Below are 56,823 nucleotides of genomic sequence, written 5' to 3'. Positions count from 1 at the left end.
CGCATGGTAAAATATGACGCCGACAATTTCCCCGGCGCCCGGCCCGCACACCGGAACGCGCCAGGGGCAAAACCCCGGGAGGGATGGGCTTTTGACCGCCGCCACGCCACCGACCGTCACAGCGCCGGCCAAGCCGGACACGATCTATTTCTTCGGCACCTGCCTGGTGGACATGCTGTATCCAGAGGCCGGGCTGGCTGGCATGGACCTGCTGCGCCACGCCGGCGTGCGCGTCATCTTCCCCGAGGGACAGAGCTGCTGCGGCCAGCCGGCGCGCAACTCCGGCTATATGGAGGAGGCCCGCGCGGTGGCGCGGGCGCAGCTGGACGCCTTCCCCGGCGACATCCCCATCGTCGTGCCCTCCGGCTCCTGCGCCGGCATGATGAAGACCCACTATCCCCATTTGTTCGAGGGCGACCCCGACCAGCCGCGCGCCATCGCCTTCGCCGCCCGCGTGCATGAGCTGACCGCCTTCCTGGTCAACGTCCTGGGTGTCACGCTGGAGGACAAGGGCGCGCCGGTGACCGTCACCTGGCACCCCTCCTGCCACTCCCTGCGTGAGATGGGCGTGGTGAAGGAACCCAAGGCCCTGCTGCGCCAGTTGGCCAACGTCACCCTGGTGGAAAACAAGAGGGAGCGGGAGTGCTGCGGCTTCGGCGGCACCTTCGCCGTGCGCCAGACGGCCGTGTCCACCGCCATGGTGTCGGACAAGCTGGCCAGCGTGCGCGAGACGGGCGCCGGCACCCTGCTGTCGGGCGACTGCGGCTGCCTGATGAACATCGGCGGCCACGCCGAGAAGGTGGGCGACGGCACCCGCTGCCGCCACATCGCCGAATTCCTGATGGAGCGCTGTCATGGCGGCTGATGGCGGACACCACCCGGAACACGCCCCCCGCTTTGCCGGCCCCCGGTTCGCTGAGCGCGCGCCGGACGCGCTGAACAACCCGCAACTGCGCCGCAACTTCCGCCGGGCCATGGACGGCCTGATGGCCAAGCGCGCCGCCCAGTTCCCCGACCCCGCCTATTGGGCGGAGCTGCGGGCGCGCGGGGCGGCCGTGAAGGCCCGCGCCCTGTCCAAGCTGCCGGACCTGCTGGAACGCCTTGAAGCCAACCTGACCGCCAACGGCGTCCAGGTGCATTGGGCGGAGACGACGGAGGAGGCCAACGCCATCGTCCTGGGCATCCTGCAACAGGCGGGCGCCCGCACCGTCATCAAGGGCAAGTCCATGGTGTCGGAGGAGATGCACCTGAACGCCCACCTGGAGCGGCACGGCATCGAGGCGGTGGAGTCCGACCTGGGCGAATACATCATCCAGCTGGCGGGGGAGACGCCGTCCCACATCGTCATGCCCTGCATCCACAAGAACAAGGCCGAGATTTCGGACCTGTTCGCGGAGAAGATCCCGGACCAGCCGCGCACCGATGACGTGGATGAACTGACCGCCGCCGCCCGCCGTGTGCTGCGTGAGCGTTTCGCCAACGCCGACGCCGGCATTTCCGGCGTCAATTTCGCGGTGGCGGAGACGGGCACGCTGGTGCTGATCGAGAATGAGGGCAACGGCCGCCTGTCCACCACCCTGCCGCCGCTGCACATCGCCGTGACCGGCATCGAGAAGGTGGTGGAGTTCCTGGACGACGTCCCGCCCCTGCTGGCCCTGCTGACCCGGTCCGCCACCGGCCAGCCCATCACCACCTATGTCAACATGATCAGCGGCCCCCGGAAAGCCGGGGAGAAGGACGGCCCCACGGCCGTGCACCTGGTGTTGCTGGATGCCGGGCGCAGCCGCGTCTACCAGGATGTGGAGCTGGCGGACACGCTGCGCTGCATCCGCTGTGCGGCCTGCATGAACCATTGCCCGGTCTACACCCGCGTCGGCGGCCACACCTACAACGCCATCTACCCCGGCCCCATCGGCAAGATCCTGACGCCGCAGCTGCAGGGCCTGGACGCCGCCGGCGACCAGCCGCACGCCTCCACCCTGTGCAACGCCTGCGCCGAGGTCTGCCCGGTCAAGATCCCCATCCCCGATCTGCTCGTGCGACTGCGCCGCGAGGCGGTGCGGCCGACCGAGACGCCGGCCAACCACATTCCCGTAGTGAAGGACGGCGGGGCGGAGCGGTCGTGGAAGGAAAGCCTGGTCTGGGCCGGCTGGCGCCTGGTCTATACCCGGCCGCTGCTGTACCGCATGGTGACCCGCGCCCTGGCCTGGGGCGGCAACTGGGTGCCGGCCAGCGCCCCGCTGATGCGCGACTGGACCAAGGCGCGGGCGAGGCCCCGCTTCAAGCCCCGCACCCTGCACGACCTGGCGCGCGAGCGCGGCTACCTGAACGAGGTGCCGAAATGAGCGCCGCCTCAAACACGGCAAGGGCCAATATCCTGGGCCGCCTGAAGGCCGCCCCCGGCCGGCCGGGCCCCGACCTGCCGCCCTGGACGCCGCCCACCTACGCGGACAAGCTGGCCCGCTTCCGCCAGATGGCGGAAGCCAACCACGCCGAGATCCATGAGGTCACCGCGTCGAATTGGCCGCAGCGGCTGGCCACCCTCCTGAACAACCGCGGCCTGCGCAATCTCATGATCGCCCCCGGCACGCCCCGGGGCGACGCGCTGGCGCAGGCGGCGGCCCAGGGCGTGCCGCTGCCGCCGCTGGTGCCCTATGACCAGTCGGTGGAGGCGCTGAAGGACGCGCTGGTGCACCAGGTGGACGCCGGCCTGACCGGCACGCGCGGCGCCATCGCCGAGACGGGCACCCTGATCCTGTGGCCCACGGCGCAGGAGCCGCGCCTGCTGTCGCTGCTGCCGCCCCTGCACATCGCCGTGCTGGAGGAGGACGCGCTGCACGACACGCTGGCGGCGGCGGTGCGGGACCAGGGCTGGGCGGCGGCGGGCATGCCCACCAATGCCCTGTTGATTTCCGGGCCGTCCAAGACCTCCGATATCGAGCAGACGCTGGCCTACGGGGTCCATGGCCCCAAGGAACTGATCATCCTGTTGGTGAAAAAAGGGGAGTGAGCGGCCATGCCGGACAGCATCGTGAACCCAGCCGTCACGCCTGATTACGACGCCCTGCGTGCCGAGCTGGCGAACGTGGTGCCGGCGGACCGGCTGATCACCGACCCGCTGCGCCGCCTGGCCTATGGCACGGACGCCAGCTTCTACCGCCTGGTGCCCAAGCTGGTGGTGCGGGTGGACAGCGAGGGGGAGGTGAGCCAGGTGCTGGCCGCCTGCCGCCGGCACAACACGCCCGTCACCTTCCGCGCCGCCGGCACCTCCCTCTCCGGCCAGGCCATCACCGATAGCCTGCTGATGGTGCTGGGCGACGGCTGGCACCGCTCCGCCATCAACGAGGACGGCAGCGTCATCAAGGTGCAGCCCGGCATCATCGGGGCGGAGGTCAACCGCCGCCTGGCGCCCTATGGCCGCAAGATCGGGCCGGACCCCGCCTCCATCGAGAGCTGCAAGATCGGCGGCATCGCCGCCAACAACTCCTCGGGCATGTGCTGCGGCACGCACGAGAACACCTACAAGACCATGCTGTCGCTGCGCTTCATGCTGGCGGACGGAACGCTGGTCGACACCGGCGACCCGGCCAGCGTGGCGTCCTTCCGCGTCAGCCATGCCGACCTGCTGGCCACGCTGGACGCCATGGGCCAGAGGGTGCGGGGGGATGAGGCGCTGGCCAACCGCATCCGGCGCAAGTTCGCCATCAAGAACACCACCGGCTACAGCCTGAACGCCCTGGTGGATTACCAGGACCCGGTCGACATCCTGGCCCATCTGCTGATCGGGTCGGAGGGGACGCTGGGCTTCATCGCGGAGGTCACCTACCGCACCGTGCCGGAACTGGCGGACAAGGCCAGCGCCCTACTGCTGTTCCCCGACATCGTCGAGGCCGGGCGTGCCGCCTGCCTGCTGAACGGCGGGCCGGTGGCGGCGGTGGAGCTGATGGACCGCGCCAGCCTGCGCAGCGCCAAGGGCCAGCCGGGATTGCCGCCCGAGATCGACGGCATGGGGGAGGACGTGGCCTCCCTGCTGGTGGAGACCCGCGCCGTCAGCCCAGAGGCCTTGCAGGAGAACATCGCCGCCATCGGGCGGTTGCTGGGCGGCGTCACCCTGCTGCAGCCGCCGGCCTTCACCACCGACCCGGCGGAATACGCCAAGCTGTGGAAGATCCGGAAGGGCCTGATCCCCACCATCGGCGCCATGCGCCAGACCGGCACCAGCGTCATCATCGAGGACGTGGCCTTCCGCATCGAGGATCTGGCCGACGCCTGCCGCGACATGCGGGTGCTGTTCGACAAGCACGGCTACCCCGATGCCATCCTCATGGGCCACGCCCTGGCCGGCAATTTGCATTTCGTCTTCGCCCAGGATTTCAGCACCGAGGCGGAGATCGAGCGCCACGCCCGCTTCATGGACGAGCTGGTCCATATCGTGGTGGAGAAGTACGACGGCTCGCTGAAGGCGGAACACGGCACCGGCCGCAACATGGCCCCCTTCGTGGAACTGGAATGGGGCCAGGCGGCCACGGCGCTGATGTGGGAGATCAAGCGCCTGCTGGACCCGGCCAACCTGCTGAACCCCGGCGTGCTGCTGAACACCAACCCGCGCCTGCACCTGGAGAACCTGAAGCCCCTGCCCCCGGCGCACACCATCGTCGACACCTGCATGGAATGCGGCTTCTGCGAGAAGATGTGCCCGTCCCACGGCATGACGCTGAGCCCGCGCCAGCGCATCACCGGCCTGCGGGAGATCGCGCGCCTCACGGCCCTGGGGGACCCGGCGACGGAGCTGCGGGAGTTGTACGACCATCACGCCATCGACACCTGTGCCGCCTGCGGCCTGTGCGCCACCGCCTGCCCCGTGGGCATCGAGACCGGGCAGCTGACCAAGGCCCTGCGCGCCCGCCGCCACGGAAAGACCGCCCGCGCCCTGGCCGGGGTGATGGCCCGCCATTTCGGCATGGTGCTGGCCGGCATGCGCGGCGCCCTGAACCTGGCGGCCTTCGCCGGGCAAGCGGTGGGGCCGAGGAAGGTGGCCAGCCTGGCGGCCCACGCCCGCAAACTGTCGGGCGACCGCCTGCCCCATGTCGGCCCCAACCTGCCGGAGGGGGCCGGCACGGCCTGGCTGAAGGACGTGCCGCCGGCCACCGCTGTGGGCGAGCCGGTGGTCTACCTCGCCGCCTGCGCCGGCCGCACCTTCGGCCCGGCGGTGGAGGATGAAGAGAGCGATCCCCTGCCCGCCGTCACCCTGCGCGTGCTGGAGCGGGCGGGCTTCCGCGCCATCGTGCCAGACAATCTGCCCAACCTGTGCTGCGGCCTGGCCTTCGAGTCCGAAGGCATGACCGAGGCGGCGGACGCCAAGGCGGCGGAGATGGAGGCGGCGCTGAAGGCCGCCAGCGACAATGGCCGCATCCCCATCGTCATGGACGCCAGCGCCTGCACCCAGCGCATGAAGACCTGGCTGGCCGGCCGCCTTCCAGTGAAGGATCTGGTGGAGTTCCTGGCGCAGGACGCCCTGCCCCGCCTGACGCCCACGCCACAGGCGGAGCCGGTGCTGCTGCACCTCAACTGTGCGGCCCGCAAGATGGGCATAGACCCGCAGGCGGCCGCCGTGGCCAAGGCCTGCGCCACCCAGGTGGTGGTGCCGGAGCGGGTGGGCTGCTGCGGCTTCGCCGGCGACAAGGGCTTTCATGAGCCGGAGCTGAACGACCACGCCCTGCGCTTCCTGGCGCCCCAGGTGCCGGCGGGCTGCGTCGCCGGCTATTCCAGCAACCGAACCTGCGAGATCGGCCTGGCCGACCATGCCGGCGTGCCCTATCGCCATCTGGTCTACCTGGTCGACCGGGCCACGCGCTGACGGGCCTATTCCCGAGCAGACCTTACGGGCCCATACGCGCCGTTGACGGCGCCCGCCGCTGCCCCTACCCATATCGGGCGTCGGCAACACAGTGCGTCACAAATCCACGCGCGGGCCGGTCAACGGCCGCGCATGATACGAGAGAACTCAGGGGAGATTGACCATGACGGCACGGGTTACGGCCGGGCATCTTCAGGTGGCGCAGGAACTGTTCGACTTTGTGGAGAACGAGGTCCTGCCCGGCACCGGATTGTCGGTGGAAACGTTCTGGCAGGGGGTGGACACCCTGGCGCATGAGCTGACGCCGGTGAACCGCGACCTGCTGGCCAAGCGCGACGCCATCCAGCAGCAGATCGACGACTGGCATCGCGGCCAGAAGGGCCGGCCCTTCGACGGTGCCGCCTATCGCGCCTTCCTGTCGGCCATCGGCTACATCCAGCCCGAGGGGCCGGACTTCAGCGTCAGCACCGCCAATGTGGATGCGGAGATCGCCACCATCGCCGGCCCGCAGCTGGTGGTGCCGGTGATGAACGCCCGCTATGCCCTGAACGCCGCCAACGCGCGCTGGGGCAGCCTGTACGACGCCCTCTACGGCACCGACGCCCTGCCCGAGGAGGATGGGGCGGAGCGTGGCCGCGGCTACAACCCCATCCGCGGCGCCAAGGTCATCGCCTTCGGCCGCACCTTCCTGGACCAGTCCTTCCCCTTGGCCCAGGGTTCCCACCGCGACGCCACCGGCTACGCCATCGTGGACGGCGCCCTGGCCGTGACGCTGGAGGGCGGGGCCACCACCGGCCTGGCCGACCCCAGCCGCCTGTCCGGCTGGCAGGGCGACGCCGCCGCCCCGGTGGTGATCCTGCTGTGCCGCCACGGCCTGCATGCCGAAATCCACATCGACGCCGGCCACCGCATCGGGCGCGAGGACAAGGCCCACGTGGCCGACATCGTGCTGGAATCCGCCATCACCGCCATCATGGATTGCGAGGATTCGGTGGCCGCCGTGGACGCCGCCGACAAGGTGCTGGCCTACCGCAACTGGCTGGGCCTGATGAACGGCACCCTGACCGCCCAGTTCGAGAAGGGCGGCCAGACGGTGGACCGCCACCTGAACCCGGACCGCGTCTACACCGCGCCGGGGGGCAAGACCCTGACCCTGCCGGGCCGCAGCCTGATGCTGGTGCGCAACGTCGGCCACCTGATGACGTCCGACGCCGTGCTGCTGGCCGACGGCGGCAACATCCCCGAGGGCATCCTGGATGCCATCATGACCAGCACCATCGCCCTGCATGACCTGCGGCGCGACGGCGTCGGCGACACCCCGGCCGTGCGCAACAGCCGCGCCGGCAGCGTCTATATCGTGAAGCCCAAGATGCATGGGCCGGAGGAGGTGGCGTTCGCCAACCGCCTGTTCGGCGCGGTGGAGCAGATGCTGGGCCTGCCCGCCAACACCCTGAAGATGGGCATCATGGATGAGGAGCGGCGGACCACCGTCAACCTCAAGGAATGCATCCGCGCCGCCCAGCACCGGGTGGTGTTCATCAACACCGGCTTCCTGGACCGCACCGGCGACGAGATCCACACCTCGATGGAAGCCGGCCCCATGGTGCGCAAGAACGACATCAAGGGCACGGCCTGGATCAAAGCCTATGAGGACTGGAACGTCGACACCGGCCTGGCCTGCGGCCTGAAGGGCCGGGCGCAGATCGGCAAGGGCATGTGGGCCATGCCCGACCGGATGGCGGACATGCTGGCCACCAAGATCGCCCACCCCCAGGCCGGCGCCAACACCGCCTGGGTGCCCTCCCCCACCGCCGCCACCCTGCACGCCCTGCACTACCACACCGTGGACGTGGCCGCCCGCCAGGCCGTGCTGGCCGGCCACCGCCGCGCCAAGCTGGAGGACATCCTGACGCCGCCCTTGGCACAGGGCACCAACTGGTCGGAGGAGGAAATCCAGCAGGAACTGGACAACAACGCCCAGGGTATCCTGGGCTATGTCGTCCGCTGGGTGGACCAGGGTGTGGGCTGTTCCAAGGTGCCGGACATCAACAACATCGGCCTGATGGAAGACCGCGCCACCCTGCGCATCAGCAGCCAGCACATCGCCAACTGGCTGCACCACGGCATCTGCACCAAGGAACAGGTGCGCAGCACGCTGGAGCGCATGGCCGCCGTGGTCGACCAGCAGAACGCCGGCGACCCCGCCTACACCCCCATGGCCCCGCACTTCAGCCACAGCATCGCCTTCCAGGCCGCCTGCGACCTAGTGTTCGACGGGGTGCGCCAGCCGAACGGCTACACCGAACCGGTGCTGCACCGCCGCCGGGCGGAGGCGAAGGCGCGGCAGGCGGGGGCGTAGGCGCGAGGGTTGGGATTTGCGGTGAGGGTTGAGAAGGGGCGGGACCGGAAGGTCCCGTACCCTTTTTCATTGAAGATTGAATATTTGCAACTTATTGTTATATTTAACTCGCTTCTCGCTGACCAAGTCGATTCTTTGGAAGTCGATAACAATCGATCGTAACCTCACTAGCCCTTTTAGCAGGGTGCGGAAGAATGGAGCGTTAAGGCCCCTTTCCCCATGAGCCAAGCCGATTGAAGGCTTGATCGAGGGGCTACGGGCCGCTTTTGCGGCCATCTTCCCCGGCTTCCGCCGTTTGCAGGCGGAATCCGGGCATGGTCAGGCCGCCACCATCAGCTTGGGCAGTCTGACGAGGTTGTAGGCGGCGGCGGTCAACATGAAGGCCCAGCCGACGCGATCGGTTCCCTTGTGGCGCGTCTTGCGCAAGGTGCCGGTGGTCTTGATCCAGCCGAAGACCTCCTCAATACGCTTGCGGATACGCAAGGACACGCCATAGCCGGGGTGGCGGGTGGTGCGTCCATCAATGGCGGACGTGCGCCGCGCCCCGGTCTTGGTCAGGTGATCATTCCGGGCGATATGCGGCGTCACCTTGCGGGCACGGAGTTCCCGGACGAACTCACGCGCATCAAAGGCCTTGTCGGCGCCCAAGGTGATCCGCCGCGTCGGCTTCAGCCCGTCGACCAATGCCAACGCCGCCTCGCGTTCGGCGGTGCCGGTCGCTTGGGTCAGCGTCGCACCAACCACCAGGCCGTTGCGGTTCTCCATCAGCACATGCCCCATGTAGGCTAGGCGCGATGGCTGGCCATTGCTCTTGCGGTACAGTTTGGCTTCAGGGTCGGTGGTGGACGCGTGGGTCTGGTTGGAGCGCTTCTCCCCGTGGAAGTCGCGCTCCCCGTTGCGACCGGGGCCCGGCGGGTCGCCACCGCCATCCTTGGGCCGGAAGCTCTTGATCGACGCCCAGGCCTCGATCAGCGTGCCATCCACCGAGAAGTGGTCGTCCGACAGCAAGTTCCGGCCTCGCGCCTGGGCCACCACCGCCCCCAGGAACTTCGCCGCGACGTCGCCTCCAAGAAGCCGCTCACGGTTCTTGGTGAACACCGTCACGTCCCACACCGGGGCGTCCATCGCCAACCCGACAAACCAGCGGAACAGCAGATTGTAGTCCATCTGCTCCATCAGTTGTCGCTCCGACCGGACCGAATAGAAGGCCTGGAGCAGCAGCGCCCGCAGCAGTTTCTCCGGCGGGATCGAAGGACGACCCACCTTCGCGTACATCGCCTCAAAGTCCGGCGACAAAACCTCCAGCGCCTCGTCACAGATCGCCCGGATCGCCCGAAGCGGATGCCTTGGCGGAACACGCGCTTCGCAACTCACGTACGAAAACAAGCCTTCCGTCCGAATGTCTCCGCCACGCATCCCATCCTCCTCAGCGTCATGAGGAAGCGAATCACGACAGGAACTCAGACGGAAGGGTTTTTCCGCATCCTGTTAATCCGCCTTGGTCACGCGCAAAATTTCTTCAGGCGTGGTGACACCGTCCACCACCCGCTGCAGGCCGTCCTGGTACAGGGGCACCATGCCGCCGGTTTCCACCGCCGCCGCCTCGATCTCCGCCGAGGACGCCCCCTGGCGGATCAGCGCCCGCACCGCGTCGGTGATGGGCAGCCATTCGGCGATGGCCGACCGCCCGCGATAGCCGGTGCCGTTGCAGGCCGGGCAACCCACGGCGCGATGAACGGTGGTTTCCCGCGCCGGCAGTCCCAAGGCCGCCGCCGCGTCGGCCGACAGGGCATAGGGCTGGCGGCACGTGGGGCACAGGGTGCGCACCAGGCGCTGGGCCAGCACCCCGTTCAGGGTGGAGGCCAGCAGGTAGGGGTCCACGCCCATGTCCATCAGGCGGGGCACGGCGCCGGCGGCGTCGTTGGTGTGCAGGGTGGACAGCACCAGATGCCCGGTCAGGGCCGCCTGCACCGCCACCTTGGTGGTTTCGCCGTCGCGCATCTCCCCCACCAGGATGACGTCGGGGTCCTGGCGCAGGAAGCTGCGCAGGGCGCGGGCGAAGGTCAGGCCGATGCCGGGCTTCACCTGGGTCTGGTTGATGCCGTCCAGCAGGTATTCCACCGGGTCCTCGACCGTGAGGATCTTGCGGCGCGCGGCATCCATGCCGCGCAGCCCGGCATAGAGGGTGGTGGTCTTGCCGCTGCCGGTGGGGCCCGTCACCAGCACGATGCCGTGCGGCCGGTCCAACTGGGCGGCCAGCGGCTGCGCCACCCAGGCGGGCAGGCCCAGGCTGTCCAGCCGACCGCCCGCCGTCTGCTGGTCCAGGATGCGCATCACCACGTCTTCGCCATGCACGGTGGGGGTGGTGGAGACGCGGAAATCGATCTCGCGGCCCTGCAGGGTTTGACGGATGCGACCGTCCTGAGGCAGGCGGCGCTCCCCGATGTCCAGTCCAGCCATGACCTTGACACGGGTGATGAAGCCGGCGGCCATGCGGCGGGGCAACACCTCCGCCTCGCGCAGAATGCCGTCGACGCGATGGCGGATGACCAGGCGGTCGGCCATGGGTTCGACATGGATGTCGGTGGCGCCGGCGGCCAGTGCCGCCTGGATGGCGTTGCCCACCAGGCGCACCACCGGCCCCTCGCTGGCCAGATCCCGCAAGCGCTCGGCATCGCCCTCCAGCAGGTCGGGCATCGCATCCTGGTTGGCGGCGGGCTGCGCCGGCTCATACAGCCGGTCCAGGGCGGCGGCGATGGCCGTGCCGGTCATGACCACCGGGCGCACCGGCCGGCCGGCCAGGAAGGCGGCCGCGCCGAGCGCCTGACCATCCAGCGGATCGGCCATGGCGAACACCACCTCGGCGCCCTCATCGATCAGCGGCAGCATCAGCTTGGCCTTGAGGAAGGCCAGGTTGGCCACGTCCATAATCACCGGCGCCTGGGGCACCTGGTCGGCGGGCCACAGCGCCAGGCCCAGGGCCTGGGCGTACGCCGCCGCCATATGCTCTTCCGACACCAGGCCCAGATCCACCAGCCGCCGGTCCACCCGGCCGCCGGCCGCCTGCGCGCGCGCCACCGCACCCGGGGACAAGTGCCCCTGGGCCGCCAGCGCGGACAGAACACTGTCCGACGACACGGCATAAGTGAACAGTCCGAGAGCAACGGCAGGAGGTCGGGCCATGAAGAGGAGCGGGGCAGTGGCGGGTTCACATCTATATGTGAGGGGCGGTTACAATTGCGCGCACGCCACACTGAAAATGCTTAGGGCAATAGCTGGACCAAAGGGCATTTCAACATCCCGGCTCCATCGCCGCCAGATGACGTATCCAAGCAGCCCAACTAGGGCCGCCATGAACAACAGCCAAGGCAAACCGCCCAATCCAAGCCAGATGCCGCCAGCAGCAAAGAGCTTCACATCCCCCAGACCCATCGCCTCCCGACCCGAGCGCCAGCTGACAAATGCCCGTAGTCCCCACGTGAGGCCCCCCCAGCACAGCGGCCGATGTCCCGTCGATAGCTGTGACGGATAGCCCTGCTGTCGATGCCCCAGCTCCGATAACTGCAATAGCCAGAGTCAATTCATCAGGTAAATATCGGTGTGATAGATCAATTGGTTATGCGACCTTTCGTTCGGCCTGTTCGGGGGTGACATATCCGAGGGTGGAGTTGATGCGCTGCCAGCCACAGTCAGCCACAGTATCCTCTCGGACGCTGACCATTTTGGGTGTCTCCGGCAAGGTCACAGCGATAAGCGTCACCAAGGCACGAATGCAATGAGCCCGCCCTCCCCGCCCCCGATTTGGTCGTCTGTGAAGAATGGCCCTGATTGGCTCAATTGGAGCTGATCAGGGCCATTTTGCTTTGGACTTGGAGAGCCAGGAAGAGGGCACGCCAAAGGTATTTGAGCCACCTGACGAGGAGGTGGAAGTTGAAGCCGGCGGCGGCGAGGACGGCGTTGATGCGGTCGCCGCTGCGTCCCTTGAGGTAGTTTCGTCCCATGCGGTGCTCGGCCTTGAGGTGTCCGATGATGGGTTCGATGGCGGCCCTGCGTTTCATCTCCCGCTTGATGGCGGCGGTGGTTCTGCGGACCTGGCCAGTGATCCAGACCTTGAACTTGTTGGGATGGTCGTGCCCGCGATAGCCCCTGTCGACGTGGACGCGATCGGGGTCGCGCCCGGTGTTGGCCTTGATGTCGGCGACGGCCTTGGCGAGGGTGTGTCCGTCGAAGGGATTGCCGTGCAATGCCTGGGCATGGAGGACGAAGAGGCCACCCTTGGGCTTGGTGATGGGGACGGCGATGCTCACCTTGCAACCGAACTCGTAGGGTGCGCGGGCCTTTCCCTTGCCGATGCATTCGACCTCGGGGGCGTGGAGGGAATAGACCTTCTGCCCGCGCTGGCGCTGGGTCTGCATGCTGATCTTGATGGCCAGGTCGCGTAACGGGCCATAGCGGGCCAGGAGGGCCGGAGCCTCGGCGTCCCCCTTGGCGGCGATCTTGCGGTTGATGTCGCGGATGAGGCGGCCCAGGCGGGTGCGCAGGAACTTCAGCTGCCGGTTGGCCCGCTTGTGCTGGTGGGCGTGGGTGTAGCGGCCGACCATGATGGCGGCCTTCTTGGCCACGCGCAGATAGCTCTGGCGCAGCGTGATGCCGTTGTCCTTGGCGAAGGCGACCAACTTCTCGATGGCCTTGTGGGTCAGGCGGGCGTCGGTGGGGTGGGCGACGGCCTTGGGCTGGACGGTGGTGTCCACCGCCACCCGCGCCAAGTCCTTGGTGCTGAGGGCGCCGGTGGCCTGGGCCACCCGCAGGCTCTCCTGGATCAGTGCCGCCAGCCGTTCCTCGCCCAGACGCTGGCGCCAGCGGGACATCGACGACCGGTCGAAGGGCAGGTCGTGGCGGAAGACCTCCTCGCCGCAGAAGAACTGGAAATAGGGGTTCTCCGCCCAGCGGGCGGTCAGCACCTCGTCGGACAGATTGTGCATGTGCTTCAGGATCAGCAGGCCCGCCATCAGCCGGACCGGCAGCGGCGGCTGGCCAGGGCCGCCCTTGTAGACACCGCCCAGACGCTGTTCCAGGAAGCCCCAGTCGATCTTCCCCGCCAGCACCACCAGTGGATGCTTCAGGTCGATGATCTAGTCCAGGGCTGGACGCAGAAGGTCTTTCTGTCGGGTATCCCGTGGTCGTGACATGGCCTGTTCCCACCGCTGTTCACAGGGGGAATCGAATCACGAAACGGCCCAAAAGGGGATCCCCAAATCGCAAGAAAGCGGAGGTCGAGCCCCCGCTTTCCTGCAAATCCGATTACTGATCGGGCGCTGAAACACCCGCTATGACAGCGCCTTAGCGATCATTCACGGACGACGATTTGAACCGGCGGCGGCAAGACGTTGATTCTATTGCCTGTGCAAAGCCGTAAAAGCGCAGAACGCCGGCAACCCATTGGGCTATCGGCGTTTTTATCGTGTGACTGGTTGCGGGGGCCCGCAACCATCTTAACTTGCTGTTCCGGGCAGCGGCGTAATGGTGCCGTCGGCAATTCACTGCCGTGGCAAACCTCCAAGGAGTTGCCAGAGTGACTCATATTTGCACCGCCTTGGGAATCTCCGGCAGGAGTCTCAGTTACCGCAAGCTCGTATAAGTTGCGCCCAAGCTTTCTGTGATTATACTCAAAAGCAATAGAATTATTATCCTGAATCTGACCTAAAAACAGCTCGCCGATAGCATAACATGATGGAAAAACCACCAAATTTTTACAGTTTGAACAAGTTCTTACAATTGATAATTCTATTGGCCGCAAATAGAACTTGCTTTTTTAGAGTATATTTCTATAGTTTCCATTCCGAGTTCTTGGCGTCTTACATTCAGGCTATCATTATTTTCTGTTGGGAATTGCTCCCATCGTCCATTTATACACTTCCCTTGAGTTCCATATAATTGTTTCTTATTCTGGGCTAACTCAACCCTATCTATAATATAGGCGACGTCCTGGCGCTCTTGAGAAGGCAGGCAAGGCTGACTTAATAGGAAAGCAAGGACAGATTTTTGATATAGATAATCATTATCCATATGCTGAACCAGAATCCAAGCATCATAACTAGCGGTCTGCCCCCAAATTTTGCTGACAGGCCATTTTACTTGGGAAATTATAGTTTTCTTCATCTCATTTAACTTGGAGTCTATATCATTTATGGCGCGAAATCTATCGGAAACGCATGCAGAAGAACTCTTACCACCACACGGAGCGACATTTCTCACCGCTTGATCTGCCTGAGTCATCAGCCATAGGCGACCCAATATACAAGTTCGCTCACCAGCGTCGCATTTTTTTAAAATTGCTGACATCCACTTATTTATTATATAATTTAAACGGTTATTATTATAATTACGCTCCAATAAGATGTCAGAGTTAATGATAGTATTTTCATTCAAAATACTTCTCTTAAGCTTTATGAATTCAGACTCCGCACGACTCTTAACATCATCTTCCTCTTTTGAACAATTACCAGTCTGTGCACATGGGAGCGCCATTAAGGTACCCATAGCTGAATTGAGTAATGACATTCTAGCCGATAAACATATAATATTATCCCCGCAATCGGAGGACGCCTCTTGAACCCATTTAGCAGCGTCCGCTGTATCAGGATCTTCTGATACTGGTGGGATAATATATGATGTCTGCAACGTCTTGCATTCCGCCATAAATGGCATTAATATTAATAAAATAAGAAAAATTCCGGGAAAATGACGAAACATCATTGATATCCTCTCTTAATAAAAGGCGGCGACCACCCGGTCGCCGCCCCAGTCTCTCATTCAATGCTTATTTCCACGACCAAGTACCGCCAACGTCCGTAACTCCGGGCGACCCATCTTGAGCAAGTGTTTGATATCTGGTACCTCCAGAGGACGACGCTCCAGAAACAGCCAGTATTTCGTCTGGTGTTAGATTGCGGGCCAACACTCTGTGTACAGACTTCACCTGCGTATCATTGCTCTTTTTAATCATATCCACTCTCCATTGATTTTAGAGGCTGGGTGAAGATACCCAAAGACGCGCTTTAGAGCGCAATTCTTTATAAATATCGCTACGCTCAATATCAATTAGAGTAAGATTTTCCCGATGATGCCAGTTTTCAAGATTTCCATGTCTTGCATTCCGCCATAAATGGCATTAATATTAATAAAATAAGAAAAATTCCGGGAAAATGACGAAACATCATTGATATCCTCTCTTAATAAAAGGCGGCGACCACCCGGTCGCCGCCCCAGTCTCTCATTCAATGCTTATTTCCACGACCAAGTACCGCCAACGTCACCGTCCGTACCTCCGAGCGACCCATCTTGAGCAACTGTTTGATGGCTGGTACCTCCAGAGGACGGCGCTCCAGAAACAGCCAGTATTTCGTCTGGTGTTAGATTGCGGGCCAACACTCTGTGTACAGACTTCACCTGCGTATCATTGCTCTTTTTAACCATATCCACTCTCCATTGATTTTAGAGGCTGGGTGAAGATACCCAAAGACGCGCTTTAGAGCGCAATTCTTTATAAATATCGCTACGCTCAATATCAATTAGAGTAAGATTTTCCCGATGATGCCAGTTTTCAAGATTTCCATATGCAAGAAAATGACTAAACGAATGAAGAATTGGGAAGCCAGGAAAAGCTTGCTCCATAAATAAAGACTGACCTGCTTCATTCATTTCCAGGAAAATAACCTCTCCTTCTTTATTAACTATAAAATCGGCTGTTGCATATACAATACCAAGGGACCGCATAACAGATTGACACATCTGCTGAATATCATTTGGCAAATCGAATGGTGTGCAATTGCTACTGTCCCAAACGACACCTCGAGAATCTATTTTAGATGCACTGTTTGACTGTGTATCTATTGCCACGGAGAAGCATACACCACCGAAGAATGTAGCACGTATTTCAAACAACTTATCTATATATGGCTGATATATAGCAGGCTGTATAAGAATAGAATCGTCCGGCAGATCATCAATGTCGTCAACTTTAGCAGCAAAAGATATTGCTCGCCCGTTCTCGAACGTCCCCCACCCCCCCATGACCAAGGGCTTGCATATCAATGCACCATGCTTCTCATGAAATCTACGTAAAGATACGGGAGAATTTGTGATGACTGTGGGAGGTATAGATAATCCTTCCTCTTTAGCAAGTTTCAATTGCAGGGCCTTTGAACTCGCCATGAATCTTCCGTTCATAGTATTAACCCAGAATGCTGTTCTTGTGTATTTATGAACAAGAAGAGACATTAGGCTCGATGAATATGAATACAACACTTCATTTATATATTTACGGTCATCTTCATCTGTATTAACACCATATAGATATGGACTGTCTGGTCGGCGCATCCAAATTGACCTAAATCCGGTTTCTGGCAAAATATTTGGCATATTCTCAGAATGAAAATTCACGGATTCATCAATATAGATAGAATTTTTATCTTGCATAGGAAGTGTTGCCGCATAGTACAAATGCGGAGAGAATCCTAAAGTTGTTAACATTGCCGCAACAGCTTGAGACATGGCGTCGTTGCTTTTGGTTGATATTAAAATATTATTATTCATGGCCGGTCTCTAAAAAAAAATTCACTGCAGAATTTTTCGCATACTCTTTCATTTTACATTTGCAATTAATAGATCTGCTATACAATACAATTATTTTCGCGGTATACAATACATGAAATGCCTCATCTTGCATAATTCTACTAAATATTGCTGTTTTTTTTCTATTTTCTGAGTTGGGCCCTAATAATTTACATAAAACAGATAACTTATAAAGACTATCAACCTCAGATATATGAGTATCAACAATAAAATTAAAAAAATTGAATGCTTCTCTATTTGTGATTCTTTCCACTTCCGCCATTGACTTCTCTATCTTATTGACACAGTCAGAATTCTGACACCCCCCCAAAGTGTTGGCTAGCGCGAGAAAAATGGCGGCATGCCTATCTTCATCTTTTGAATGCTGACTGACTAGCGATTTTACACTCCCGTTATTGATTCTTTTGGCAACAAACTCTAGAGCTCGCGCACCAACAAATTCCCGAACATACTGTGATAGGCACCAACTTTTTAGGTTGTTATCATAGTGAAAATCCAAATTTTCCGTAGACATTCGGGCGCGGCTGGACTCACCAGAAATTAAATCAGAGCTCATTATTTCGCCATAATCATCTAAATCATTAGTGTTCATATCACTCAGCGCACACTTTAACGCCTCAAACATCATGTCGTCACCCTGAGACAGTTTGCGTACGTGTAAGTCGCTAATACAAACTACGATTTATTATGTACTGAGCGTATGGGATCGAGCGCCCAGTCGATGAAGTGTCGGCGGTCGGTGACGACATCGCCGGTCAGGGTCATGCCGGAGGTCAGCGGCCGGTCCTCGCCATAGGCGGTGACGCTGGTGCGCTCCAGGCTCACGGTCACCCGGTACACCGGGTCCTTGTAGGAGATAGGCGCCAGCAGCTCGCCCTCGCGGTAGGTGGCGTGGCTGACCTGCACCACCCGGCCCCGCACCGCGCCGAAGCGCTGGTAGGGGAAGGCGTCCACGCGCAACCACACCTCCTGCCCCGGCTGGATCAACCCTGCCGCCCGCGACGGCACCAGCAGGTTAGCCTCCAGGTCGCTGCCCGCCGGCACCAAGGCCGCCAGCGGCGATTGCGCCGTCGCCGTCTGGCCAGGCTGCGCCTGCAGCGCCGCCACCCGGCCAGCCACCGGCGCCACCATGACGTAGCCTCGATTCACCTCCAACTGGGCCAGCGACTGTTCCAGCTCGCTGCGCGCGCCGCGCAGTTGCGCCAGCTTGTCCGCCCGTTCCGCCGGCAGCGTGGCCAGTTGCGATTGCGTGTCCCGGAGGTCGCCCCGGCGGGATTCCCGCTGGCGTTCCAGTTCCCGGATCGCGCCTTCCTGCGCCAGCACCTGCTGCTTGCGCCGCGACAGCTCCAGCCGTGTGCCGTTGCCCCGGGCTTCCAGCTCGGCATAGCGGGTCACGTCGTCCCGTTGCAGCACCTGCAGGTCCCGTTCCGATACCAAGCGCTGGTCCAGGCTGGACAGCTCCTCCGCGATGCCCTTCAGCCGGGCGGCCAGGCGGCGCCCCTCCTCGGCGTAGCGCGCCTCCGCCGCCGCGATCTGCGCGTCAATCTCGCGGATGCGCGCCTGGGTTTCCAACCGCAGCTTCTCCCCCACCGGGCCATCTGCGCCCGCTGTTTCCAGCGACAGCACCACCAGCGGCTGGCCCTGGGCCACCAGATCACCCTCGTGCGCCAGCACCGCCGTCACGATGCCGCCCTTGCTGGCGTAGACCTGCGCCAGGCCGCCGGTCGGCGCCACGTAGCCCTGCACCGTCTCCGTCTTGGCATAGGTGCCGGTCACCAGGTAGGTGGCCGCCGCCACGGTGAACAGGCTCAGCACCGCCGTCATCACCCCGTGGCTCACCGGCTGCACGATGATGACCTCGCCCCATAGGCGCCGGCGGCGGTTCTCCACCGCCTCGGGACGGAACAGGCCGGCGGTCATGGCACGGCCTCCGGCGCCTGTGAGGTGGGCACCAGGTGCGGCGGCTGGCTGGGAACCTCTCGCACCAGTTCCCGCACCTGCCCGCCCTCCACCGCGAACAGACGGTCGGCCCCCTCGATGGCCGTGGGCCGGTGCGCCACCACCACCCGGGTGATGGCGAGGTTGGCGAACGCCTGCATGATGCGGCGCTCTGCCAGCATGTCCAGGTTGGCCGTCCCCTCGTCCAGGAACAGGACGCTGGGTCGCCGGTACAGGGCGCGGGCCAGCAGCACCCGCTGCTGTTGCCCACCCGACAGGGTGGAGCCCAGGTCACCCACCAGGGTCATATAGCCCATGGGCATGCGCACGATCTCGTCATGGATGGCCGCCAGCTTGGCCACCTCCTCCACCCGCTCCAGATCCAGGTCGGGATCGAAGAAGGCGATGTTGTCCGCGATGGTGCCGGCGAAAAGCTGGTCGTCCTGCATCACCACGCCGATGCGCTCCCGATAGGCCCGCAGGCCGAAGGCGGTCAGCGGCAGGCCATCCACCAGCACCTCGCCCTCGTTGGGCGGGTACAGGCCCATCAGCAGCTTCAGCAGGGTGGACTTCCCCCGCCCGAGGGGCCGACGAAGGCCACGAACTCGCCCGGCGCTATGGACAGGGCCACATCCTTCAGCACCCAGGGCTCATGCTCGGCATAGCGGAAGCTGAGGTTCCGCAGGGCCAGGGCGCCGGTCAGCGGCCGCTCCTCCCGCACCTCCGCGTCCAGGCCCGCCTCCGGGTCCTGGTGCACCGCGTCCGCCAGGCGCTCCAGGTGCAGGCCCAGCATGCGGAACTTAAAAAATTGAGCAACCAGGGACTGGGCAGCGCCCGCAAACTGCTCCCGGTAGGATTGGAAGGCCAGTAGCATGCCCAAGGACATTTCGCCAGCGATAACAGCCTTGGCGCCCAGAAAGAGCACCAGCAGTGTCTGAGTTCCTGACAGGATGGAGAAACCGGCCGCGCCATTGAGGCCCACCTTCTGCAGGCGGATCGTGTTATTTACGCTGTCGGCATATGCATTCTGCCACACAGCGTGGCGCTCCCGCTCCCGCCCGAACAGCTTGAACGCCCGGGCGCCACGGATAGTCTCCAGGAACACGCTGTCCACCTTGGCTTGGTGCTGGATGCCCTCGTTGGCCAGACGCCGCAGCCAGGGAAACGCTGCCAGTCGCACCCCCACCACCACAGTGAGCCCCACCACAGCTACTGCGCTCAGCTTTGGGCTGTATATCACCATTACCGCCAGGGTGATGACGGCCATGCCCCCATCCAGGACCACAGAAACAAGGCCGCCGGCCAGCAGATCCTGCACCGGCTGTAGGGAATTGAAGCGGGACAAGATGTCGCCTAACTGCCGCTTTTCAAACCACGGCACGGGTAAGCGTAGGGCATGACGCAACAAGTTGCCCCGCATCTGGAAGGTCAGCAGAGTGCTGAAATGCATCTGCACATAACCTCGCAGCAGTGTGGTCCCCGTCTGGATGAGCATCAGCAAAGCGGCGCCCAAGGCGATAACGTTCAGCAGATCCAGCTCACCCTTGGCGATCGCGTCGTCCACGATCATCTGATTGACCAGGGGGGAGAGCAAGCCGAACACTTCCAACAACGTTGACAGCAGCAGAATCTGAATCAGGCTAGGGATGAATCCCGCCGCCTTAGACCACAGGTCGGAGAGACGCACCCGCTCCACCACCTCCCGTCTTTGGAAGCTGGCCGTGGGGGTAAGCTCCAACGCCACGCCAGTGAAATGCTTGGAGACCTCGGCATAAGATAATCGACGGAGCCCACATGCGGGATCATGCACTTCAACCCAACGTCTAGTTACTCGACTCAAGACGACATAATGCAACAGGTCCCAATGAAGAACACATGGAATTTTAAGTTTAGGAAAATAATCCAATTCCAGTCTTATTGGCCTACCCGAAAGACCCAGCGCATCCGCTATACAAATTAATGTTTTTAAAGTAGAGCCCTTAAGAGAAATTGGATGCCTTCGACGCAATTCTGAAAGTGATACATGTTGATTATAATATCCCGAGACCATAGCGAGGCAAGCCAAGCCACACTCTGCCGCCTCAGACTGAAGAACCGGCTCAATGCGACGTCGATTATGGAGGGAAATTCGGATCAATGCCTACACTGCCCACCGCTAAAATGCGATTCATATTGCGCACATTCTATTTTTTGGGAAGCATCTGGGATGGGGAGGCGTTTGTCAAACAGAATTGAGAGCTTCGCATAACGGCGAAGGCTAACCATCGACGCGCGTGACAGGCGATATCAGCGAGCGCCCTGCGTCGCAGGGTATGGATTTGGGCTACGTCACGGCCATTTTCCTCGATTTTCCCGTGTGAAGGACAAATTCCGCCCGTCTGCCGTCAGGACCAAGGCGCGGCGGAGGTTGATGGCGGCGCACATCCGATGCAGATGGGGGCCGTTGAAAAAGCCTGCCATCGGTGATTCCCTGTCCTGGCAAGTCGGTGGTGGGAGGCGGGGATGCTGGTGCAGCGCGGTCCGGAGCAGTACGAGTTCTTCGCTGGCTCCCTGCGCGACCTTGTCCCTGGCGACCTCGTCCTGGCCCGCGTGGGCCGCGTCCTGGACCTCTCGTGGCTGCGGGCGGAGGTCGCCGACCTCTACAGCCCGGACAACGGCCGACCGGGCATCGACCCGGAGGCGGCACTGCGGCTCATGCTGGCCGGGTTCCTGCTCGGCATCGTCCACGACGCCGCCTGATGCGCGAGGCCGCTGTCAACATCGCGATCCGTTGGTTCGCCGGCTACGGCCTGACCGAGCGCCTGCCAGACCATTCCAGCCTGACCCGCATCCGCCAGCGCTGGGGCGAGTTGCGGTTCCGGCGGGTGTTCGAGAGGACGGTCCAGGCCTGCTTAGCTGCCAAGGTGGCCAAGGGCGAGGTGGTCCACGTCGACGCATCCCTCATCCGGGCCGACGTCAGTTGGGAGGCCCTGGCCAAGCGCTGGGTCGACAAGGTGGGCGAGGAGAATCCCGTGGACGAGGCCGAACGGGATTCCAAGGAGACAGGCAAGTACCAGAAGGTCTGCACCACTGACCCCGACGCCAGCATGGCGACCAGCGGTCGACGGCAACGCTTGGAACCCTCCTAAAAGCAACACACGGCCGTGGACGATGAGGCCGGGGTGGTGCTGGACGTGCACGTCACCACGGGCGAGGACAACGAAGGCGCGGAACTGGTGCCTGCCCTCGACAGGGTCGAGGCGCTAACTGGCGCCAAGGTGGCCACCGCCACAGCGGATGCCGGCTACGCCTACGCCAAGGTCTACGGGCAGTTGGAGCGCCGTGGGACCCAAGCAGTGATTCCGCCCAAGGCCGAGCCGATCCGCTCGCCAGTAGCCATGCGCCGGTTTCGCTACGATGCCCGCCACGACATTCTGAAGTGCCCGCACGGCAAGGTCCTGAAAGCGGGTCGGGCGGTGAAGCACGGCCGGTTCTTCACCTCGCGCGCCCGGGATTGCCGGCGTTGCGACCTGCGTAAGCTGTGCCTTTCGGGCGGCCGGGCCAATAAGGCCGTGGTGGTCGGGGATGACTACCCGGCGCTGCTGCGGGCACGCCGACGCCGGGAGCGGTGGACAGACAGGGACCGTGAGCTCTACCGCCACCGTTGGAAGGTGGAGGGTGTTCACGGCGAGGCGAAGAGCTGGCATGGACTCGCCCGCGCCGTGCGCCGGGGCCTCTGGAACATGCGGGTGCAGGCCTATCTGGCCGCCGCCGCGATCAACCTCAAGCGGCTGGCCACGGCCGTGCTCGTGTTTTGGGCGGCGCTGACCCGTGCCGCCGACGCCGTCACCAACACACGAGCTGCGGTCGCCTCATTCGCCCAGTGGCCCGCCTGAGCCTGAGAGGGGATATTCAACGGCCCCCGTGTCCACTTTATGCGCAACGTCCCGGCCCACGCCGGCAAGAACGGCCGGCGCGTCGTCGCCGCCTTCATCGGCACCGCCTTTGCCCAGGACGATGCCGCCGCCGCCCGGACACAGTGGCGCCAGGTTGCCGATCAACTCCGTCCCAAGGTTGGCAAGCTGGCCGCCCTCATGGACGAGGCCGAGGACGACGTGCTGGCCTTCATGTCCTTCCCCGCCGCCCACAGCACCAACCCCATCGAACGCCTCAACGGCGAGATCAAGCGCCGAACCGAGGTCGTCGGCATCTTTCCCAATGAGGAGCCATCACCCGTCTGGTCGGGGCCGTCCTCATGGAGATCAACGATGAATGGGCCGTTCAGCGCGGCCGATACATGACCCTGGAATCCGTCGCCGCTGTCGGCGATGATCACACCATCATGCTGCCAACTGCTGCTGCATGATCCTCCCGGCCAAACCCGCCGGAGAGCCCGATGCCCAGGCGCCTCTTACACCATGCCAGGGGACACGATCAAACGTAGCCATCTGGGCTGCTGCCGGACCACGTTGCGGGCCTCACGGCTCGGGCAGGAAGATCGACTGACGGTTTAGGCGGCAAGGACCTCAACGTTCAGGTGGGGATAACCAGTCCCGGCGTGCGGTCGGCAAAGCTCTCTGAACCGGTCGCCCGTGAAGAATCGCCCTGACCGGTTCAACTGGAGCTGATCAGGGCAAGTCCACTTCCGCCTTCACCTCGACAAAGCGCATCGTAGGCCGCGTCGCCGCTTCCGCGATCGCTTCCGCATCCCGGTCGTCGTTCTTTTGCGCTTTGACGTAGGGGCGCACATATTCCGGCGACATCAGTCGGACCTCATTTCCTTGCGCCGCCAACTGCCGCCCCAAGTGATGCGCTCCGCAGCATGCCTACATCGCCACCACTCACCCAGGCCATTGCCGAGCCAATCCGGCGATGCCCTCGCGCTTCAGCCGGCGGCGAAGCACAACCTGGCCTGCGGCGTTCAGCCCGGCGACGCTGCAAGAATTCTTGCCCAGATCAACCCCAAGAACCACGATATCCATCGGTTCCCTCCTTTTCCTCTCGCAAAGGGTCTGCGATCTTAACCGATCACTTCGAGAGGGGCGGTATAGCGCGACAATCTGGGTGAGAGGCTGGCGACAATCAGGATGAGAAGGGATGGTCGCGGCGCTGGAGGATTGCTCTATTTGGTTGTCGCTGGCAAGGGCGGTTTTTTGTCTTGGTTGTCGCGGCGCGTCATTTCCTCGACGGTCTTGATTGTCGCGAATGTGGGCGGTCTGCCCGCCTTTGATTGTCGCTGGATGGCGGACCTTCTGCGATAGCTCTCGACGTTCATCTCGAAGATGGTTGCGTGATGGACGAGGCGGTCGACGGCGGCGAGGGTCATGGCCGGATCAGGGAAGACGCGGTTCCACTCGCCGAAGGGCTGGTTGGCGGTGATGAGCATGGAACGGCGTTCGTATCGTGCGCTGATGAGCTCGAAGAGGACGGACGTTTCTGCCTGATCCTTGGTGACGTAGGCCAGGTCGTCGAGGATGAGCAGGTGGTATTTTTCGAGCTTGGCGATGGCGGCCTCGAGCGCCAGTTCGCGGCGGGCGACCTGGAGCTTCTGGACGAGGTCGGAGGTACGGGTGAAGAGGACGCGCCAACCATTTTCGATCAAGGCGAGGCCGATGGCGGCGGCCAGATGCGACTTCCCCCCGCCTGGTGGCCCGAACAGGATCAAGTTGGCGCCCTTTTCGAGCCAGCCGTCGCCGGAACAGAGGGCGGTGACCTGTGCCCTGCTGATCATGGGGACGGCGTCGAAGGCGAAGCAGTCGAGGGTTTTGCCGGGGGGCAGGCGGGCGTCCCCCAGGTGGCGTTCGATACGGCGGCGGTCGCGTTCGGCGACCTCGTGTTCGGCGAGGGCGGCCAGGAAGCGGACGGCGGGCCAGCCCTCCTTGTCGGCGCGGGCGGCGAACTCCGGCCAGATCAGCTTGATGGCCGGGAGGCGCAGATCGTTCAGGATCAGGCTGAGCCTCTGTGCATCGATGGCGGGATTGACGGTGGTCATGCGGCCCCTCCGGTCAACAGGGCGTCGTAGGCGCTGAGGGGGGCCAACTTGACCACGACCTCGGGCAAGGCGCCGAGGGGCGGCGCGAAGCGTCGCCTGAGCGCGTCCATGTCGGGCAGACGGCCGGCGTCCATGTCGGCGGCGAGCGCGTCGGCCAGTTCGGCCTCGCAGGCCCGTTCATGGGCCAGGGCGAGGAGGTCGACCATCCGCCGGCAGGCGTCCTTCTCCGAGCCCGCCTCCAGCAGGCGCTCGAAGGTTCGCTTGTAGGCGTCGCGGGGGAAGAGCTGGTCGCGGTAGACGAGCCGCAGCAGCGCCATGGGCTTGCGCCGGAGGCTGTGGATCAGGTGGCGGTAGTCGACGACATGGCCATGGGCGCCATTGCCCGCCGCCCGTCCACGCCGCAGGGTCATGAGGTGGGTGCCGCCGACGAACAGGTCCAGCCGGTCGTCATAGAGCCGCACGCGCAGCCGATGTCCGATGAGTCGCGAGGGCACGGTGTAGAACACCTTGCGCAGCGTGAAGGCGCTGGAGGAGGTGACGGTGACGATGACCTCCTCGAAGTCGCTGGTCCGGCGGTCCGGCAAGGGGCGCAAGGCGGCGCGCTCCAGGTCGATGCGGGACCCATGACGCCGGTTGTGGCGGCCGACCACCTCGTCGATGAAGCCGCGATAGGCAGCCAGGTCGTCGAAGTCCGGCGAGCCGCGCAGCAGCAGGGCATCGCGGATGGCCGCCTTCAGGTGGCCATGGGCGCTCTCGATCGAGCCGTTCTCGTGGGCGACGCCCCGGTTGTTGCGGCTGGGTGTCATGCCGTAGTGCTGGCACAGCGCGTCGTAGCGGCGGGTCAGGTCCTGGCCGGCCTCAGCGTCCAGGTTGCGGAACGCCGCCGAGAGGCTGTCGCTGCGATGGTCGGCCGGCGCGCCGCCCAGGGCCCAGAGCGCGTTCTGTAGCCCCTCCGCCAGGGCCACGTAGCTCTCACCGCCCAGGATGACATGGGCATGCTCGAAGCCGGACCAGGGCAGGCGGAAGTGGTAGAGCCGATGATCGAGCGGGCAGCCAGCGACACGCACGCCCAGGTCACCCATCTCCGTGAAGTCGGAGAGACCCAGCCGGCCCGGCTCATGCGTCTGGCGGAAGATCACCTCGCGTTCCGCGCCATGAACAGCCCGCCAGGCGCGGATCCGCCGTTCCAGCGTCCGGCGCACCCCGGGGCTGAGGTTGGGGTGACGGCGCATCAGCTCCTCGTACACACCGATCGGCCGCAGGCCCGGCGCCGCCTTCAGCAGCGGCACGACCTCACTGTCGAAAATATCCGCCAGGGGGTCGGGGCGCCGACGGCCCCGCTCTTCCGTCCGCGCCGAGGGGAGCACCGGATCCCGCAGGATCCGATACCCCGTCGCCGTGCTGAACCCCGCCTTGGCCGCCGCCGCGGTCACCGGGATCGTCTGCCGCAACTTCATGAATAGCCTCATCTGATGGTCGTTGACGTGGCAGCCGGGCAATCACGGGGCATCCTCTGGAAATCCAAGGTGTCCCTTCTTTACCCGGCCGAACCCAACCATCCGCAGCACCCATAAAGGCGCCACGCCAGCAGCTGTGCCGGCTACGGGCTACGCCCTCCACCGGCACAGCTGCTGGCGATTCTCATCCTGATCGTCGCGCTGCTCTCATCCTGTTTGTCGCGCGGCAGGGCGGGCCATCCCATAATCACGAAATGGCCCTTGGCCCGTTCAGGCCACATCATGAAGCAGACACACGACCGATAGAACTCCTCGTACGCGATGCGATGTCAGAGGATTTTCTTGCTTAACCTGGTGCATTCATGTACGCGCCTGGATTGTCCGAGGCTTTCACTCCTGAGAGTACGGCCCCAGTACCAAATCGCAATTAACCAGCACACGCAGGGACAGCCCCGGCCGATCCGTGAGCGTCGGCTGCACGCCCAAATCCTTGGCGGCCAGCCGCTGGCCCACTTGGTTGGCGGCGTTGTCGCCGCTCTGGCGCACGGCCACCACGACGTTGCCGCCACCGCTGGTCTGGGTGTCGCCGTTGCTGGCCAGTTCGCCGGACACCCCCAGCAGTGTGGAAAGCACCATGCCGCGCAGCAGGCGGCTGGTGTGGTAATCAACCTCGTCCTCCAGGCCGGCATGGCCCTCCGTGTCGGTGGCCGGCAGGCGGTCCAGGACCAGGGATTTGCCGTTGGGCAGCAGCAGGCGTGTCCACACCACCAGGATGCGTGACTGGCCGTAGGTCACGGCGTTGTCGTACGTGCCCAGCAGGCGCGCGCCCTGGGGGATCAGAAGGAAGCGGCCGGTGACACTGTCGTAGATGTCCTCCGTCACCTGGGCGATGACCTGCCCCGGCAGGTCGGAGTTCAGTCCGGTGACCAGTGCCGCCGCCAGGACAGTGCCCGCCTGGATGATGTAGGGGGAGGCCGGCTGCTGCAGCCGGTGAGCTGTCATGGTCGCGGTGTCCGCCGGCCCCTGCAGGAACGCGCGCTTACGGGCCTGCTGGTTGGGGTCGCTGTCATCGCCAACCTCTTCGCCGGATGAGACGGCGCCGCCCTGCCCTGGCGCCTCCCTCACTTCCTGCGATGGGGTGGCAATATGGGCTGTCACGGTGAAAAACACCGGCGAGGCGGCGGCTTGCTGGCGTTGCCGATCCCGCTCCTGCATCTCCGGGCTTGCCGATCCGCCTCCGCTGGGCGTGCCCAGCGGAGGCCGGGGCGACGGCGGCAACGTCTGCGATGGAGTTGTGGACGGCGCAACGGGACGCCGGGTCAGGTCGGCATAGCCGGGTGGCGGCACAGCCAGGCTGTCGTCCGGCTTGACCTCGGTGGCGTAAAGCTGCTGGTCAGCCGCCAGCTTCGGCGGTTTCCAGGTCAGCGCCCACCACAGCGCCACCACCACCAGTAAGGCCAGAACCGCGCTTGCGATAGCCAAGGTCCGGCGCGACAGCCGCGTCACCGGCCGTGGCTGCGCCCGCAGGGCGAAGGCCGACGGGTCCGCCTTGGTCAGGGGCTCCGGGGTCGGGTCCATGTCAGCCCCGGCCTTCGATGCGGGTGATACGCACCACCTGCTGCGGATCGGCACCCAGGCGCAGTTCCGCGGCGGCGAACAGCCGGTCGACGATCAGGGTGGCGCCGCGCACGCGGTAGTTCATCAGCTCGACCGTGGCGCCATCCGGCCCCACCACGAACAGGGGCGGCATCTCCCCCTGACTGATGCCGGCGGGAAAGCGCACATAGACCTTGCGGCCATCATCGAACACCTGCACCGGACGCCAGGGCGGCCTGTCGCCACTCAACTCATAACGAAAGCGCAGGGCTGACAGATCGACGCCATCGGCGGCCTGGGCCTGGGCGCGCCCCTCCTCTTCCCGGTTGCGCGCCTTCAAGGCCACCAGGGCATCGGCCGGATAACGCCAAGAGACCTCGGCCATGTAGGTTGCGGCGGTGGGATGGGCCTCCAGGTGATAGCTGCGGCGGTCGGTCAGGATCACCAGGTTGTTCATGGGCAGGGTGGCGGCCAGGGGCTTCACCAGTACATGCACCTGCCGGCCCTCGCCGCTGCCGCTCTCGCTGTCGCCGATCTTCCACTGCACGGTGTCGCCGGCCGCCACCGACTTCAATTCCTCCCCCGGTTCCAGGGCGATGTCGGTGACATGCAAAGGCGCCACATAGACCTGGTAGAGCGCCCCCTCGCTGTAGGGGAACACCTGCATGGCGTTGATATAGCCGTCGCGGCTGGGCAGCACCTTGGCGCTTGCGTTGGCGGCCCGCACCCGCCTGGCTGGGTCCGCCGCCTCCGGCGTTGAGGTGCCTTCCAGCACCAGCGGTTTCAACTGGCCTGGCAGCGGCAAGGGCTCCGGCAGGGTGACGATCTCCACCGGCTTGGGTGGCGCCGGCTCCAGCTGAGCCGGCTGCGGGACGTCATAGGTGATGGCCGGCGGCTTGTGGGTGCAGGCGGCAAGGAGAAGGCTGAAGGCCAGGCAAAGCCAACGCGTCATGGCAATCCTCCCGACCCCAACTCCTGGGCCCAGTTGATGGCATCGATGTACAGGCCCAGCGGGTTTTGCCGCAGGCGGGCCTCGGTATGCGGCGTCTGGATGACCACCGTCAGGATGGCCGACCAGCGCTGGGGCGCTTGCGGCGCCCCGTCCTCGAATGGATGTTCGATCCAGGCGACGCGGAAAGAGTCAGGGCTGGCCCGCACCACGCTGGTGACGTCCACTGTTACGGCGTGGCGGCCCAGCCGGCCGAAGGGGTCCGCTTGGCGGGCGTAGGCGTCCAGCGCCGGCTTGGCGCGGCTGGTGATTTGGCCATAGGCGTCGAGCCAGGCCTGGCGCACCACCACCGGGTCCACCGACAGGCCGCGCACCTCGGTGACGAAGCGCCCGAGGAAGTAGGCGATCTGGGCATCGCTGGGACGGTAGTCCGCCGTCGCCGGCGCCACCGCCTGGACTGCCCCCAGCCTGTCCACCTCCACCACGAAGGGCGTCACCACCGCCCGGGCCCGCATGCGCACATCGTCGCCCAGCAGCACGGCGGCCAAACCGAAGCAGCCGAAGGCCATGAGCCGCCAGTTGGCCGCCTGCACCCGGGCGCTGCCGATGCGCTCATCCCACAGCTGCTCCGCCCGCTGGTAGGGCGTCACTGGAGCGGGCGTCTCGCCATACCGGGCCTGTCGGCGGCGCCATCTCATGACCCGTCCCCCTTCAACTGCGGCCGCATGGCGGAGCCGCCACCGCCCTCATCGCGCGATAGATGATCGGTAGCGCGAAACACAGCTTGCTGGCGCAGACGCTCCGCCCAAGGTGGGGTGCCGGAGGCAGACGATGTCGGCGAAGCCGGTGGAACCGGCGGTGGGGGTGGCGGACTTGCGGGCGCCGAGGGCGATGCCGCGCCCATGCCCCGGCCCAAGCCACCGCCTGCCATTCCCGCATCGGCGCCGGCAGCCCGAGCCGCCATGCCGGCACCACCCGCCGCCAGGGTCACAGTGCCGGCCACCATGGCCACGGGCGCCGCCGCGGCCCCCAGACCCAACTGCGGCGCGCCGGAAGTGAGACCGCCCGCCAAGCGGTTGGCGGCGAAGGCCAGGCCGGCCACGGTCATGGCCGCCAGCAGGATGGTCATCGTGTCCTGCAGGCTCAATTCCTGCGCCGGATCGGTGGGCAGGATTTCCGTGTAGAGCCGGGTGCCGATGCCGGTGATGACGGCGAACACCAGGATGCGGACGCCAGACGTGACCACTTGGCCCAGCACCGGCTCGGCGATGAAGGCTGTGCCCTTCCAAAGGGCAAAGGGCACCAGGATGAAGCCCTTCAAGGTCGTCAGCTTGAACTCGATGACCGCCAGGAACAGCAGGATGGCCAGGATGAAGAAGGCCAGCAGGGTGATGAGGATCGCCACCGTTAGCAGCAACACCTCGCTCAGGTTGCTGAACACCTTGGGGAACCCGGACAGGCGCTGGAATTGGTCCAGCAACACCTGGGCGCCTTCCACGCCGGCATAAGCGAGCCGGCCAGGATGCAGGAAGTCCGCATAGCTCAAGGTAGCACCCGACGCTTTCAAGCCCAGCGCCGCGAAGCTGTCGAAGATGACACCCGCAAGCTGATTCCAATGGTTGAGCGCCAGGGCGAAAAAGCCGACGGCCAGCACTTTCTTAGCGAAGACATGGATAACGTCGTCTTCGCCCGTGGCCCAGGCCAACCCGGCCAGGGTGCCGTCGATGCCGATCAGCACCGTGACCAGGTAACCGACGTCGCCGGCGATAAGGCCAAAGCCGCCATCAATGGTGCGGCTGAAAACGGTAAGAAAATGATCAATAACGGAGACGTCATTATCCATGAGGCGGCTCCGTCTTTGGTGGCTCCGGCGCCTTCGCATCCGGCGTCGGGGAATTGGGATAAACCTGGACATCCCGATGGGTGTACTTTGGTTTGTCGAAAAACCTCTGCCGCTCAGCCTCATCGGCGACCGTGCAGCGGGGATCGTCCACCGCCTTTATGCCCAGATCCCGGCAGCGATCCAGTTCCCGGCGCAGCAAGGCATGGTCGGCCAGCAACTGCTCCACGGTGGGGTCGGCGGCGCGGGCCAGCAGGGCGATGGAACCGGCGGTGACAACGGCAGCGGCGGCCACCGCCGCGACGAGAGTGCGCGTCTTCATGGGGAGCCTCCAAACACCTGAACGGGTATCTGAGTATACCCCACCCCCGCGCCCACGAACCGGCGCCACTCCGCCTGCGCGGCCGCCTCTTCTTCAGTGATACGCAAGGCCTCCGCCGTTTGGGCACGGGCGTTGGCGGCCAGCAGATCCTGGGTGGTGGCGAGCTGACGCACCTGCAGCGCCAACAACTGATTGCCGGCCTGGGTGGCCTGCAAGGCGCCCACCGCCCCCTGGCTCTGATCCACCAGGGCCGCCATCTGCGCCTGGTCGGCGGCCCCGCCCTGCACCACCTGCGCCTGCACCGCAAGGGCCTGGCGATGCGCCTCCACGGCGGCGGCGCGTTGGGCATCGCCATCGGCCACCACCCCCGCCTGGGTGACCGCGCCGTCATAGGCGGGATAGAGGACCTGCATCTGCTGCTGCAGCCGGCTGACATCGAAGCTCAGCCGCTGGGCCTGGGTCACCAAGGTCGTCAGTTGCGTCATGGAGGCCTGCAGCTGTGCCAAGCTGGAATAGGGCAGCGTCGTCAGGTTGCGCACCTGGTACTGCAGCGATTGGGTCAGCTGCTGGATCTGGGTGACTTGGTTGTTGATCTCCTGCAACGCCCGCGCCGCCGCCAGCGTGTTCTGCACCAGGTTGGCATGATCTATGACCGCCCACTGGGCACCCGCCGGCGGCGCCAGCAGCACCAGGCCCAGCAGGGCAACGGTCCAGCGCCGCCTCATGACCAGCCCTCCACCAAGTCAGCCGCCCAGGGCAGGCTGCGGGCGCGCAGCCAGGCGGAACCGAACCCCTCCGGCCCCACCTCGGCCAGCACCCGGTCTACCTGCGCCAGATCGTCCGGCTGGGAGGCGCCGCAGAGGGTAAGGGCGGCGGGGCCCATGCCCAACTCGAACAGGCGGCAGCCGGCGGCCGACTGGAACCAGTAATCCCGCTTGGGCACGGCCTGGGCGATGGTGGTGATCTGGCGGTCGTTCAGGCCCAGGCGGACATAGGCCTGCCGGCTTTCCGGCTCGACCGCCCGGGCATTGGGCAGGAAGATGCGCGACAGGCAGCTTTCAATGACCGCCGGGGCGACGGGCGAGTCCAGAATATCGGCCAGGCTCTGGGTGGCGAACACCACCAGGGCGTTCTTGCCCCGCACGGTCTTCAGCCACTCCCGCAGCTTGGCGGCGAACAGCGGATCGTCCAGCGCCACCCAGGCCTCATCCACCCCGATCAAGGTGGGCCGGCCGTCCAACCAGCCCTCGATACGGTGGAACAGGTAAAGCAGGACGGCCCGTGCCGCCCGCTTGGAGCCCAGCAGGTCTTCCGTCTCGATGGCCAGCAGGCTGACATCGCTCAGGCTTTCCGCATCGGCGTCCAGTAGGCGGCCGAAGGGACCGGACAGGGTGTAGGGCTCCAGCGCGACCTTCAGGGCGTTGGATTGCAGCAGCGCCACCAAGCCGGACAGCGTGCGCTCCGGGGAGGAGGCGCCGGCCAGGCTGCCCAGCGCCGACCACACCATGCCGCGCACCGCCGGCGTCAGGGGCACGCCCTCCTGCCCCAGCAGGGTCTCGATCCACTCCGCCGCCCAGGCGCGCTCGGCCGCCTCATCAATACGGGCCAGGGGCTGAAAGGCGATGGCCTGCCCCCCTGCCCGCCCCTCGCCCAGGGCCAGGTCATGGAACACGCCGCCAGCGGCCCAGACCGCCGCCTTGGAGGACCGCCGCTTGTCGAACAGCACCACCCGGGCCCTGGGATAGCGGCGGAACTGCAGGGCCATGAGCGCCAGCAGCAGCGACTTGCCCGCCCCGGTGGGACCGAGGATCAGGGTATGGCCGACATCCCCCTGGTGGGTGACCAAGCGGAAGGGCGTCGCCCCGGCGGTGCGCGCCACCAAGAGCGGCGGGCCGTTCAGATGGGCATTGCGCTCCGGCCCCGCCCACACCGCCGACAGCGGCAGCATGTGCACCAGGTTCAGCGACGAGACCAGCGGCTGGCGCACATTGGCGTAGCATTGGCCGGGCAGGCTGGACAGCCAGGCCTCCACGGCGTTCAACCCCTCCTCCACCGCCACGAAGCCCAGGCCGCGCGCCACCCTCCCCACCGCCCGCGCCCGCTCCGCCGCCACCGCCTCGTCCTCATCCCAGACGGTGACAGTGGCGGTGAAGTAGCCATAGCTGACGGCGTCGGAGCCCAGTTCACGCAGCGCCCCATCGGCATCCAGCGCCTGGGCCTCGGCATCGCTGTCGACCAGACGGGATTCCTGCTGCCACAGCACCTCCCGCAGCAGGGCGGCGATGCCCTTGCGTTTGGCCCACCAGTGGCGGCGCTTGGTCGCCAGTTCCTTCTGCGCCTCCGCCTTCTCCAGCGGCAGCCAGCGCACCACCCAGCGGTAGGGCAAGGCCAGATGGTTCAGCGCGTCCAGCAGCCCCGGCCAGGTGGCGTCGGGCAGGCCGCGCAGGGTCAGGGTGCGCAGGTGCGCCCGGCCCAGCAGCGGCGCCACCCCCGGCGTCAGGGCGCAGTCGGGCAGCAGGCCGTCCAGGTGGAAGGGCACCCGTGGCACCGTAACCGGGTGACGGCCGTAGGTAGAGATGCAGCCGTGGAGATAGGCCAGAGTCTCGGCATCGTCCAGCCAGCGGCACACCGGCATCAGCGGCACCAGCAGGTCCAGCACCCGGTCCCCTTCGGCCATGACGGCGTCGCGCACGGCCCGCCAGTCCACCGCTCGCCGCCGGCCGGCCGTGTCGTAGAGCAACTGGCCGGCCTGGGCCGTGCGCTCCGGCGGAGGCAGGTAGCAGAGCGTCAGGAACTGCTCGCTCTCGAACTGGGCGCCCTCCTGCTCGAACGCCGCCCGGCGCTCCTCATCCACCAGACGCGACACCGGGTCGGGGAAACGGCTGTCCGGGTAGCCGGTGGCCGGCCGCCGGGCCGCCTCGACGAACAGGGCCCAGCCCTCGCCCAGCCGCTTCAGCGCGTTGTTGACGCGCGCCGCCACCGCCATCAGCTCAGCCGCCGGCACCGCGTCCAGGTCCGGGCCCCGGAAGAGGGCCGTGCGTTGCAGGCTGCCGTCCTTGTTCAGCACCAGGCCCAGCCCCACGAGTCCGGCCCAGGGCAGGTAGTCGGCCAGTTCGCGGCGCTGGGCGCGGTATTCGCGGAGGTCGAGCATGGTCAGACATCCAGCAAAACGCGGGCGACCCGCAGGTGGCGGGCGAACAGCGGTAGGAACTGCGGATCCTGGCGGGTCAGGAACAGGGCCACGCCATGGCCCAGGACATAGACCGCCACCCCCGCCAGCCACAGTTGCAAGCCCAGCCCGATGGCGGCGGCCAGCGTGCCCAGTGCGATGGCCAGGCCGCGCGGGATGCCGCCCAGCAGGATGGGCTCGGTCAAGGAGCGGTGCAGCGGCACCAGCCAGCCGGGAAGGTCGCCGGTCATGACACCAGCGCCCCGCCGGAGAAGCTGAAGAAGGTCAGGAAGAAGCTGGCGGCGGCGAAGGCGATGGACAGGCCGAACACCACCTGGATCAGCCGGCGCATGCCGCCGGAGGTCTCGCCGAACGCCAGCGCCAGGCCGGTGCCGATGATGATCAGCACGGCGATGATCTTGGCGACCGGGCCCTGAACGGAGTCCAGGATCTGCTGCAGCGGCTGCTCCCAGGGCATGCTGGTGCCGGCGGCCAGGGCCGCCTGGGGCAGGAGCACCGCGATGGCCACGGACCAGCGCAGGGGAAAACGCTTCATGACGGGTCTCCAGGTTGAAGGGGCGTAGGTAGCGCCAGGGGGCCGGCGCCCAGGGGTTCCAAGGCATAGCCGTCATCGCCCTTGAGGCCGGCGACACGCCACAGCCCGGCCAGGCGTCGTTGCGGGCCCCGGCCGGCCAGGACGGCGATGAGGTCGATGGTCTCGGCGATGAGCGGCCGGGGCACCGTCACCACCGCCTCCTGCACCAGTTGCTCCAGCCGGCGCAGGGCGCCGGGGGCGGAGCCGGCGTGCAGGGTGGCGATGCCGCCGGGATGGCCGGTGCCCCAGGCCTTCAGCAGGTCCAGGGCCTCGCGCCCGCGCACCTCGCCCACGGGAATGCGGTCGGGACGCAGGGCCAGGCTGGCCCGCACCAGGTCCCCCATGCCCATGACACCCGGGCGGGTGCGCAAGGGCACCACGTTGGGCACGTCGCAGCGCAGATCCCGCCGGTCCTCGATCAGAATGATGCGGTCGCCCGTCTGGGCCAGCTCCCGCAGCAGGGCGTTGGCCAGCGTGGTCTTGCCCGTACCGGTGCCACCGGCGATGAGGATGTTCCAGCGCTCGGCCACCGCGGCGCGCAGAGTGGCGGCCTGCCTGGCGGTCATGACCCGGGCGGCGACGTAATCGTCCAGGCCCAGGCCCATGGCCACAGGCTTGCGGATGGCGAAGGTGGGGCCGGTGACCACGGGCGGCAACAGGCCCTCGAACCGCTCCCCGCCCTGGCCGTCGGCATCCACGGGCAGTTCGGCGGAGATGGAGGGACGGCCGCCATGCACCTCCTCCCCGGCGCAGGAGGCGACCAGGCGGATGATGCGCTCCCCATCGGCGGCGGACAGGCGATGGCCCGTGTCGGCCAGGCCGGCGGACAGATGGTCGACCCACAGCCGGCCATCGGGGTTCAGCAGGATCTCCACGATGTCCGGCGCCCGCAGCAGGTCGGCAAGCAGCGGCCCCAGGGCGCTGCGCAGCATACGGGCCGTGCGGGCGGCCACGAGGGTGGGACCGTCAGACATGGGCCGCCTCCGCCGGTTCGTCGTCTGGCGCCGGTTCGGCGTCCGCCCTATCCGGGCTGGCGGCTTGGTGGCGCTCCGGCCAGATCTCGACGCTGATCTCCTGGACCAGGCTCTCGCCACGCTGCAGCCGGCGGCCCAGGGTGGCGATGTAGTTCTGGTAGCGTTGGGTGCCCTGGGCCTTGGCGGCGGCCTGATGCTCCGCCGGGATAGGCATCGTCACCGACAGCCAGAAGCGCACGAACAGCGCCTGGGCCTCGATGGCGATGGTGAGATCGCGCTCCACCCGCTCCAACTGCCGCGACAGGCGGTCCAGCCGGCGGGCGTAGGCGGCTTCGCGCCGGTCCAGCGCGTCGGGCGACAGGAAGGAGGCCACCGCCGCCTCCACCAGCTGGGACCGATGCACACCCTGGCGCAGGGCCAGCTCGGTCAGCTGGTCGGCCAGCTTGGGATCGAAGTAGCAGTTGAGGCGGCTCTTCATGGTCACAGCCCCATGCCGTCATCGGGGTCCAGCGCCGCCGCCCGGGCAATGGGCAGCCTGGCCATCACCCGCTGGCGTGGCCCCTCGTCATCGGGCCCGTCGTCGGCCACGGAAAACTCATCGGTGGGGTCCAGGGGCGGAGCGGCCTGGTCGGGGCCGGCCAGGTCCGGCTCCTGCCGGATGCCGCCCTCCTCGTCCTCGGCACCTCCCGCGCCGCCGGGCCCGGTGGGCTCGCACAGGGCCGCCCGGCCCGACCAATCGTCGGGCCGGCCCGGGGGGCGGTCGGGATAGAAAGCGTCGTTGAGGGTCGGGGCCGGCAGGACGCGGTCGCGCAGTTGCGGCTCCTCGTAATAGCGCAGCTTGCGCGCCCGGATGGGCGGCGTGCCCGCCACCATGACCAGCTCATCGGTGGCCGGCAGCTGCATGACCTCGCCCGGCGTCAGCAGCGGACGGGCCGTCTCTTGCCGGCTCACCATCAGGTGGCTGAGCCAGGGCGCCAGCCGGTGGCCGGCGTAGTTGTTCATGGCCCGCTGCTCGGTGGCCGTGCCCAGGGCGTCGGAGATGCGCCGGGCCGTGCGCTCGTCATTGGTGGCGAAGCACACCCGGATGTGGCAGTTGTCCAGGATGGCGTCGTGCTCGCCGTAGGCCTTCTGGATCTGGTTCAGCGACTGGGCGATCAGGAAGGCGCGGATGCCGTAGCCCGCCTGGAAGGCCAGCGCGGTCTCGAAGAAATCCAGCCGGCCAAGCGCGGGGAACTCGTCCAGCATCATCAGCAGGCGCCGGCGCCGGGCGGGATTGTCCAGCCGCTCCGTCAGCCGGCGCCCGATCTGGTTCAGCACCAGGCGGATCAGCGGCTTGGTGCGGCTGATGTCGGAGGGGGGTACCACCAGGTAGAGCGACACCGGCCGCGCGCCCTCCATCAGGTCGGTGATGCGCCAGTCGCACCGCCCCGTCACCTTGGCCACCACCGGGTCGCGGTAGAGGCCCAGGAAGGACATGGCGGTGGACAGCACGCCGCTGCGCTCGTTCTCCGACTTGTTCAGCAGCTCCCGCGCCGCCTGGGCCACAACCGGATGCACCCGGTCACCCAGATGCTTGGTCCGCATCATGACGCGCAGGGTGCGGTCGATGGGCCGGGCGGGGTCGGAGAGGAAGGCCGCCACGCCGGCCAGCGTCTTATCCGCCTCGGCATAGAGGACGTGCAGGATGGTGCCGACCAGCAGGGCGTGGCTGGTCCTCTCCCAATGGTTCCGCCGCTCCAGCGCCCCATCCGGATCGACCAGGATGTCCGCCACGTTCTGGACGTCGCGGACCTCGCACGCCCCCAGCCGCACCTCCAGCAGCGGGTTGTAGGCGGCGGACTGGGGATTGGTGGGGTCGAACAGCAGGCAGTGGGAGAACAGCGCGCGCCAGCCGGCGGTGACCGTCCAGTTCTCTCCCTTGAGGTCATGGACCAGGACGCTCTCGGTCCAGGTCAGCAGGGTGGGCACCACCAGGCCGACGCCCTTGCCGCTGCGGGTGGGCGCGAACACCAGGACGTGCTCCGGCCCATCATGGCGCAGATAGCGCCGCCCCATCCGCCCCAGCATCACCCCGGCATCGGCCAGCAAGCCGGCACCGCGTACCTCCTCGGTCGCCGCCCAGCGGGCCGACCCGTAGGTGGCCACCGCACCGGCGGCACGGGCGCGCAGGGTGGAGCCGACCACTGCCACCAGCAGGGCGCCGACACCGCCGGCACTGGCGATGCAGGCGCCAACCAGGAAGACGCGCGGGGCGTAGGCGTCGAAGCGCAGCCACCAGAGGAAGAACAGATCAGGGCGATAGACGGGGTGGGTGCCCAGGAAGAACCACGGCCGGCCCAAGGCGGGGGCATGGCCCAAGCGCCAGGCCACCCACTGGGTGGCGAGCCAGACGCCGGCCAGCACCAACACCAGTGCCGCCGCAATCTGACCCCAAAGGATGCGCCCGCCGGTCATCGATCCTGTCCCGCTTGTGAGAGGCGGGATAGATAAAGAAGACCGGATTCAGGTTAGCGCAACAGCAAATTCTTGGTGTCGTATGATATCGTATAATTACCTATAATCGGTGATTTGCGAATATGCGAAAGCGCGCGCATCATTGAGGGTAATAACCACGTATTCAGGATCGTTTTTCGATTGCATTTTATATTTATTAATATTCGACTTGGGGCTGGGAGCGGACTGGCAGGTTCTACGTAAAGGCCAGCCGTAGCCGCCGTTGAATTGGTCCTCATTTAGAGCCTGGCCAATAATTCGTCCCTTGTCCTCGACTTGGCGCTTCTTGAGCTGGTTAGGAGGGCAAAGCCTGTGCCGAGCGGTGCTATGATACCGTTCAGAGCAGCGCCTCCGATTTATGGGCCAAGCTCTCAAAGGCGTGCGAGATCGGTCGGTTGGGGCATGGAACGATTGAGATGACTGAACAGCGGTTTCAGCATCTGCTGGCGCTGCTGCCTTCGGGACGCCGTGGACGGGCCGACCGGCATGGAACCTTGAGCGCACGGAGTGATGCGTGCCCGCCGTCCTCAATTGATTCAAGCACGCTCTGTTGCATTTACCAGGTCGTAAGCTTGATCGAAATCAGCCACCGACCATCTCGGCATTGTAGATAGACGTACTGAGATGGCTCGGCAAGGTGCCGATCCATCCACCTCTTATAATCTCCATTACTAGTCCAATATTTGTACCAATGACTTGTGATTTTTTGACATCGTGCGCGACAGAGATGCCGATGAGTTTTGGTTCTGGATTTTCTCCTTTCGCCAGCCGCAGTCCGAAGATTGCACCACCGCTCATTCCGTATGGCTCCGGCGAGGTCACGCTGTTCCCCGTTCTAACGTCATTTTTCTTTCGTCTATTGAAAGAAATTCTTATTTCAGCTTCATCAATTTGCTCTATATTTGCACCGAACGAGAAGTTTGAGCGCTTTATCTTTATACCGCGCGGGCGTGATCTGTTTCGGGAGGCGGGGTATCCCGAGACCTCGGCAAATGTGAACCGCCCCGTCACTCTGTCTTCCTTGGTCGGTATAGCGACGTCTTCCGGCATCAGCGCTGTGGCATATGAGAGCTTCCGGCACGCTTCCTCATTGAGAGGGCCTATCGCTACATCATATTCCCGAGACACAAGAAAATTGCTATCCAGAGGAAAAGCGCCCTCCTCGCTGTCCAACAACAAGGTATCCCCCTCTTCGAATGGATCATCAATCACATGGAGCGCTGTACAAAGAAATGTCCTGCCGTCAATACGCAACAATACGGCGCTTCCGTGAGAGAAGATTCTTCCCTCACAATCACGGCGGTAGATCGGAATTACAGCTGGCTTTAACTTCTCAACCGCTGCATTTGTTGCCTGCATCAGCGATAGCGTGATGGCGTCAAGCTTTGGCCGCATTACACTTTTACCTAGTTATAGCTATCCTGGAAGCTCAACCCTAGCACAATGCTGCGCCTATTGGGCTGCTCTCGTATGCACGGCCTGAATGCTGATGCCTGCCCCGCCGCGCCCGACAACAACACGAACGACATCGCCAAGACGCATACCGTCGATATCGAACGCCGGACGGAGACGGACGTAATGGAACCGCCCCTGCCCGTCCTCCAGCGCCAGGAACGCCCGCCCGGTCAGTTCGTCATCCAGGCCCTTGGCCAGGATGCGCCCCTGGATCGCCCGCACCGGTCCCTGGTCGTCATGGATGGTGACGTCAGCGGCGGCGCGACCCAGCGTCTGGTTCATGGTCCGGATGATGTCGCCGCGGCGCCCCATCGCCTTCAGCGTAGGCTCCGCGTCCTCGGCAATACGCCAGCGCCCTTCCCCGTCAGTCGACGCCAACCCCAGGGTTTGCAATCGCTGCAGCCGGCCGATGAGCAAGCCCTGTACCCCGGTCCCATCGCCCCAGCCCGACGCTGACCGCATGTCGATGACGCCGTTGGGAACGGTGGTCGCCATTCGGGCCAGGGTGCGGTCCAACGGCGTCCAGCGCTCGGCCTCCACCTCCCGCGCCAGCTTGGTCTGGATCTCCCATTCCGACCGCGGCCCCAGTTCCAGGGTGGCCAGCTCCTGGGCCCGTGCCCGCAGGCCCTGGGTGATGTAGTTCCGGTGGATGACCAGGTCGCGGCCGGCCTCGTCCATGCCGCGCACGATCAGATGGACGTGGGGGTTGTCGGTGTTCCAGTGGTCGACGGCCACCCAGTCCAGCCGGGTGCCCAGGTCGCGCTCCATGGTCCGCGCCAGGTCGCGGGTGTAGGCCCGCAGGTCGGTGAGGTCGGCCGCATCCTCCGGGCTGACAATGAAGCGGAAGTAGTGGCGGTCGTCCGCCGTCCGGTTGACGAACGCCCGCACGTCGGCATCGTTGGTGTCCGCGCTGAACATCCGCGCCGGCTGACCGTCCTTGGTCACGCCCTCCCGGCGCAGATAGGCCAGGTGGGTCCCCAGCGGCGCCCCTCGCCGGCCACGGCGGACGATGCGGGCCTTGACCACCACGCGGCGCCCCCGATGGGCCAGCAGGCCACGGCTGAGTTTCCAGGCCATGCCGGCGCCCCGGCCGGCCATCCCACGCTTGGTGCGGGTGGAAACCATGCCCGCCTGGTCGCGCGCCACCAGCACCTTGGCCTTGAACAGGCGTGGCTGCCGCTCCGCCCGGAAGCGGCCCAGGCGCGGGCGCAGGAATGCGTCGGCGTCGCGGTCACCACGGCGCGGCATGATGTCCCCGTGCCAGGGGAACCCAGGAAAACAGCGCCTCAGCGCGGACAGGCAGCACGGCGCCCCAACCCTGGCACCGTCCCGACGCAAGGCAATCCGCCCCTGACAGCCCGTAAAACCCACCCCACGGCACCGCCTTTAATCTTGCCGTCCGTCGTCCATCGGGCTCTCTGGCGTCGATCCCCTGCCCCTCGCCGCCCTTAAGCGCCCGGCCCCCGCTGTCACGCCGCCCCGTCACGGCATGCTCCCGGCGTGGCTCAGCGCGACGAACAGCCCCTGGTCCGGCTTCGACAGGTCCCTCGGGGTCTGGGTCCATCGTCCCAGCACCTGGGCGACATAGCGCTGGGTCGCCGCCGGAAGGGGCTGGCCGGTGCGGTGGTAAGTCAGCACACGGGCGGGCCCGGCATGGTAGGCGGCCAAGGCGTCCACGGGCCCGAAGCGCTTCCGCAACTCCGACAGGAACGCTGCACCCGCCAGCAGGTTGTCGCGCACCTGATAGGCGCTGGTGCCCAAGTGCAGGCGGGCCCGCAAGGCGGCCCAGGTCCCGGGCATCAGCTGTGCCAGCCCCATGGCCCCGGCCGGTGAGGTGGCGGCGGGGTCGCCCGCGCTTTCCACCGCCACCACAGCGGTCAGCAAGGACGGTGGCAGGTGGACACGCGCGGCCGCCTTGATGATCTCGGGGGCGATCTCCGGCGCGATCCCAACCGGCCGACGTGCGGTCGTCGTCACGCAGGGCGGCGATGGCTGTAGCGGGGCGAACAGCGGGCTGGCGGTGGCGAGGCCGCAGGCGGCGGCCAGGGTCAGGACGGGCATGACGGTCTCCAGTGCAACAGCGACAATGGGACGAGCGGAGCGCGGCCTTCAGCCACCGGGCTCGCCCGCGTCAAGGCCAAGCGACGCTTGACCTTGACCCTGGCTGCGCGCGGCGGCGGACCGGAGGGCGGTCGGGACGACAGGATGTCGCCCCGGGGCCGAACAACAGGATGGGGGAGGACAGGCGGCGTCACGGGTCCCGCCCCATCCAAACCGGGATCGCCTGGCCCAGGACGGCGGTGAGCGGCGTCGGGCCAAAATACCGGCCGTCCAGCGCGTCGGCACGGTCGGGGTTCAGCAGCAACACCTCGCCGGGCAACAGCCGCCGGCAGCCGCACCAGGCGGTCAGGGGCCGGCCCTGGCCATCGGTCGCCAGCGCCCGCGCCAGGGGACGTCCGTCCACCAGCACCCGGCCGGCACGGCCGCAGACATGCTGCCCCGCCACCGCCGCCACCGGCTTCAGCAGGGGCACGCCCAGGGGCAGGTAACCGCGATCCGCGTAGAGACGCGCCTGTACGGCATCGGGCCGCACTAGCAGCAGGGTGCCGGGGACCGGGCCGCCATCGCTCATGGGGCGGACGCGGTAGAGGCCAAGGGGGACGCTGGCGGTGGCGTTCCACACCAGCGCAGGCCGGCGGCCTGGTATGGCCAGGACCAACAGCAGCATGGCGGCCAGGCCCGCCAGCAAGGGGAAGGTCCGGCGCGTCATGACCCCACCCCCCGGCGCCGGCACCAGGCGGCATGCTGATCCCGGCCGTAGCGCCGGGGGGCCTGCCCGCAGGCCAGGCGGTTGTGGGCATGGCGCCAATAGTCCGGCGCCACCGCCGCCGGGTCGAAGCCGTCCGCCTCCAGCATGTCGATCAGTTCCAGCGTGCGCTTCACCCGGGGCCAGCCCGATAGACGCAGCAGGCTGTCGCCGCCGGGGGTGATGCCGGGCACGGTGACGCGCCCCTCCCCCGCCGCGCAGGCCCGCAGGATGTCGATGCGGGAGAGGACGGTGCCGTGGGCGTTGCCCTCCCACCGCACATAGCCGAACACGGCGCCAGGGGCGAAGAACAGCAGGCGTCGCCGCCGGTCCAGCACCTGGTCCGCCACCGGATGGCCGAAGCGCAGCCAGCGCTCGATCCAATCGCGGTGGAACACCAACTCGACGCTGGTCAGGGGGCTGGTCTGGGAAACCGGCGCGGTCATGACGGCCCCGCCCCGGTGCCGAAGCGCTCCTCCAGCATCGCCCGCAGCAGGTCGGCCACGGTGATACCCTGGTGAAAGGCAGCGACCTTGATGCGGCCGCGCAAGGCCGGCGTGACGTCGATGGTCAGGCGGGCGCTGTAGGCCTCGGCCTTGGGCGCGGCGCGGCCTCGGCCCTCGCCGTCGACCCAGCGCTGGGCATCGTCGCGCGGACGGGCACCGAGGACGGGGACGGGCCGCCTGGTCATGGCCGCCCCCGCAGCACCTCGGCGGCCAGCGCTGCCACCTCGCGCACCGCCGGCGACGCCCGGTCGATCTCCCGGGCCAGCAGGCCCGACCCGGCCGCCTCGGCGTAGATCACCCGTTGGGCCAGGCTGGCCTCCAGCGCCGGCACGCCCAGGCTGGCGATCGCGCGCTGGACCTCCCGGGCGATGCGGGTGCGGACCACGCGGCGGTTGACGACGAAGTGGGCCTTCAACTCCGGCCGGTAGACACGGGCCTCGGCCACCAGGTCCAGCATGGCCTGGCTGGCCCAGACGTCGAAGCCGGACGGCTGCACCGGCACCAGCACCCGCTCCGCCGCCAGCAGGGCGGAGCGCACCAGGGCGGTGGTGCGTGGCGGCCCGTCGATGACGACGTGGGTGACGCCCCGGGCCAGATCCGGTACCTCGCGGTGTAGGGTCTCCCGCGCCAGACCCACCATGCCGAACAGCCGGCGGCGCCCCGCCCGTGCCCGCTGTTCCGCCCAATCCTGGGCGGAGGCCTGGGGATCGGCGTCGACCAGCAGCACGGACGCGCCGGACCGCGCCCACTCCCCGGCCAGGTGCAGGGCCAAGGTGGTCTTGCCCGCCCCGCCCTTCTGCGTCAGCACGGCGACGATCATGGCCGCCTCGCGCGCGGGCGCGGATGTAGGGCTCTACCCTCAACAACAACCAAGAGTCTATTAAGAGTCATAGAGTCAGGGATTCGGCCAGCGCGAATTTGTGATTGGTACCAATGGCTTGCTGACCACCCCCACGCCTGATCCACCGTCGAATCACGCCTGATCCACCGTGGCGGCACGCCTGATCCACCGAGAGGATTCACAGCCCACCCTCCCCGTCTGTGGATGAAACTCCCGGCTTATCCCCAGGCACCACAACGGCACTGTGGACGGGCTCGGTGGATCGGGCGGCGTGCAGGGCCTCCCGCCCCTGATGCCGCACCAGGGTCAGGGCATAGCCCGCCAATACGCCCCGGCGCGCGATGCCCCGCAGGTCCGCGATGAAATCGACCGGGCGGGCCAGGCTGCCGGACCGGGCCTGGAGGTCGGCCAGGGTGATGGTCCAGCCGGTGGATAACCCTGCATGCCGGCGTAGCAGGCGCCACAGCCAACGCTCCACCCCGCCGGTCAGCCGCAGATAGGCGCGGTCGATCCGCAGCACCCGCCGGCGGATGACAACCGCCGTCCACAGCCATTCCGGCAGCAGAATGATCAAGCCGTCGCCATCAGTGGTCCAGCGCTCGATCCAATGGAAGCGGTGCCCCTCGGCCGTGGGGACGCCCAGCGTGGTCTCCACCGCGCTGGCCGCCAACCGCTCCAGCGCCTGGGCCAGGGCGGCGTATTGCGCCCGGCCGGTGCCGCGCCCGAGAAAGCGTAAAACCTGAAACGCGGGTGCGCGTAAAAGCGGCGCTGGTTCCAGCCCCTGATCGCGCCCCTCGGCCAGTTGCGAAACCGCCCAGATCAGCAGGTCGGCATCCCAGAGGGTGGCGAGGCCCGGCCCAGCGGCCGGGGTCGATACCCGCAGATGGGCCCCCGCCCGCCGGTGCGACAGCGGCCGATGCCGGGGCCGCTTGGACAAGGAAAAGCAGGGCCAGACCATCAGGTCGATGGCATCGCGCACCGGGGCCCCAGCATGAATGGCGGGAAAGGCGCGCATGGGTCACCGCCTTCCCAACGACGAGGCTCGACGCGGCGGCCGGACGGTGGTGGGGGTGACGTCGGTGGTGGAGGTCCGCCGCCCCTGGTCGGCCCAGCGCTGCAGGTCTTCGACGGCGTAGATCACGCGACCACCGATCTTGCGATAGACCGGCCCGGTGCCGAAGGTGCGGTGCTTCTCCAAGGTGCGGCCGGACAGCCCCAGAAGCCGGGCGGCCTCGGGCGTGCGCAGATAGCGCGGCGGCAAGGATGGATAAGGATCGAGCATGGGCGCACCCCGGCATGGCCAGGCGGCCCACCGGGAACGGGGCCGCATCGCCGGCAAGCATCGGCGGGCCGCCACCCCCTTGGGGATGGACGAAGATCGGGGGGTGCGGAAAACGTCCACCCCGGCATCGGCGCGGGACGACCTGCCCGTAAGGGGAAGACGCCGGCCAAGCGCATCATGCCTTCGGCAGAGGCCCGCATGGCCAGCTTGCCGATACACGGGTGGCGCGTATTTGATTACGCGGGACACCGGTCCCGCCAGTCGGTTCAGCCGAGGAGCGCGAAGATGGCGGAAACCCTGACCATGAGCCACCGCTGGCTCCGGGACGATGCCATGGCCTTGCTCTTGAGCGAGGCCTGCTGTGATTTTGGCATGCTCAACCAGACGCCCGATCCGCAGAAGGCCCGCGCGCTGGTGGCGGGCCTCTGCCTCATCCGCATGAGCGACAACTTCCGTTTCGCATTCGAGAAGGAACTGGACACCTTGCGGCACACCCCCGGTTGGGGGCCGTTCTATTCCTGGATGATCATGACCAAGTTCCAGGTGACGGAGAATCCGGATGAATACCCGTTCTCACTCACTGACCGCGAGTTCGATTACTACGCCACCAAGGAGTTCAGCGGCAAAATCGGCGACGTCCAAGGCATTTACAAGCCGCCGAACTTCTATACCGCCTTGGGCCAGGACATCGGCACCTTCTTTATCAGTGTCGGTGTAGGAATGGCGGCCACCGCTCTAATCCCCGAGGCTGCAGGCGTCGCAGCCTTGAGCAGAACCGTCCTTGGGACGGCCGCTGCAAAAGCGGCAGCCAGCAGCGGACCTACTTTTGGCGTCACCACCACAAGATCGGCCGTGAGCGGTTTTGCGACTGGGCTGGCATCCCGCTTGTTGCCTGGCAACACCTGGGCTGCGGCGCGTTCTAACCGGCTATGGCCTCGTTATCTCGCGGAGTACAATCGAAGGCTGCTGCGATGAGCATCTTGGCTTTCCGCAGTTGGGTCGCCCGGTATGGACGCTGGTTGACAGTGGCCGGCTGGTTTCTGGCCTTTTTTAGTCAAGCCGACAAACGGTATGAGTACACCGTTCTCGGGTTGATCATCGCCTCGATAGGCGCGTGGGGCCTGTTATTGCACGCCGACATGCCGGGCAAGTCCTTTGGTTATCGGCGCCCTTTCCTGAACATTTTGCTGTGGATGGCCATCGCCTTGACCATATTGTACATGTGCCTGTTCTATGCAGTTGAGAGGCCATAACGAAAGCCCCTCCCCACTGGTGGGTAATGGCCACTACATCGAGCTGACCTTGCTCAGCATCTGGCTGTGCTTTGCGGTGCAAGCTGACTGCGGCGCCGTCAGCGCCTTAACAGGGCGCGATAGTCGCCATTGACCAAGCGGCGCCCCGTCGCCAGCAGTCGCCGCACCTGGGCCCTCACCGGACTGTCGGGCCAATCCGCGGGCGCCGTTCCCCACAATGCCGCCGCCACCTCGCGGCCGGATGCCCCGGCGGTCGCCAGGTCCAGCGCCCAGAGCATGAAGGCGGATTCCAGTGTGCGACCGGTCGGCCTGGAAGCCGGCGTGGGCGGCGCCCGGGTGATGCGCGGGTTCTGGGCATAGCGCCAGAACGCCAGCGTTGAGGCCAATCGCTGGGGATGCCAGGCGTCAAACAGAGGCTGGGGGGCCAAGGCGGCACGGGCGGCGGGCGGGCCCGGGCCTGGCAGCAGCAGGTGGTGCGCCAACCCCGGGCGGGGCGAGACGATCAACTGATAGCCATCGGGGGTCAGCAAGGCAGCCTGGCGACCACCCCATCGATCCGGGTCAAAGTGGATCAAGCACCCGGCGGCCAGGGGGGCCGGGGTCAACCGCACCAGACGAACCAGAACGTCGGCGCACCAGAACACGAACGCTTCCCGGGCTGTCAGGGCGGGGTCGGCCAGGACTTCGCAGCCCCCAGCGTGCGCCGCGATCAAACGGGATCACGGTCGCGGGCTCCGCCCTTTCAGCCTTGTGGTCCGCCTGGTAGGCAGCCGAACGGCGCAGGAATTCCCAGGCGAGCCCGTCATCGTCCAGGCCCTCGATATAGCGGTAGTCGGCGTCGAGGCGTTCTCGCTTAAACGGCCGCATGGCCCTCTCCGTGCATCGTTAGCGCGGATCAGTGAAGGCACCTTCCCCAACAAACAATGCCCAGCCCAAAGCGTCGTGTCTAGGTCGACGGATGTAGGTCCCACGGGGTCGAATTGGGGCACGTTTGACCTGAAGGGGCTCCCCCTGCCCCCAAAGGCGTAGAGCCGTGGGTCCGTAAAAACGGCTCCACAGATTTACTCCACCCGGCGGTCCCGCGGGTTTTTTTGCAGTTGCTCGTGCCCATGCTCGGCCATCCATCTGGCCCGAGCCAGATGGCTGTCGTAGGCGCGCAAGGCTTTGGCCCGGTCCCCTTGCGGATTGATTTGCAAGACTTCCCGGATGATGTCGTCGATGGCCCTGCCATCCCGTACCGCGTCCAGCAGCATCAGGTAGGTCGCAAAATGCTTACGGTCGTAGTCGGTGATCGTGGTGTCGCTCGGCGCCAGGTCGGCCACCGGCCCTGGGTTGACGGGGGATCGGGTCACGGATTGGGGCCCCTTGCTTGATGGGACAGGTGGTCCTGCTTCTCCGCTGGGAGTATGCCATGGGTGCCCCCGCCCAGCGAAGGCGCGTTCGGGGGACGAACAAGTCAGGACACGACGCCCGCGTATTATAGTACGTCGCATTAGAATACGCGATCCTGCTCCATCCTGGGGATGGACATCCGACGGCTCTTTGGGGCGAACCTGCGCCGCCTGCGAGATCGCGCCGGCCTCAGCCAGGAGGCCGTGGCGGCGCGCATGGGCGTGGACCGGGCCCATGTCAGCCTGATGGAACGTGGTCAGCAGAACGTGACCTTGACCACGCTGTGGGCGGTTTGTGAGGCCCTGCAGGTTCGGCCTGTCGAATTCTTTGACGAAAGCGTGGGTATCGACGGGCCCTGATCCCGCGCCGGCCCCGCCGGCGCGCAAATTTTGCGCCAGCCCGACGGATCCAAGCCTATGGAAGGGCGGGGCCGGCATTACACCGGCCCCCTGTTCTCCCCCTATGCGGCCACCCGGTCCATCAAGCGCTTGGCCTTCTGCTCCAGGTCCAAGCGAGCATCCTGGTGGCCCTTGGCGCGGGCCACGGCGGTGATGCCTTGGATGAAGTCGAACACGCTTTCCGGCGGCTTGCCCTCCTCCCGCAAGACGGTTTCGATGACGCGAGCGGCATCCTGGCGGCCCAGGCCGGCACGACGGCTGAGGAAGTCCGTGCGCTCCTCATCCTTGGTGGCGACGATGGTGTCGCGGGCGGCCTTGATGCCGGCAATGAAGCCGGCGGGACTGCTGGCGGCGAAGCGCTCCAGGGCTGGGGCCGCCTGGTGGGCGAAGCGGCCAGCGGCGTATTTGCTGTGGCGGATGGTGATTTCCTCCAAGCCCTCCACGCCCCAAAGATTGCGGTTCTGGCAGACGCCCCGCAGGAAGAAAGAGGCGATGCCCAGCGACTTGCTGCCCACCTCCGAATTCCAGCAATAGAAGCCCCGGAAATACAGGTCCGGCGACCCGTCGGCCAAACGCCCGGCCTCGATGGGATGGGTGTCGTCCACCAGGAACAGAAAGACGTCGCGGTCGCTGGCGTACAGCGTGGTGGTCTCGGCGCTGATGTCGACGTGGGGGTTGTGGCTCATGGTGGACCAGTCCAGCGTCCCCGGTACCTTCCACCGGGTGTCACCCGTGCCGTTGCCGGCAATGGCGCGCACGGCGGCCACCAGTTCATGGTCGTGGATGCGGCCATAATCCGGCCCCGTCACCGCGCGCAGTTCAAGCCGGCCGTCGTCCGTTTCCAGAGTCTTGACCTGTTCGGCCCGATGATGGGTCAGGCCATATTGCAGGTTGATACCGGCCAAAGGGGCCGGCAGTTGTCGCAGATAGCCGGCGGGCGCGCCCACCAGGCCGGCCAGTTGGCCAAAACTCCAGTGCGTCGGCGCCAGGGCCGCCCCTTCCCCTGGCAGGCGCAAGGCCAGGCTGTTCGGGTCATCGCGGTGGGCCTCCACCAGGATATGCCGGCTCTCCACCGTACGGGTGCGGGACCGGTCGGCCCGGTCGCGCACCGCGTCATAGAGGTCGGCCAAGCTGAGATAGCGCTCGTCCGCCGGGCGCGAGAACCATTCCGAAGAAACGCGGCCAACCCGCCGGCCGCGCGTCACGTCCACCTTGAAGGGGGCGGCCACCGGAGTGGCGTCGAGGGTTTGGGTCACCAGGCTCATGATCTGTCTCCTTGCAGGTAAGATGACGAGGGGAAGCAGCGGCTGCTGCTTCCCGGAGGCGGGTGACCGCGCGGGTGGGTGGGGGCGAATGCGGCATGGCCCGGCCGGGTTTGCGGGGAACGGGTGGGCCTCGGCCCGCCCAGGGCACCGCAGCCCTGCCGGGCGCCAGGCGGCATTCGCGGGGAGGGAGGGCCCAGGGCCCGCCCTCCCAACAACGGCCCCGCGACCGCCCTGGCGGCGCGGGGCTGAACGAATTGAGCCGGAATTCCGGCTCTCCGCAGATCCTGAAACCCGGGTTTCAGGCGAAGCGGCTTTACGGACAAAAAGAAAGGCGCCCCGCCGGGGTAGACGGGGCGCCGCTGGTGGGATCAGGGGTCAGTTGCCGTTTCGGCGGGCCCAGATGAGGCTGTAGGCCTTGCCGTCATCCATCTCCACCAGGCTGGCGTAGATGGGCTGGGCGAAGCTGGGATCGTCCAGCTTGAGGGAGAGGTAGGGGCGGCCCGTGTCCTGGGCGGTCTTCTTCCAGGCGGCGCCGATCTCGGCGGAGCCGGCGTAGACGCGGAAGTCGGGAGCGTTGTCCTTGGCCTTGTCGGCCTCGGCGGTGATCCGGGCCTTGGCGTTGACGGAGAGGGTGCGGACGGAACCCGTGTAGTTACCGTTCTCGTCCTTGGTGAAGGTGCCGATGGTCGCCATGATGTCGTCTCCTGGGATGGTCCGGGGCCGCCCGTCGCGGCCTCGATGGTGATCCGACCGGACGAGGGGGAAGCGCCCGCACCGCCCTGGCGGCCGCAGCGACAGCGAAGGACGGCTGGCGCGGCGTTTTATTGGTGCGCGAGGAGGCGCCGTCCAGCGGCGCCGGGGAATAAAACGCCGCGCCAGCCGTTGCGGGACGGAGCGTCCCCTTCGGCCAGGGTCACCTGACGAGAGGCCGTGACGGGCGCCCCTGGCACCGTGTTCCCGGAGACGCTGGCGGCCTCCGCCACCTTTGCCAAGGTGCCACGATGGCACTGCTGCCCCGTCTCCCTACCCTCTTCGGCTAAGTCCCTTGCCACTGGCAGGCACAAGGCCTAAATTGATGTCCACGAGGACACGAATTATGCCGCTGCCCAGCTACAGCCCCCAAGAGACCGCCGCCATCACCGGCGCGCCGCTGGCCGCCATCCAGCGGGCGATCACCCGCCAGGCCATCCCCGCCCGCGCCATGGGCAAAACCGGCCGGCGGCAGCTCAATGAGACGGCGCTGCTGGCCTTCGCCCTGCTGGAGGCCCTGCCGGCGGAGGTCCGCCTGTCCCCGGCGACGGTCTACAACCTGTTGCGGGAAGACCCCCAGCGGCGCGACGTGGTGCTGGGCGAGGTCGTCCGCATCGACACCGCCAAGGCCTTGGAAGCCACGCGCCGACGCCTGGCGCTGTATGACCGGGCGGCGGACATCATCGTCAAGGACCCCGCCATCCTGGGCGGCGCCCCGGTGATCAAGGGGACCCGCATCACCGCCCAGTCCATCCTGGGCCGGCTGGAGGCCGGGGACGATGCCGACAGCATCCTGGAAGACTATCCGGCCCTGGACCGGGACACCCTGGAGGTGGCGGCCCTGTATGCCAAGGCCAACCCCTTGCGGGGCCGACCGAGCGGCAAGCTGTGGCCCCGCGCTTCCTGATCGACGAGAACCTGTCGCCTCAGGTCGCCCGCCATCTGCGGGACACCCTGGGATATGACGCCGCACATGTGAACGAGGTGGGCTTGAGCGGCCCGCCGGACGACGCGGTGCTGGCCTGGGCACTGGAGCGCCAGCACATCGTGGTTACCAGCAACGCCGACGACTTCCGCCGCCTGGGCCGGGCCAGCCCTGGCCATCCGGGGCTTGCCATTCTGCTGGACGCCGTGGGCCGCCAGCAGCAGGTGGCGCTGACTGTCATCCTCGCGGAAGCGGTGGAGGCCCGCCTTCAGGCCGGGGAACCCGCCGCCGGGCAGTTGTTCGAGGTGGACCGAGCCGGAGCGGTCAGGGTGTTCCCTCTGCCCTAAAGGAAAATGATCAGGAACGATCAATAAAGGGGAATGCCTACCTCCCTCAGGGCACCAGGATCAGCTATTAACGCAAAGCATGATTCAGAATATGTTCCGTGGTAACATATTCGACAGCCGTTCATGTTCTAACCATGAGCGACCTGCGAACCATCCTCGCCGAGAACCTTCGGCGTCTAAGAAAAGACAAGGGCCTGTCACAGGAAGAACTCGCCGGCCTGTCAGAGGTTGATCGTACTTACATCAGCCTGATCGAGCGCAAGCGAAACTCCATCAGTCTCGACAAATTGGAGCAAATCGCGACTGCTCTTAATGTCGACGCTTATTTGCTGATCAAGCCATAGAACGACTTAAAACCTGTTTGCCAAACATCAATATTGGAACCTTACCGCGTCTCAGGTGAGTGCGATCACTCACGTCGGCATCAGTGGCGCGGCACGATCTCACGGTTGAAAATGCAGAATATATTCTGCACTCTATCCCTCTCGGTAAACCCCTGCCGGCATGGGAGACGGACGATGCCCCTGTCCCATTACACCGACCCAATGGTTTTCGCCCTGGCGCTGGCTCAAGCGCCCCAGGTGCGGGGAATCCGTCACGCCGGGCATTTCAACCTGCTGGTCTCCTGGATGCGGGCGCGCGTGGACGACGGCTATCCCGCTTGGTCAACCGTGCGAGAGCGCGTCCAAGCCCCCTACCGCGATTTTCTGGTGGTGGCGGACCTGCACGTCACCCCACCCCGCTGGCATGATGTCGGCTGGAGCGCCGGCAACCTGCTGGCCAGCCGCTTTGACATCAGCGCCAGCCTGCCCGGCGCCCCTGCCTATCAAGCCGGCAAGATGGCGGTCGCCACTTATGATGAAATCCCCAGCCGGCAAGAGGTCTTGGGCCTGTTGGCTCTGCCAGTTCTTCATATCCGGCAGGAAAAGCCGATTTCCGTGATGGGTGTCTTCATGCTGGCGCCAAAGGCGGAGCGGTCGAATTCCATTCCTTGGCGCGGAGGGGAGCGGGCACCGCATCATCGGCTGCACTGAGCAAATCCATTTTATTTTCATCGCAGAAACGCTCATTTCCGGCGCTCCCTTGGTTCCGATGCCATCAATACCGAGTATGGATATCATTTAATTATATGGGGGCTATTCCTGCGCCTTGATTTGCAGGATTATGGACTTACTTCAGCATGGTGCCTCTGCTCGTGCCGAACCCGAATGGCGATGGAATACAAATGTCCGACTCGACCCTGAACCTGGCCACCAACATCGTGGCCGCCTATGTCTCCCACAACCGCGTGGATGTGGCGGACCTGCCGTCCCTGCGAAGGCCACCTATGACAAGCTGGTGGCGTTGGAAAACCCGCCGGCGGTGGCGGCCACGCCAGAGCCATTGACGCCCGCCGTTCCGGTGCGCCGCTCGGTGACGCCCGACCACATCGTCTGCCTGGAAGACGGCAAGAAGTTGAAGATGCTGAAGCGCCACCTGCGCACGGCCTACAACCTGACGCCGGACGAATATCGCGCCAAGTGGGGCCTGCCCTCGGATTATCCCATGGTGGCGCCCAACTACGCCGAGCGCCGGTCGGGTTTGGCCAAGGCCAATGGCCTGGGCACCCGTGCCCAGCGCGACACGGTGGCCGCCCCGGCTGCGGAACCGGCCAAGAGGAAGCGCGCCGCCAAGAAGGCGGCGTAAGGCCAGCGGAGCCGGTCATCCCGGCCCCGCCTTCCTGACACCTCGTTACTCCGCCGCCTGATCCAACGCCGGCTCGCGCCGTACCGTGCGCAACAGGGCGGGCAGCCAGGGCTTGCCGGCCAGCAGACGTTCCGCCTGCTCCGCCATCTCCCCCTTCTTCAAGCCGCTGATCGCCACGGCGTCGCGCGCCGATACGCCCTCGCTCACCGCTTCCACGATACGGGCCTTGGTGGCCCGCCCCAGATAGCTGTCGACCGTGGCGGACCAATGCCGGGTCATGTCCAGGTCCAGGACGGTGGCCAGGGCATCGGCATGGGCCAAACGGCGCGGGTCATGGCTCCAGGGCGCCTGCACGCCATGGACAAGGGTGGCCACGCAGAACGCCAGCAGACGGGCCAGGACGGCGGTTTCCTGCGCCAGCACCCAGGCCCAAAGCTCATCCGGCGAGGACGGCAATTGCCGGGCCCAGTCGTCATGGCGACTGGCGACGGCACGGGCGGCGGAACCGTCCGCCACCGGATTGATGAAGATCACGGGGGCCGCCTCCAGCCGCAGGCAGCTTTGCGGCAGGTAACCGCCACCATGGAACAGGGGCAGCGCCAAGGCATGCACCAAGGCGGCCAAGGCGACGTCGGGCCGATCCATCAGCGCCGCCTGGAGCCCAGCGGTGCGATGGGTGGTCAATTCCTCCACCAGGCGCTCGGACAGCGGAGTCAGGCCGTCCGTTTCCTCCTCAACGGCTACGCTGATCACCTCTGGTTCCGCCTGCGCAGCCGGCAGCGAGGCGGGCTCAGGGACAGGCTCGGGCGGCGCTTCATCCTCCGGCCGGATAAAGCCGCGCTCCACCCGAAGGGCGCCATCGGCCCCCAGGCAGACAAAGGCGCCACCGCGCGCGATGTCATCGGGATCATAGGCATCGCGGTCGCGCAGCGCGGCGATCCGGGCCTCCAGGTCCTGAAAGGCGGTATCCGCCTCAGGGGACCCATCGCCCTCCAGACGGTTGGACAGCGCCTCATAATCCCGCTCCAGCGCGTCCAGGGCGGCCTGTTCATCGGCGTCGAGGGGTGCAGGCGCGGGATAGACGCGGCGCAGGCCGGCCGCCAGGCCATAGGCGAATTCCGGATGGACGGCCACCCACTTCCACCCCTCCGCGCGCACGGCAACCGCCTCGGCCTCCAGCTTCTCGGCCACCAGCCGGTCCAGCAGCGGCACATCCTCCAGGTAGAAGCCCTGGTCGTCAGCGCTGAACAGATCGCGCAACACGGGGCCGCCCGCCGCCTCATAGGCGGCGATGCCGACGAAACGGACGCGCCGGTCGGTGGCGGGGACATGGGCCTGGGTCAGCAGGCGTCGGATGATGTCGGCTGATTTGTTCCAAGTCAGGTCGCCCCAAACCTGTTCCTGGCGGGCGTGGTCGTCGGTCAGGGCGAAGGCCGTCAACTGCTCCAGGGTCAACAACCCCTCGCGGTAATGCGTCATCAAGCGGGGGGACACGGCGCCCAGCTTGAGGCGCTGCTTCACTGTCCGCTCACTGACGCCGAAACGGGCCGCGATCTCCAGGGCCGGCAAGCCCTCGGCGGCATGCAAGTGATGGAAGGCCTCGAACTGGTCGGCCGGGTGGGGCGGAACGTAGCTGTTCTCGGCCAGGCTGACCTCCAGGGCGTTGGCCGTCCCCAGCAGGGCGCAGGGGATGGGGGCCGCCTTGGGCAGGCGCTTGCGCTGGGCCAGGAGTTTGAGCGCCGCCAGCCGGCGCCCGCCGGCCACCACCTCATAGCGGCCCGTCTCCTGCCCCTGGCCGTCGAGGACAGGCCGCACGGTGAGGTTTTGCAGCAGGCCGTGGGCGGCGATGCTGGCCGCCAGTTCCTCCAACCCGCTGTCGCGGGCGGTCTTGCGCATGTTGGCGCCCGAAGCGCTGAGCTTGGACAAAGGCAGGGTCAAAAGCTCTCCCATGATCGTCTCCATCGGTAAAATCCCGCCGGGAAGCACCCGCGCGTGCTTCCCGGAGGCGGGCGACCGCGCGGGGGAGAGGGGGGCGAGCGCCGGCGTGCCCGGCCGGGTTGCCAGGACGGGCGGGACCGTCGCGGGCCCCGTGATCATGACGATGACGCCGGGCCTGCGCGGCCGCGGCCCTGCCGGTCGGCGCCCGGCACTCGCGGGGGAGAGGGGGCGAAGGGGCCCCTCTCCCCAGATGCCAAGGTCAGAGAACCAGGAGCAGCCTTGGACCGCCATAGGCCCCCTGCCTCAAGCCAGCGCCACGATTGCTTAGGCCCTTGCCGCCGTTGGCAGGTCAGTGCGCGATCCGGCCTGTGATAGGGTTTCCCATCCCACCGGACAGCCCCAGGTTCATGTCTATCCAGACGGTAATGCCTCTTGAGAGCGGGTTGCGGCACCATGGAAAAGTCCGGCACGATAGGGCGTCCAGATAGCGAGAAGGGTAAGATCGGCGACCTGCTCACCTTCCGGCCTGCTGTCACGCCGGATCCCCGACTGGTGGAGTTGGTTCGGCTCCTCGCGCGACAGGCGGCCGATCAATACTTTGACGGGGCGCGGCAGCCGAAGGCGAAGCCCAGGTAGCAAGAGGCCGGAATGACCAAGGTCGCGCTCTACGCCCGCTACAGTTCCGACAATCAGCGCGACGCGTCGATTGAAGACCAGCTACGGCTCTGTCGCCTCCATGCGGAGCGGCAGGGATGGACCATCACCGACAGCTATACCGACCGCGCCATGTCCGGCGCATCACTGCTGCGCCCCGGCATCCAGGAACTGATCCAGGACGCGACACGGGGGATGTTCACCATCGTGTTGGCCGAGGCGATGGACCGCCTCAGCCGCGACCAGGAGGATATCGCCGGCCTGTTCAAGCGCATGGCATTCGCGGGCGTCAAGATCGTCACCCTGGCCGAGGGCGAGGTCGGCGCCCTGCATGTCGGCCTCAAGGGCACCATGAATGCCCTGTTTCTCAAGGACCTGGGCGACAAGACCCACCGGGGGCTGCGCGGCCGCGTTGAGCTCGGTAAATCCGGCGGCGGCAACGCCTACGGCTATGACGTGGTGCGGCAGCCAGTTGCAGACGGCTTAGCCAACCGCGGCGACCGCGCCATCAATGAGGCCGAGGCTGCCGTCGTCAGGCGGATTTTTCAGGCGTATGCCGATGGTCGGTCGCCAAAGCGTATCGCCAGCGTGTTGAACGAAACCGCCGTCCCCGCACCAGGCGGCGGTGAATGGAGCTTCAGCACCATCAACGGCAACCGTCGGCGCGGCACCGGCATCCTCAACAATGAACTCTACATTGGACGCCTGCTCTGGAACCGCCTCCGCTATGTCAAGGATCCCGACACCGGGAAGCGGGTTTCCCGCCTGAACAGCGAAGCGGATTGGGTGGTGCAAGATGTTCCGAATCTGCGGATCATCGACCAACGTCTGTGGGACCGGGTGAAGGAGCGGCAGGCGGCTCTCAACATCGACCGCGACACCGGTGACGCCAACGCGTTTCATGAGCGGCAGCGCAGCAAATATCTATTTTCCGGGCTGACCAAATGCGGATGCTGCGGCGGCGGTTATTCCATGATCTCCGGGGCGCATGTCGGCTGCTCCACCGCCCGGAACAAAGGAACCTGCCAGAACCGCCTCAACATCCGCCGCGACACCTTGGAAACCCGGGTGCTGACCGCGCTGCAGAAACACCTCATGGACCCGGCCCTCTTCGCGGTGTTCTGCGAGGAGTTCACGCGCCGCATGAATGAGCGGCGGATGGAGGCCCGTG

The 56,823-nt window shown here is 65.8% G+C and carries 51 protein-coding genes and 5 pseudogenes (1 of these 56 only partly in view); 16 read left to right on the top strand and 40 right to left on the bottom strand.

Annotated elements, in window-relative coordinates; all coding sequences use genetic code 11:
* Positions 1-91: 91 nt before the first annotated feature.
* From UCD39_RS09135 to UCD39_RS09115, 5 genes are all read left to right on the top strand, one after another.
* Positions 92-865 carry a (Fe-S)-binding protein gene (locus UCD39_RS09135; protein WP_330495718.1) on the top strand — a complete coding sequence of 258 codons (774 nt, stop codon included), beginning with the start codon at positions 92-94 and terminating at the stop codon, positions 863-865.
* Complete coding sequence (locus tag UCD39_RS09130; RefSeq protein ID WP_330495717.1) at positions 855-2,345, top strand: LutB/LldF family L-lactate oxidation iron-sulfur protein; 1,491 nt, start codon at positions 855-857, stop codon at positions 2,343-2,345. The genes UCD39_RS09135 and UCD39_RS09130 overlap by 11 nt, the downstream gene beginning before the upstream one ends.
* Positions 2,342-3,010: a LutC/YkgG family protein gene (locus UCD39_RS09125; RefSeq protein WP_330495716.1), complete on the top strand. Its 669-nt coding sequence runs from the start codon at positions 2,342-2,344 to the stop codon at positions 3,008-3,010. Before UCD39_RS09130 ends, UCD39_RS09125 begins: the two co-directional genes overlap by 4 nt.
* A 6-nt stretch (positions 3,011-3,016) precedes the next feature.
* Positions 3,017-5,857: an FAD-binding and (Fe-S)-binding domain-containing protein gene (locus UCD39_RS09120; RefSeq protein ID WP_330495715.1), complete on the top strand. Its 2,841-nt coding sequence runs from the start codon at positions 3,017-3,019 to the stop codon at positions 5,855-5,857.
* A 163-nt stretch (positions 5,858-6,020) separates the two neighbouring features.
* Positions 6,021-8,216, top strand: a complete 2,196-nt coding sequence (locus UCD39_RS09115) for a malate synthase G (protein WP_330495714.1) — start codon at positions 6,021-6,023, stop codon at positions 8,214-8,216.
* A gap of 318 nt (positions 8,217-8,534) precedes the next feature.
* Here UCD39_RS09115 and UCD39_RS09110 read toward each other — a convergent pair whose 3' ends face one another.
* From UCD39_RS09110 to UCD39_RS09070, 10 genes are all read right to left on the bottom strand, one after another.
* On the bottom strand, positions 8,535-9,632 hold the full coding sequence (locus UCD39_RS09110) for an IS5 family transposase (RefSeq protein ID WP_330495033.1): 1,098 nt from the start codon (positions 9,630-9,632) through the stop codon (positions 8,535-8,537).
* A gap of 72 nt (positions 9,633-9,704) precedes the next feature.
* Positions 9,705-11,354 carry a GspE/PulE family protein gene (locus tag UCD39_RS09105; protein WP_330495713.1) on the bottom strand — a complete coding sequence of 550 codons (1,650 nt, stop codon included), beginning with the start codon at positions 11,352-11,354 and terminating at the stop codon, positions 9,705-9,707.
* A gap of 93 nt (positions 11,355-11,447) precedes the next feature.
* Positions 11,448-11,783 carry a prepilin peptidase gene (locus UCD39_RS28485; protein ID WP_442943609.1) on the bottom strand — a complete coding sequence of 112 codons (336 nt, stop codon included), beginning with the start codon at positions 11,781-11,783 and terminating at the stop codon, positions 11,448-11,450.
* A gap of 266 nt (positions 11,784-12,049) precedes the next feature.
* The gene (locus tag UCD39_RS09100; protein WP_330496533.1) at positions 12,050-13,348 is read right to left on the bottom strand and encodes an IS5 family transposase; all 1,299 of its coding nucleotides are present in this window, start codon (positions 13,346-13,348) and stop codon (positions 12,050-12,052) included.
* 652 nt (positions 13,349-14,000) lie between these two features.
* Positions 14,001-14,972 (bottom strand): DUF6624 domain-containing protein, encoded by a 972-nt coding sequence (locus UCD39_RS09095; RefSeq protein WP_145736268.1) that lies wholly within the window; start codon positions 14,970-14,972, stop codon positions 14,001-14,003.
* Between the two features lie 738 nt (positions 14,973-15,710).
* A complete protein-coding gene (locus UCD39_RS09090; RefSeq protein WP_330495712.1) occupies positions 15,711-16,811 on the bottom strand; it encodes an ATP-grasp domain-containing protein in 1,101 nt (366 codons plus the stop codon).
* Positions 16,804-17,478, bottom strand: coding sequence for a hypothetical protein (locus UCD39_RS09085; protein ID WP_330495711.1), 675 nt, complete (start codon positions 17,476-17,478; stop codon positions 16,804-16,806). The genes UCD39_RS09090 and UCD39_RS09085 overlap by 8 nt, the downstream gene beginning before the upstream one ends.
* A gap of 47 nt (positions 17,479-17,525) precedes the next feature.
* Positions 17,526-18,770 (bottom strand): HlyD family secretion protein, encoded by a 1,245-nt coding sequence (locus UCD39_RS09080; protein WP_145736274.1) that lies wholly within the window; start codon positions 18,768-18,770, stop codon positions 17,526-17,528.
* Positions 18,767-19,339: an ATP-binding cassette domain-containing protein gene (locus UCD39_RS09075; RefSeq protein WP_442943641.1), complete on the bottom strand. Its 573-nt coding sequence runs from the start codon at positions 19,337-19,339 to the stop codon at positions 18,767-18,769. The genes UCD39_RS09080 and UCD39_RS09075 overlap by 4 nt, the downstream gene beginning before the upstream one ends.
* A gap of 5 nt (positions 19,340-19,344) precedes the next feature.
* Positions 19,345-20,925 (bottom strand): peptidase domain-containing ABC transporter, encoded by a 1,581-nt coding sequence (locus UCD39_RS09070; protein WP_330495710.1) that lies wholly within the window; start codon positions 20,923-20,925, stop codon positions 19,345-19,347.
* A gap of 365 nt (positions 20,926-21,290) precedes the next feature.
* On the opposite strand from UCD39_RS09070, the pseudogene UCD39_RS09065 reads away from it, so the two are divergent.
* Together UCD39_RS09065 and UCD39_RS09060 are read left to right on the top strand one after the other, a co-directional pair.
* A pseudogene (locus tag UCD39_RS09065) lies at positions 21,291-22,663 on the top strand (transposase).
* Positions 22,664-22,690: 27 nt separating this feature from the next.
* Positions 22,691-23,133 (top strand): annotated as a pseudogene (locus UCD39_RS09060) (transposase); the annotation flags it as partial.
* A 277-nt stretch (positions 23,134-23,410) separates the two neighbouring features.
* Here UCD39_RS09060 and UCD39_RS09055 read toward each other — a convergent pair.
* From UCD39_RS09055 to UCD39_RS08940, 24 genes and pseudogenes are all read right to left on the bottom strand, one after another.
* Positions 23,411-23,749: pseudogene (locus UCD39_RS09055) on the bottom strand (IS110 family transposase); the annotation flags it as partial.
* A gap of 140 nt (positions 23,750-23,889) precedes the next feature.
* Positions 23,890-24,759: an IS21-like element helper ATPase IstB gene (gene istB / locus UCD39_RS09050; RefSeq protein WP_330495709.1), complete on the bottom strand. Its 870-nt coding sequence runs from the start codon at positions 24,757-24,759 to the stop codon at positions 23,890-23,892.
* Positions 24,756-26,258, bottom strand: a complete 1,503-nt coding sequence (gene istA, locus UCD39_RS09045) for an IS21 family transposase (protein ID WP_442943608.1) — start codon at positions 26,256-26,258, stop codon at positions 24,756-24,758. Before istA ends, istB begins: the two co-directional genes overlap by 4 nt.
* A 348-nt stretch (positions 26,259-26,606) precedes the next feature.
* On the bottom strand, positions 26,607-27,794 hold the full coding sequence (locus tag UCD39_RS09040) for a TraB/TrbI/VirB10 family type IV secretion system protein (RefSeq protein ID WP_330495707.1): 1,188 nt from the start codon (positions 27,792-27,794) through the stop codon (positions 26,607-26,609).
* A 1-nt stretch (position 27,795) separates the two neighbouring features.
* Positions 27,796-28,764, bottom strand: coding sequence for a P-type conjugative transfer protein TrbG (gene trbG, locus UCD39_RS09035; protein ID WP_330495706.1), 969 nt, complete (start codon positions 28,762-28,764; stop codon positions 27,796-27,798).
* The gene (gene trbF, locus UCD39_RS09030) at positions 28,761-29,459 is read right to left on the bottom strand and encodes a conjugal transfer protein TrbF (protein WP_330495705.1); all 699 of its coding nucleotides are present in this window, start codon (positions 29,457-29,459) and stop codon (positions 28,761-28,763) included. The genes trbG and trbF overlap by 4 nt, the downstream gene beginning before the upstream one ends.
* Positions 29,456-30,604 (bottom strand): P-type conjugative transfer protein TrbL, encoded by a 1,149-nt coding sequence (gene trbL, locus UCD39_RS09025; protein WP_330495704.1) that lies wholly within the window; start codon positions 30,602-30,604, stop codon positions 29,456-29,458. The genes trbF and trbL overlap by 4 nt, the downstream gene beginning before the upstream one ends.
* Complete coding sequence (gene trbK-alt, locus UCD39_RS09020; protein WP_330495703.1) at positions 30,597-30,923, bottom strand: putative entry exclusion protein TrbK-alt; 327 nt, start codon at positions 30,921-30,923, stop codon at positions 30,597-30,599. The genes trbL and trbK-alt overlap by 8 nt, the downstream gene beginning before the upstream one ends.
* Positions 30,920-31,648, bottom strand: a complete 729-nt coding sequence (gene trbJ / locus UCD39_RS09015) for a P-type conjugative transfer protein TrbJ (RefSeq protein WP_330495702.1) — start codon at positions 31,646-31,648, stop codon at positions 30,920-30,922. The genes trbK-alt and trbJ overlap by 4 nt, the downstream gene beginning before the upstream one ends.
* A complete protein-coding gene (trbE, locus tag UCD39_RS09010) occupies positions 31,645-34,074 on the bottom strand; it encodes a conjugal transfer protein TrbE (protein WP_330495701.1) in 2,430 nt (809 codons plus the stop codon). The genes trbJ and trbE overlap by 4 nt, the downstream gene beginning before the upstream one ends.
* Before the next feature lie 2 nt (positions 34,075-34,076).
* Positions 34,077-34,343: a VirB3 family type IV secretion system protein gene (locus tag UCD39_RS09005; RefSeq protein WP_330495700.1), complete on the bottom strand. Its 267-nt coding sequence runs from the start codon at positions 34,341-34,343 to the stop codon at positions 34,077-34,079.
* Positions 34,340-34,648: a TrbC/VirB2 family type IV secretion system protein gene (locus UCD39_RS09000; protein ID WP_145736291.1), complete on the bottom strand. Its 309-nt coding sequence runs from the start codon at positions 34,646-34,648 to the stop codon at positions 34,340-34,342. The genes UCD39_RS09005 and UCD39_RS09000 overlap by 4 nt, the downstream gene beginning before the upstream one ends.
* Positions 34,645-35,661, bottom strand: a complete 1,017-nt coding sequence (trbB, locus tag UCD39_RS08995; protein ID WP_330495699.1) for a P-type conjugative transfer ATPase TrbB — start codon at positions 35,659-35,661, stop codon at positions 34,645-34,647. The genes UCD39_RS09000 and trbB overlap by 4 nt, the downstream gene beginning before the upstream one ends.
* The gene (locus UCD39_RS08990; protein ID WP_330495698.1) at positions 35,654-36,139 is read right to left on the bottom strand and encodes a conjugal transfer protein TraG; all 486 of its coding nucleotides are present in this window, start codon (positions 36,137-36,139) and stop codon (positions 35,654-35,656) included. Before UCD39_RS08990 ends, trbB begins: the two co-directional genes overlap by 8 nt.
* 2 nt (positions 36,140-36,141) lie before the next feature.
* Positions 36,142-38,115: a conjugal transfer protein TraG gene (locus UCD39_RS08985; RefSeq protein WP_330495697.1), complete on the bottom strand. Its 1,974-nt coding sequence runs from the start codon at positions 38,113-38,115 to the stop codon at positions 36,142-36,144.
* Between the two features lie 621 nt (positions 38,116-38,736).
* Positions 38,737-39,549, bottom strand: coding sequence for a hypothetical protein (locus tag UCD39_RS08980; RefSeq protein ID WP_330495696.1), 813 nt, complete (start codon positions 39,547-39,549; stop codon positions 38,737-38,739).
* Between the two features lie 57 nt (positions 39,550-39,606).
* Positions 39,607-40,857, bottom strand: coding sequence for a DUF3363 domain-containing protein (locus UCD39_RS08975; protein WP_330495695.1), 1,251 nt, complete (start codon positions 40,855-40,857; stop codon positions 39,607-39,609).
* Positions 40,858-41,091: 234 nt separating this feature from the next.
* Positions 41,092-41,670, bottom strand: a complete 579-nt coding sequence (locus UCD39_RS08970) for a lytic transglycosylase domain-containing protein (RefSeq protein ID WP_330495694.1) — start codon at positions 41,668-41,670, stop codon at positions 41,092-41,094.
* Between the two features lie 190 nt (positions 41,671-41,860).
* Entirely contained in the window at positions 41,861-42,379 is a 519-nt protein-coding gene (locus UCD39_RS08965) for a S26 family signal peptidase (protein WP_330495693.1), read from the bottom strand.
* Positions 42,376-42,861 (bottom strand): DUF2840 domain-containing protein, encoded by a 486-nt coding sequence (locus UCD39_RS08960; protein ID WP_330495692.1) that lies wholly within the window; start codon positions 42,859-42,861, stop codon positions 42,376-42,378. The genes UCD39_RS08965 and UCD39_RS08960 overlap by 4 nt, the downstream gene beginning before the upstream one ends.
* The gene (locus UCD39_RS08955; protein WP_330495691.1) at positions 42,858-43,106 is read right to left on the bottom strand and encodes a hypothetical protein; all 249 of its coding nucleotides are present in this window, start codon (positions 43,104-43,106) and stop codon (positions 42,858-42,860) included. Before UCD39_RS08955 ends, UCD39_RS08960 begins: the two co-directional genes overlap by 4 nt.
* Positions 43,103-43,741: a ParA family partition ATPase gene (parA, locus tag UCD39_RS08950; protein ID WP_145748664.1), complete on the bottom strand. Its 639-nt coding sequence runs from the start codon at positions 43,739-43,741 to the stop codon at positions 43,103-43,105. Before parA ends, UCD39_RS08955 begins: the two co-directional genes overlap by 4 nt.
* Before the next feature lie 199 nt (positions 43,742-43,940).
* Positions 43,941-44,777 carry a replication initiator protein A gene (locus tag UCD39_RS08945; protein ID WP_330495690.1) on the bottom strand — a complete coding sequence of 279 codons (837 nt, stop codon included), beginning with the start codon at positions 44,775-44,777 and terminating at the stop codon, positions 43,941-43,943.
* A 3-nt stretch (positions 44,778-44,780) separates the two neighbouring features.
* Positions 44,781-45,044, bottom strand: a complete 264-nt coding sequence (locus tag UCD39_RS08940; RefSeq protein WP_330495689.1) for a helix-turn-helix transcriptional regulator — start codon at positions 45,042-45,044, stop codon at positions 44,781-44,783.
* A 285-nt stretch (positions 45,045-45,329) separates the two neighbouring features.
* On the opposite strand from UCD39_RS08940, the gene UCD39_RS08935 reads away from it, so the two are divergent.
* On the top strand, positions 45,330-46,019 hold the full coding sequence (locus tag UCD39_RS08935; RefSeq protein WP_330495688.1) for a hypothetical protein: 690 nt from the start codon (positions 45,330-45,332) through the stop codon (positions 46,017-46,019).
* Complete coding sequence (locus UCD39_RS08930) at positions 46,016-46,297, top strand: hypothetical protein (RefSeq protein WP_330495687.1); 282 nt, start codon at positions 46,016-46,018, stop codon at positions 46,295-46,297. Before UCD39_RS08935 ends, UCD39_RS08930 begins: the two co-directional genes overlap by 4 nt.
* A gap of 98 nt (positions 46,298-46,395) precedes the next feature.
* Here the strand turns inward: UCD39_RS08930 and UCD39_RS08925 are convergent, their stop codons facing one another.
* From UCD39_RS08925 to UCD39_RS08920, 3 genes and pseudogenes are all read right to left on the bottom strand, one after another.
* Positions 46,396-47,010: a DUF2285 domain-containing protein gene (locus UCD39_RS08925; RefSeq protein ID WP_330495686.1), complete on the bottom strand. Its 615-nt coding sequence runs from the start codon at positions 47,008-47,010 to the stop codon at positions 46,396-46,398.
* A gap of 31 nt (positions 47,011-47,041) precedes the next feature.
* Positions 47,042-47,164, bottom strand: a pseudogene (locus UCD39_RS28480) (transcriptional regulator domain-containing protein); the annotation flags it as partial.
* Positions 47,165-47,358: 194 nt separating this feature from the next.
* The gene (locus UCD39_RS08920; RefSeq protein ID WP_330495685.1) at positions 47,359-47,649 is read right to left on the bottom strand and encodes a hypothetical protein; all 291 of its coding nucleotides are present in this window, start codon (positions 47,647-47,649) and stop codon (positions 47,359-47,361) included.
* A 171-nt stretch (positions 47,650-47,820) separates the two neighbouring features.
* On the opposite strand from UCD39_RS08920, the gene UCD39_RS08915 reads away from it, so the two are divergent.
* The gene (locus UCD39_RS08915) at positions 47,821-48,048 is read left to right on the top strand and encodes a helix-turn-helix domain-containing protein (protein ID WP_330495684.1); all 228 of its coding nucleotides are present in this window, start codon (positions 47,821-47,823) and stop codon (positions 48,046-48,048) included.
* 101 nt (positions 48,049-48,149) lie between these two features.
* Here the strand turns inward: UCD39_RS08915 and UCD39_RS08910 are convergent, their stop codons facing one another.
* Together UCD39_RS08910 and UCD39_RS08905 are read right to left on the bottom strand one after the other, a co-directional pair.
* Positions 48,150-49,352, bottom strand: a complete 1,203-nt coding sequence (locus UCD39_RS08910) for a DUF932 domain-containing protein (RefSeq protein ID WP_330495683.1) — start codon at positions 49,350-49,352, stop codon at positions 48,150-48,152.
* Positions 49,353-49,727: 375 nt separating this feature from the next.
* On the bottom strand, positions 49,728-50,045 hold the full coding sequence (locus tag UCD39_RS08905) for a DUF736 domain-containing protein (RefSeq protein WP_330495682.1): 318 nt from the start codon (positions 50,043-50,045) through the stop codon (positions 49,728-49,730).
* A gap of 403 nt (positions 50,046-50,448) precedes the next feature.
* Here UCD39_RS08905 and UCD39_RS08900 point away from each other — a divergent pair, with 403 nt between their 5' ends.
* From UCD39_RS08900 to UCD39_RS08880, 5 genes and pseudogenes are all read left to right on the top strand, one after another.
* Positions 50,449-51,009 carry a DUF433 domain-containing protein gene (locus tag UCD39_RS08900; protein ID WP_330495681.1) on the top strand — a complete coding sequence of 187 codons (561 nt, stop codon included), beginning with the start codon at positions 50,449-50,451 and terminating at the stop codon, positions 51,007-51,009.
* Positions 50,991-51,374 carry a DUF5615 family PIN-like protein gene (locus UCD39_RS08895; protein ID WP_330495680.1) on the top strand — a complete coding sequence of 128 codons (384 nt, stop codon included), beginning with the start codon at positions 50,991-50,993 and terminating at the stop codon, positions 51,372-51,374. Before UCD39_RS08900 ends, UCD39_RS08895 begins: the two co-directional genes overlap by 19 nt.
* 134 nt (positions 51,375-51,508) lie before the next feature.
* Positions 51,509-51,718, top strand: a complete 210-nt coding sequence (locus UCD39_RS08890; RefSeq protein ID WP_330495679.1) for a helix-turn-helix domain-containing protein — start codon at positions 51,509-51,511, stop codon at positions 51,716-51,718.
* Positions 51,719-51,892: 174 nt separating this feature from the next.
* A complete protein-coding gene (locus UCD39_RS08885; RefSeq protein ID WP_330495678.1) occupies positions 51,893-52,408 on the top strand; it encodes a hypothetical protein in 516 nt (171 codons plus the stop codon).
* Between the two features lie 191 nt (positions 52,409-52,599).
* Positions 52,600-53,060, top strand: a pseudogene (locus UCD39_RS08880) (Ros/MucR family transcriptional regulator).
* Positions 53,061-53,105: 45 nt separating this feature from the next.
* On the opposite strand, the gene UCD39_RS08875 reads toward UCD39_RS08880, so the two are convergent.
* Positions 53,106-55,010 carry a ParB/RepB/Spo0J family partition protein gene (locus tag UCD39_RS08875; protein ID WP_330495677.1) on the bottom strand — a complete coding sequence of 635 codons (1,905 nt, stop codon included), beginning with the start codon at positions 55,008-55,010 and terminating at the stop codon, positions 53,106-53,108.
* Positions 55,011-55,646: 636 nt separating this feature from the next.
* On the opposite strand from UCD39_RS08875, the gene UCD39_RS08870 reads away from it, so the two are divergent.
* On the top strand, positions 55,647-56,823 hold the 5' portion of the coding sequence (locus tag UCD39_RS08870; RefSeq protein WP_330496531.1) for a recombinase family protein. Its footprint extends 506 nt past the window's final position; only the first 1,177 of its 1,683 coding nucleotides appear in the window; its start codon is at positions 55,647-55,649; the stop codon falls past the right edge of the window.

It is taken from the genome of Nitrospirillum karajorum (assembly GCF_036348415.1).
GTDB lineage: Bacteria > Pseudomonadota > Alphaproteobacteria > Azospirillales > Azospirillaceae > Nitrospirillum > Nitrospirillum amazonense_B.
This window is presented reverse-complemented; position numbering and strand designations above follow the sequence as displayed.

Excerpts from the sequence above, each read along its gene's own strand:
- UCD39_RS09130 (WP_330495717.1), top strand. The coding sequence starts at position 855 with ATGGCGGCTGATGGCGGACACCACCCGGAACACGCCCCCCGCTTTGCC.
- UCD39_RS09125 (WP_330495716.1), top strand. The coding sequence starts at position 2,342 with ATGAGCGCCGCCTCAAACACGGCAAGGGCCAATATCCTGGGCCGCCTG.
- UCD39_RS09120 (WP_330495715.1), top strand. The coding sequence starts at position 3,017 with ATGCCGGACAGCATCGTGAACCCAGCCGTCACGCCTGATTACGACGCC.
- UCD39_RS09115 (WP_330495714.1), top strand. The coding sequence starts at position 6,021 with ATGACGGCACGGGTTACGGCCGGGCATCTTCAGGTGGCGCAGGAACTG.
- UCD39_RS09110 (WP_330495033.1), bottom strand. The coding sequence starts at position 9,632 with ATGCGTGGCGGAGACATTCGGACGGAAGGCTTGTTTTCGTACGTGAGT.
- UCD39_RS09095 (WP_145736268.1), bottom strand. The coding sequence starts at position 14,972 with ATGATGTTTCGTCATTTTCCCGGAATTTTTCTTATTTTATTAATATTA.
- UCD39_RS09090 (WP_330495712.1), bottom strand. The coding sequence starts at position 16,811 with ATGAATAATAATATTTTAATATCAACCAAAAGCAACGACGCCATGTCT.
- UCD39_RS09085 (WP_330495711.1), bottom strand. The coding sequence starts at position 17,478 with ATGATGTTTGAGGCGTTAAAGTGTGCGCTGAGTGATATGAACACTAAT.
- UCD39_RS09080 (WP_145736274.1), bottom strand. The coding sequence starts at position 18,770 with ATGACCGCCGGCCTGTTCCGTCCCGAGGCGGTGGAGAACCGCCGCCGG.
- istB (WP_330495709.1), bottom strand. The coding sequence starts at position 24,759 with ATGACCACCGTCAATCCCGCCATCGATGCACAGAGGCTCAGCCTGATC.
- UCD39_RS09040 (WP_330495707.1), bottom strand. The coding sequence starts at position 27,794 with ATGGACCCGACCCCGGAGCCCCTGACCAAGGCGGACCCGTCGGCCTTC.
- trbG (WP_330495706.1), bottom strand. The coding sequence starts at position 28,764 with ATGACGCGTTGGCTTTGCCTGGCCTTCAGCCTTCTCCTTGCCGCCTGC.
- trbF (WP_330495705.1), bottom strand. The coding sequence starts at position 29,459 with ATGAGATGGCGCCGCCGACAGGCCCGGTATGGCGAGACGCCCGCTCCA.
- trbL (WP_330495704.1), bottom strand. The coding sequence starts at position 30,604 with ATGGATAATGACGTCTCCGTTATTGATCATTTTCTTACCGTTTTCAGC.
- trbK-alt (WP_330495703.1), bottom strand. The coding sequence starts at position 30,923 with ATGAAGACGCGCACTCTCGTCGCGGCGGTGGCCGCCGCTGCCGTTGTC.
- trbJ (WP_330495702.1), bottom strand. The coding sequence starts at position 31,648 with ATGAGGCGGCGCTGGACCGTTGCCCTGCTGGGCCTGGTGCTGCTGGCG.
- trbE (WP_330495701.1), bottom strand. The coding sequence starts at position 34,074 with ATGCTCGACCTCCGCGAATACCGCGCCCAGCGCCGCGAACTGGCCGAC.
- UCD39_RS09005 (WP_330495700.1), bottom strand. The coding sequence starts at position 34,343 with ATGACCGGCGACCTTCCCGGCTGGCTGGTGCCGCTGCACCGCTCCTTG.
- UCD39_RS09000 (WP_145736291.1), bottom strand. The coding sequence starts at position 34,648 with ATGAAGCGTTTTCCCCTGCGCTGGTCCGTGGCCATCGCGGTGCTCCTG.
- trbB (WP_330495699.1), bottom strand. The coding sequence starts at position 35,661 with ATGTCTGACGGTCCCACCCTCGTGGCCGCCCGCACGGCCCGTATGCTG.
- UCD39_RS08990 (WP_330495698.1), bottom strand. The coding sequence starts at position 36,139 with ATGAAGAGCCGCCTCAACTGCTACTTCGATCCCAAGCTGGCCGACCAG.
- UCD39_RS08985 (WP_330495697.1), bottom strand. The coding sequence starts at position 38,115 with ATGACCGGCGGGCGCATCCTTTGGGGTCAGATTGCGGCGGCACTGGTG.
- UCD39_RS08980 (WP_330495696.1), bottom strand. The coding sequence starts at position 39,549 with ATGCGGCCAAAGCTTGACGCCATCACGCTATCGCTGATGCAGGCAACA.
- UCD39_RS08975 (WP_330495695.1), bottom strand. The coding sequence starts at position 40,857 with ATGCCGCGCCGTGGTGACCGCGACGCCGACGCATTCCTGCGCCCGCGC.
- UCD39_RS08970 (WP_330495694.1), bottom strand. The coding sequence starts at position 41,670 with ATGCCCGTCCTGACCCTGGCCGCCGCCTGCGGCCTCGCCACCGCCAGC.
- UCD39_RS08965 (WP_330495693.1), bottom strand. The coding sequence starts at position 42,379 with ATGACGCGCCGGACCTTCCCCTTGCTGGCGGGCCTGGCCGCCATGCTG.
- UCD39_RS08960 (WP_330495692.1), bottom strand. The coding sequence starts at position 42,861 with ATGACCGCGCCGGTTTCCCAGACCAGCCCCCTGACCAGCGTCGAGTTG.
- UCD39_RS08955 (WP_330495691.1), bottom strand. The coding sequence starts at position 43,106 with ATGACCAGGCGGCCCGTCCCCGTCCTCGGTGCCCGTCCGCGCGACGAT.
- parA (WP_145748664.1), bottom strand. The coding sequence starts at position 43,741 with ATGATCGTCGCCGTGCTGACGCAGAAGGGCGGGGCGGGCAAGACCACC.
- UCD39_RS08945 (WP_330495690.1), bottom strand. The coding sequence starts at position 44,777 with ATGCGCGCCTTTCCCGCCATTCATGCTGGGGCCCCGGTGCGCGATGCC.
- UCD39_RS08940 (WP_330495689.1), bottom strand. The coding sequence starts at position 45,044 with ATGCTCGATCCTTATCCATCCTTGCCGCCGCGCTATCTGCGCACGCCC.
- UCD39_RS08935 (WP_330495688.1), top strand. The coding sequence starts at position 45,330 with ATGGCGGAAACCCTGACCATGAGCCACCGCTGGCTCCGGGACGATGCC.
- UCD39_RS08930 (WP_330495687.1), top strand. The coding sequence starts at position 46,016 with ATGAGCATCTTGGCTTTCCGCAGTTGGGTCGCCCGGTATGGACGCTGG.
- UCD39_RS08915 (WP_330495684.1), top strand. The coding sequence starts at position 47,821 with ATGGACATCCGACGGCTCTTTGGGGCGAACCTGCGCCGCCTGCGAGAT.
- UCD39_RS08910 (WP_330495683.1), bottom strand. The coding sequence starts at position 49,352 with ATGAGCCTGGTGACCCAAACCCTCGACGCCACTCCGGTGGCCGCCCCC.
- UCD39_RS08905 (WP_330495682.1), bottom strand. The coding sequence starts at position 50,045 with ATGGCGACCATCGGCACCTTCACCAAGGACGAGAACGGTAACTACACG.
- UCD39_RS08900 (WP_330495681.1), top strand. The coding sequence starts at position 50,449 with ATGCCGCTGCCCAGCTACAGCCCCCAAGAGACCGCCGCCATCACCGGC.
- UCD39_RS08890 (WP_330495679.1), top strand. The coding sequence starts at position 51,509 with ATGAGCGACCTGCGAACCATCCTCGCCGAGAACCTTCGGCGTCTAAGA.
- UCD39_RS08885 (WP_330495678.1), top strand. The coding sequence starts at position 51,893 with ATGCCCCTGTCCCATTACACCGACCCAATGGTTTTCGCCCTGGCGCTG.
- UCD39_RS08875 (WP_330495677.1), bottom strand. The coding sequence starts at position 55,010 with ATGGGAGAGCTTTTGACCCTGCCTTTGTCCAAGCTCAGCGCTTCGGGC.